Raw genomic sequence first — 50,906 nt, forward strand, 5'->3', positions numbered from 1 at the left:
CGGCCGCCGCGGCCGCCGGAGCCGCGCCCGCGGCGGCCGGGCTGACCACGAGTCCGAGCAGGCCCAAGGCGATGACCAGCAACCGCGACAGCCGTCCGCGCTGGTCTGCCACGGGAGCGAACCGGCGCACGAGCTTCCTTCCGTCGGATGCGGCTGATCAGGCCCCCTGCGCAGGCCCTGACTCGGCCACGTTAGCCCATCGGACCCCCTCCGGGAACGGCGCCGCGCGCCTGGTTTCGATCATTTCACCGCCGCCCCGGAGGCGTTTTGTCGGACTTCGACCCCTTGGCCCGATTTGGCCACTTTGTCGTGAAACAAGCTATTGCTTGGGCGAAAAAGGCGAATTACTCTCGCGTTCACCACCCCGCTAACCGGAAGGAGCAAGTCCGGTGGTGCATCTCAGACGGACCGCGGTCCTCGGTGTCGCGACCCTGGCCGCCCTCGCTCTCGCCGTCCCCTCGGCGTCCGCGCAGACGACCACCGTCCGCAAGGGCTCGGCCACCGCCGACCCCTACTCCGGCAGGGTCCAGGCGTCCCTGCTCGGGGTCGCCACGGTCAGCACGTCCCTCGGCACGGGCAGCTGCAACGAGTCGACGATGACCGGGTCGATCCAGTCCGACGGCAGCGGCCTGACGATCGACTCGGCGAGCTTCAGCAACAACGGCGGCCCGTGCAGCGGCTCGACCTCGGCGACCATCACGCCCGAGAACTTCCCCTGGTCCGGCGGCAGCGCGACCTACGACTCGGCGCACACCGGCGGGCGTGACGCAGCCGTCACCATCGCCAACTTCCGCGTCCGCGCGGTGGTGAACATCCTCGGCGGCATCACCTGCATCTACGGCGGCAACCTGACCGCCAACGGCTTCAACCCGGACAACCCGAACCGCGGCGACACCTCCGTCGCCGAGGCCCAGGTCGGCGTGCGGAACGCCACCGTCAACAAGATCAGCAACGGCAGCAGCTTCCTGTGCCCGTCCACCGCGACGGTCAGCGCCAACTACAAGCTGCTCGGCGAGAGCAGCCCCGGGTCGGGCGTCTACGACCAGACCCTGTACGTCACCGAGTGATCCCCTTCGGGTGACCGCCTCCGAGGCGGTCCGACGACGACGCCGGGCCGCGCCTTCGTCCGCCGAAGGCGCGGCCCCGCCGTGTCCTCGCCCGCCGTCGTCACCCGCCGTGCGCGGCGGACGGCCGCGTCAGCAGCCGACCAGCTGGGCGGCCAGGTACGACTCCACCTGGGAGATGGCGATGCGCTCCTGGCGCATCGAGTCGCGCTCGCGCACCGTCACCGCGTCGTCGTTCAGCGTGTCGAAGTCGACGGTGATGCAGTACGGCGTGCCGATCTCGTCCTGGCGGCGGTAGCGGCGGCCGATGGCGCCCGCGTCGTCGAACTCCACGTTCCAGTGCCGGCGCAGCTGCGCGGCCAGGTCGCGGGCCTTCGGGGACAGGTCGGCGTTGCGCGACAGCGGCAGCACCGCGGCCTTGACCGGGGCCAGCCGGCGGTCCAGCCGCATGACCGTGCGCTTTTCCATCTTGCCCTTGGCGTTGGGCGCCTCGTCCTCGGCGTAGGCGTCCAGCAGGAACGTCAGGGCGCAGCGGTCCACGCCCGCCGCGGGCTCGATCACGTACGGGATGAACCGCTCCCCCGCCTCCTGGTCGAAGTACGACAGGTCGGTGCCGGAGCACTTGGAGTGCGTGCTCAGGTCGTAGTCGGTGCGGTTGGCGATGCCCTCCAGCTCGCCCCACTCGGCGCCGACGAAGTCGAACCGGTACTCGATGTCGACGGTCCGCTTGGAGTAGTGCGACAGCTTCTCCTTCGGGTGCTCGTACAGCCGCAGGTTCTCCTTGCGGATGCCCAGGTCGGTGTACCAGCGCAGGCGCTCGTCGATCCAGTACTGGTGCCACTCCTCGTCCGTGCCGGGACGGACGAAGAACTCCATCTCCATCTGCTCGAACTCGCGGGTGCGGAAGATGAAGTTGCCCGGCGTGATCTCATTGCGGAACGACTTGCCGATCTGGCCGATGCCGAAGGGGATCTTCCGCCGCGCCGACTGCTGGACGTTCAGGTAGTTGATGAAGATGCCCTGCGCGGTCTCGGGACGCAGGTAGGCCAGGCCGGACTCGTCCTCGACCGGGCCGAGGTAGGTCTTGAGCAGCCCGTTGAACATGCGCGGCGGGGTGAACGAGCCCTTGACCCCGCAGTTGGGGCAGGTCACGTCGGACAGGCCGTTCTCCGGCGCCTTGCCGTGCTTCTCCGCGTAGGCCTCTTCCAGGTGGTCGGCGCGGAACCGCTTGTGGCACGACTGGCACTCGGTGAGCGGGTCGACGAACGCCTGCACGTGGCCGCTGGCCTCCCACACCTCGCGGGCGAGGATCACGCAGGAGTCCAGGCCGACGACGTCCTCGCGCGCCTGCACCATGGCCTTCCACCACTGGCGCTTGACGTTGTTCTTCAGCTCGACGCCGAGCGGGCCGTAGTCCCAGGAGGAGCGCAGCCCGCCGTAGATCTCGCTCGACGGGTAGACCAGACCCCGACGCTTGGCGAGGTTGACGATCGTGTCCATCACGTCGGAACGGCGTGCCATATGCGTTTCTCCATCCGGCTGGCGGTCGGCGGGTCCTTGTCGTCGCGCCCCGGCCCGCGCCGGGCGGCGCGCCGTCGCGGCGGGTCGGAGCGGATGCGATCCCCGTTGGCGGTGGAACGCGCGGGCGCGGCGCATGCGGCGTCCCCGGGCGCTCCAAGGCTCTCCAGCTTAGGGCACCACCGGCGGCATCCGAGCACCGACCCGAAGAAGCCGCAGGTCACAGCGCCGCACCGACGCTCGTCGGCGGGTTCTGCGCCGGGTCAGAAGACCCGGCCGTCGACCATGTTGCTGTCGATGTTGATGGTGACGCCGCCGTGCGTCTCCCGGTGCCCGCCCCGGTACTGCTTGATCCGCCGGTGCGGAGGCCACCAGCGACGGGACATGTAGGGGCAGTTGTAGGGATCGGTACGTCCGTCCCAGTGCGCGAACCACACCGCCACGGGCTTCTTGATCCCTCGGGCCCGGCCCACGTCGCGGATGCTCGAGCCGACGCTGCCGTACACGCCCGGCACGTACCCGAGCTTGCGCAGCGCGCGGGTCCAGTTGTGCACGAACGTCAGCACCGCCTTGCGGCACCAGGCTTTGCGGCTGTCGTACACCTCCATGTCGTAGTAGACGGGGTTGCGCCGGGGGATGCCGAGGGCGCGGGCGCGCCGCACCGCGTCGCGGGCGGCCTGCCGCCCCGCCTTGGCGGCGCTCCCGGCGGAGAAGCGCTGCCGGAAGCGCGTGCACGGCGCCTGCAGGCCCACGTAGGTCGGGATGAGGCGGTATCCCATCCGGCGGACCTTGCGCACCCACGTGCGGTTCAGATTGGGCTGGGCGCAGGCGCGCGCCGCGCCTCCGATGTACATGTTGGCCACCTTGAACGATCTCCGCCAGGCGGCCATGGCCCGCAGCGAGGGCGCGGTGCAGGTGTCGAAGCCCTTCCCGGTGACCCAGCTCTTGCGCTTGCGCGGCTTGTGCGGCTTGCCCGCCTTCGGCTTGGGCGGTGACGCGTCGCGCGGCTTGTCCGGCGAGGGCTCGACGGGCGGCCGGGGCTTGACGTGCGGCCGGGGGGCGGACGGCCGCGGCGGCGGCGCCGGCTCCGAGGGCCCCGTGAGCCACGGCAGGAGCTGTTCCAGCAGCCCGAAGGCGTCCGAGCCCGGCGGGTCGGCGGGGTTCGCCGCGCCGCGCTGGGCCCCCGTCCACTCGGACGTCAGCCGGGTGCCGCGCAGGACCTGCTCCAGGACGGTCGGGTCCTCGCCGTACGTGCCGCGGATCTGCACGCCCGCCTCGGGCAGCCGCAGCACCGTCTCGTGGTCGGGCTCGCGCGGCACGGCGAACCGGGCCAGGCGGTCGGTGCGCACGGATCCGGCCCGGCGCTGCCGCGCCGGCTCGCCGGTCGACGCGCCGGAGTCGAGCGGCTCGATGTGCAGGGTCTCGGTGCGGCCGACGGCGCGGGCGGGGCAGTCGGGCTCCGGGCCGGGGCGGCCCAGGTAGACCGCGCGCCGGTCGTACCGCACGCAGCGGGTCGGGTCGCGGTCCAGCCAGTGGACCTCCCAGTCCGCGGGGACCGGCACGCGCACCCCCCGGTACTCGACGATCCGCAGACGGGACGCCGCCGCGACGCTCTGCTCGGCCTCGGCGCGCCGGACGGACGACCCCACATCGGTGACCAAGGGTGCGAGCGTCGTCACTCCCAGCAGTCCTGTCAGCGCGGCGGCATGACGCATCCCAGCTCCCCTCGGTGGTTCCGGCCGCGCACCGAAGGCCGCCCCCGCCCGGGACGGGCTCGGTTCCGGACGCCGGTCGCGTGCCCCGGCGCCCACGCCGGCCGACATGATCGTGACGCGGCAGTGATCGCCGGATGCGCGCGGCGCCAAACGGCGCCAGGATGATCTTTTCCGCCGGCTTTTCCAACACGAGGCGAAGGGCGCTGGAAAGTCAGCGGGACGCGACGATCTCGTACGCTCCGGGCTCGTCCAGCGCCATCGCCGCCAGCGGGATGAACCGCAGCCGCACCTCATAGGCGCCGAGGGCGCGCCGGTAGTGGCCGGCGCCGTCCCACTCGGTGACCAGGGCCCACAGGGTCGGGTCGTCGACGGTCCGCGCGAGCCGCCCCGAGCGGTAACCGGGGCTGGCCGCCAGGGCCTCCAGGATCTGGCCCATCTGCTCGGCGAAGCCCTCGGCCTGCTCCTCGGGGACGCGGTACCGGGTGATGGCGATCATGAGGCCATCCTCCCAGCCGGGCGCCGCGACCGCCCGCCCGGCTAGGTTGGGAGCGTGCGGACAGGGAGCGAGCCCTCGGGAATGCGGGCGACGATCGAACGGTTGAGCGCGACGCCGGTGGTCTTCCTGCACCGGCTGCCGCGCTGGGTGCTGCTGGCGGCCGTGTTCGCGCTGCTGGCCGTCGGCATGGTGGGCACCGGCTGGGTGGGGGCCGCCGGGCTGCTGGCGCTGCTGGCGCTGCTCGCCTGGTTCGCCTACCTCAACTGGCCGGCGCTGGACGCCTCCGGACGGGCGCTGCGCATCGCGGCGATGGCGGTGTTGGCGGCATTTGCCGCAGGTCATCTCTTTGGTCGGTTTTGACAACCGTTTTCATCTTCGTCCACACTTGAGGTGTGTTCACCTCTCGTACCACCGTTCGCGCGCTTCGCCGCGCCGTTCCCGTGACCGCCGTGACCGTGGCCGGGCTGCTCGGCCTGACCGCCTGCGGAGGCTCCGGCACCGCCGAGGGGGCGGGCGGCGGCGGGACCGAGGTGGTCGCGTCGTTCTATCCGATGGCCTGGCTGGCGGAGCAGGTCGGCGGCCCGGACGTGTCGGTCGCCACGCTCACCGAGCCCGGCGCCGAGCCGCACGACCTGGAGCTGACCCCCCGGCAGATCGCCGACATCGGCGAGGCCGACCTCACCGTCTACGTCAAGGGCGTGCAGCCCGCGGTGGACAAGGCCGTGGAGCAGCACGCGAAGGACACGTCGCTGGACGCGGCGGCCGCCGTCCCGACGCTGCCCGCCCCGTCCGGCGCCGACGAGCATGAGCACGGTGAGGAGCACGGCCACGAGGAGGGCCGCGAGTCGAAGGTCTCCTACGACCCCCACGTCTGGCTGGACCCCGGCCGCATGGCGACCATCGCCACCGCGCTGGGCGACAGGCTCGCCGGCGCCGACGCGGCGCACGCCGCCGGGTACAAGGCCCGCGCGCAGTCGACGGCCGCGCGGCTGAAGCAGCTCGACCAGACGTTCCGGGACGGGCTGAAGTCCTGCGAGCGCGACACCATCGTCACCGCGCACGCCGCGTTCGGCTACCTCGCCGACCGGTACGGCCTCACGCAGGTCTCCATCGCCGGGGTGGACCCGTCCGCGGAGCCGTCCCCGGCCCGGCTGAGCGAGCTGACCCGCCGGATCAGGTCGGCGGGCGCCACCACCGTGTTCACCGAGACCCTGGTCAGCCCGAAGGTGGCGCAGACCCTGGCCCGGGAGGCGGGCGTGCGCACCGCCGTCCTCGACCCGGTGGAGGGGGTCGCGAAGGGGTCCGGCGACGACTACATGTCGATCATGCGCCGGAACCTGGACACGCTGCGATCCGCGCTGGAGTGCTCATGAGTTCCGCCCCGCCCCTGCAGATGACCGGCGGCCGCGTCCGGTTCGACGGCCGCGAGGCGCTGAGCGGCGTCGACCTGCGGGTCGGCGCCGGGGAGTTCCTGGCGGTGCTGGGCGCCAACGGGTCCGGCAAGTCCACCCTGGTGCGGGCCCTGCTCGGGCTCGTGCCGCTGTCGGGCGGGCGCACCGAGATCTACGGCGTGCCGCCCGCCCGGTTCCGCGACTGGAAGCGCGTCGGCTACGTGCCGCAGCGGCTGCCGGCGGGCGGCGGCGTGCCCGCGACCGTGCGCGAGATCGTGGCGTCCGGCCGGGTGGCCCGGCGGTCGCGCTGGCGGCCCGCCTCGTCCGCCGACCGGGCCGCGGTGGACGCCGCGCTGCGCGCCGTCGGCCTGGCCGACCGGGCGCGCGACTCGGCGCACCTGCTGTCCGGCGGCCAGCAGCGGCGGGTGCTGATCGCGCGGGCGCTGGCGGGCGAGCCCGACGTCCTGGTGATGGACGAGCCGACCGCGGGCGTGGACGCCGCCAGCCAGGCCGCCCTGGCCGCCATTCTCCGCGAGCTGGCCGGGCGGGGCCGCACGGTGGTGCTGGTGGCCCACGAGCTCGGCCCGCTGGAGCCGCTGATCGACCGGTGCGTCGTCATGGAGCACGGCCGCGTCGCGCACGAGGGCGCGCCGCCGCCGCCCGCCTGGAGTCGGGCGGCTCAGGCCGAGGACCCGCACCACCACGGGCCGCGCGAGGGGGCCCGCTCGGACGAGATCGGGATGAGGGCCGGCTGACCATGCTCGACATGCTGCAATACGACTTCATGAGGATCGCGCTGGTCAGCGCGATCCTCATCGGCGTGACCGCCCCGGCGGTCGGCACGTTCATCGTGCAGCGCCGGCTGTCGCTGCTCGGCGACGGCGTCGGGCACATCGCGCTGACCGGAATCGGCCTGGCGCTGCTCACCGGGACGTCCCCGCTGCTCGGGGCGCTGGTGGTGTGCGTGCTCGGCGCGGTCGCGATCGAGGTGCTGCGCGCGCGCAGCCGCAGCGGCGGCGACGTGGCGCTGGCCGTCCTCTTCTACGGCGGGCTCGCCGGAGGCGTGCTGCTGACCAACCGGGAGGGCGGCGGCGCGAGCCTGCAGGCCTACCTGTTCGGGTCGATCACCAGCGTCACCGCCCGCGACCTGTACGTGGTGGCGGGCCTGGCCGTGGTCGTGCTGGGCATCGTGCTGGTGTTCGGGCGTGAGCTGTTCCTGCTGTGCCAGGACGAGGAGGTGGCGCGGACGGCGGGGCTGCCCGTCCGGTTCCTCAGCGTGCTGATCGCGGCGACCGCCGCGGTCACCGTGGTCATCGCCATGCGCGCCATCGGGCTGCTGCTGGTCAGCGCGCTCATGGTCGTGCCGGTGGCGGCCGCGCAGCAGGTGACACGGGGCTTTCGCGGCACCATGCTGGTGGCGATGGGAGTCGGTGTACTGTCGGCGGTGACGGGGCTGGCGGGGTCGTTCCAGTACGACCTGCCGCCGGGCCCGTCGATCGTGCTGCTGGCCCTGGCGATCTTCCTGGCCGCGGTGGTCGGGGGATCGGTGGTGCGCCGGCGCCGCACGGTCCCGGCCCCGGTCCCCGACGAGGCCCGGGCAGGCGCGACAGCCGAGGCGGAGGTAAGAGGGGGATGACGACGACCCGCCGCAACGCGGTACGGCAGGCTCTGGCCAAGTGCGAGGGCTTCCGCAGTGCCCAGGACATCTACGCCGACCTGCGTGCGAGCGGTTCCAAGATCGGACTGACCACGGTCTACCGGGCGCTGCAGGCGCTCAGCGACTCCGGCGAGGTGGACGTGCTGCGCACCGACGAGGGCGAGGCCGTCTACCGCGCCTGCCGCACCGAGGAGCACCACCACCACTTGGTCTGCCGCGGCTGCGGCCGGACCGTGGAGGTCGCGGGCCCGGCCGTCGAGAAGTGGGCCGACGCGGTGGGGGCCGAGCACGGGTTCGTGGACATCACCCACACCGTCGAGGTGTTCGGCACCTGCGCCGACTGCGCCGCGTCCGCCGACGCCGCCTCCGACGGCCCGTCCGGGGAGGCGCCGGGGAAGGCGTCCGGATCGCCCGGCAGGGCGGCCGCGGGCCGATCCTGACGCGCCGCGCCCCGCCTCGCCCCCGCCGCGGGGGCCATGGTGAAGAATCGAACCATGGCTACGACACGTACCGCGAACGCACACTGGGAAGGGCCGCTCATGGGCGGCCAGGGCACCGTCTCGCTCGACTCGTCCAAGGTCGGCGCGTTCGAGGTGACCTGGCCGTCGCGGGCCGAGCAGCCGGACGGCCGCACCAGCCCGGAGGAGCTGATCGCCGCCGCGCACTCCACCTGCTACTCGATGGCGCTCTCGCACGGGCTGGCCGGGAAGGGCACGCCGCCGGAGAAGATCGACACCCGCGCCGAGGTCACCTTCCAGCCGGGCGAGGGCATCACCGGCATCCACCTGACGGTGCGCGCCAGCGTGCCCGGCCTGTCGGCCGCCGACTTCGAGCGGGCGGCGCAGGACGCCAAGGCGAACTGCCCGGTCAGCAAGGCCCTGGCCGGCACGAAGATCACTCTGGACGCCGCCCTGGTCTGACTCCGGGCGGACGGCGGCCCCGGACGCCCGGGGCCGCCGTCACCGCGCGGTCGCGAGCGACCCGGCGGAGCGGTCGAGGCGCACGCTGCGGCGCCCGTCGACCGAGACCGGCGCGTCGCCGGCGATGAGGACGCGGTGCAGGCGGCGCGGCCGGTCGCCGAAGTCCCGCACCGTGCGGTGCTGGGTGGCGCGGTTGTCCCAGATCGCCACGTCGCCCGGCGCCCAGCGCCAGCGCACCGTGTTCTCCAGCCGGGTGACGTGCTCCTGGAACAGGCGGATCAGCGCCCGCGCGTCGGCCCGGTCGCTGAGGCCGACGACGGAGCGGGCGAAGCCGCCGAGCAGGATGGCGCGCTTCCCCGTCTCCGGGTGCACCCGGACGACCGGGTGCTCGGTCTCGAACGCGGCGGTGGCGGACGGCGGGCGGCGCGGCACGGCCCCGGCGGCGTTCACGCGGACGTAGTCGTACCTGTTGCTGTGCACGGCCCAGAGCCGGTCGGCGATCTCCCGCAGCTCGGCCGGCAGCCCCTCGTAGGCGGCGGCGGTGTTGGCCCAGACGGTGTCGCCGCCGTGCGGCGGGACCTCCACGGCGCGCAGCACCGCCGCCTTGGGCGGACGCTCGATGAAGGTGACGTCGGTGTGCCATTCGTCGGCGCGTCCGCCGCGGGCGCCGTCGAGGTCCAGAACGTGCTCGTGGCCGTCCAGCGGGGGCAGGACCGGGTGCGCGGCCATGGGCTCGCCGAGCCGGCGGGCGAACCGGACCTGCCCGGCCGCGTCCAGATGGTGCTGGCCGCGGAAGAACAGCACCTTGTGACGCAGCACCGCGTCCCAGATCAGCGCCACCACGTCGTCCGCGAGGTCCCCGTCGAGGCGCACGCCGGCGGCGACGGCTCCGATGCGTCCGGCCACGGGCGTGAACCGCACCGGCCCGTCCTCGTCGGTGCGGGCGGACTCCGGGACCCGATGGGACATGCCACGACCGTACGCGCCCCCGACCGGGCTAGGCAACTTAATCGGTAGGGATTATCGAATATTGGCGGCGGCGAGGAGGCGCACGGCCTTCTCGCGCGGGATCGTCGGGAACGGCGGCGCCGGACGTCAGGTCGCCGAGGCGGGCGCCACCGGGTTGGGCTCCGCGCCGCCGTAGCGCCGATCACGCGAAGCGTAGATCTCGCAGGCGTGCCACAGGTGCCGCCGGTCGAAGTCGGGCCACAGCGTGTCGAGGAACACCATCTCCGCGTACGCCGACTGCCACAGCAGGAAGTTGGAGATGCGCTGCTCGCCGGACGAGCGCAGGAACAGATCCACGTCGGGGATGTCCGGCTCGTCCAGGTACCGGGCGAACAGCTTCTCGTCGATCTTGTCGGGGGACAGCCGGCCGTCGCGCACGTCCCGGGCGATGGCCGCGGCCGCGTCGGCGATCTCGGCGCGGCCGCCGTAGTTCACGCAGAACTGCAGGGTGAGCACGTCGTTGTCGCGCGTCATCTCCTCGGCCGTCTCCAGCTCCTTGATGACGCTGCGCCACAGCCGCGGCCGCCGCCCGGCCCAGCGCACCCGCACGCCCATCGCGTGCAGCTGGTCGCGGCGGCGCCGGATGACGTCCCGGTTGAAGCCCATGAGGAAGCGCACCTCGTCGGGCGAGCGCTTCCAGTTCTCGGTGGAGAAGGCGTACGCCGACAGATAGGGGATGCCGAGCTCGATGGCCCCCATGATCACGTCGAAGAGGGAGTCCTCCCCCATCTTGTGCCCCTCGGTGCGGGGCAGGCCCCGCTGCTTGGCCCAGCGTCCGTTGCCGTCCATCACGATGGCCACGTGCCGGGGCACCAGGTGGGCCGGGATGGCGGGCGGCCTCGCGCCGCTGGCGTGCGGTATCGGAGGCTGTACTGCCCTGGTCAAACTCGCTCCCTGTGGTCGGTCGTGTCGTCCGCCTCGACGCCGTCCGCAGCACCGCCCGGGCCCGCGGCGGACCCCGGCCCGGCGAACGACGGGTCGCGCTCCACGTGCCGCAGGGACCGGATGCCGTGCTCCAGATGCCACTGCAGGTACGCCGCCACGAGGCCGCTGCACTCTGCCCGGTGGCGGGGCTCGCTGCGGTCGGCCAGCTCCCAGTCGCCCCGCAGCAGCGCCAGCATCAGCGCCAACGTGGGCGGCGCCGGGGTCGCCGCGCCCGGCTGGCGGCACCGCGCGCACACCGCGCCGCCCGCCGGGATGGCGAACCCGCGCAGCTGCGAGCGCGCGCCGCACCGGCAGCACTCGTCGATCGCCGGGGCCCAGCCCGCCACCGACAGCGAGCGCAGCAGGAACGCGTCCAGCACCAGCCGCGGGTCGTGGTCGCCTTCCGCCAGCGTACGCAGCCCGCCGACCAGCAGCAGGAACTGGCGCAGCGCGGGCTCGCGCTCCTCGGCGGTGAGCTTCTCGGCGGTCTCCAGCATCGCCGTCCCGGCGGTGTAGCGCGGGTAGTCGGCGACCAGCCGCTGCCCGTACGGCCGCAGCGTCTCGGCCTGGGTGATCAGGTCGAGCGAGCGCCGCTCGTACAGCTGCAGGTCCACGTGGGTGAACGGCTCCAGCCGCGCGCCGAAGCGGGACTTGGTCTTGCGGACCCCCTTGGCGACGGCGCGGATGCGCCCGGTGCGCCGGGTCAGCACCGTCACGATGCGGTCGGCCTCGCCCAGCTTCTGCGTGCGCAGGACGATGCCTTCGTCGCGGTAGAGGGTCACCCGCCCATTCTCCCGCACTTCGCCCGGCCGGATGACGACCGCGCGCCGTCTCCGGCGCCCCGGGCCGTGAGCCCTGAGCGCCCCGGACAGGCGATCATTACCGCGCGTGACCGAAATAGATCGTCGACGCAACAGCGAACCTGTGGCCGCCGTCACGCCGAACTGTCAGCGTTGTGCCATGAGTTGTGCCATGAGATGCACCATCGTGCCACCGCACATCCTCGAACGGCTCGCCGGCGGCGACAACCCGGCGCTGCGCGACATGGCCCACCGCACCCTGGTCTTCAGCTCGGCCGCCCGGACGCGACGCCGGACGCTGGCCGTGCGGGCGCCCTCCCCCGCGGAGGACTTCGTCCCCAAGCGCACCGTCTACGACGCCGAGGGGCGCGAGGAGCTGCCCGGCCGCGAGGCGCGCACGGAGGGGCAGGAGCCCACCGGCGACACCGCCGTCGACCAGTGCTACGACTGGCTCGGCGTGACGTTCGACTTCTTCGAGTCCGCCTACCGGCGCGACTCCATCGACGGCGCCGGGCTGCCGCTGCTGTCCACCGTCCACTACGGCCGCGACTACGCCAACGCGTTCTGGGACGGCAAGCAGATGGTGTACGGGGACGGCGACGGCACGGTGTTCCTCGGCTTCACCGGGCCGCTGGACGTCACCGGCCACGAGCTCACCCACGGCATCATCCAGTACACCGCCGACCTGCAGTACTACGGGCAGTCCGGGGCGCTCAACGAGTCGGTGGCCGACGTGTTCGGCTCGCTGATCAAGCAGTCGCATCTGGGGCAGACCGCGGACCAGGCCGACTGGCTGATCGGGCAGGGCCTGTTCGCCGAGGGCGTCCAGGGCGTGGCGCTGCGGTCGCTGAAGGAGCCGGGCACCGCCTACGACGACCCGCGCCTGGGCAAGGACCCGCAGCCCGGCCACATGCGCGACTACGTGGAGACCTACCGCGACAACGGCGGCGTCCACATCAATTCCGGCATACCGAATAAGGCGTTCTACCTGGCGGCCACGGCGATCGGCGGGTACGCATGGGAGAAGGCCGGTCGGATCTGGTACGAGACGCTCACCGGCGGCGCGCTGTCCGCCGAGGTGGACTTCGCCGGATTCGCCGCCGAGACTGTCAGGACCGCCGCCCGCCTGTACGGCGCCGACGCCGCCGAGACGCAAGCGGTGAAACAGGCGTGGTCCGGGGTAGGCGTGCGGGCATGACGCCGGCGACGCCACGGGCGCCCCGGCGCGGCGGCCGCCGCGCCCGTCCGGGGCGTCGCGGGTGGACCGACGGCACCGATGAGGCAACCGGAGGCGAAGTGAAGGTCACAGTCGTTCGCAGCGGCGGGTTCTCCGGGATCGAACAGCGGGCCGAGTCCGACACCGCCAGCGACCCGATGCTGGCGCGGCTGGTCGACCGGGTGGACCTCGGCGCGGTGCCTCCACCGGGACGCATCCCCGACCAGTTCCTCTACGACATCTGCATCGACGGCGCCACCGCCACCGTCGGAGAGGCCCAGCTGCAGGGGCCGCTGCGGGAACTGGTCCACCACGTTCTGGGACGCGCACGCTGATCACCGGCCGACGCGGCGCGGGACGGCGGCGCGGCGGACTCGCTCCGGCCCCGGACGGAAGATCGTCCCGCCCGGGGGCCGGGCGACCGGGCCCGGGGGCTCGTCCCTGGGGAGGCGATGTCGGGGCCTCAAGGGACGGCCGTCTGCGGGCACGGCGGTCTCCCGCATGGTTCGCAGCGGGACGACCGGGTATGGCGCACCCGGTGGTCTGACGGGCGCCGCGCCGCCCGTCAGACCACCGGGGCCGTCTTTCAGCGCGGGCCGGCGGACGCGACGCGCTCCTTGTCGCAGGAGGCGTCGGTCTCGGCGTCGGCTTCGGTTTGGGCGCGGGCCACGCGGTTGACCGCGGACAGGATGGCCTTGAGGGAGGCGGTGACGATGTTGCCGTCGATGCCGACGCCCCACACCACCGTGCCGTCCACGTCGCACTCGACGTAGGCGGCGGCGCGGGCGTCGCCGCCGGCGCTCAGCGCGTGCTCGGCGTAGTCGAGGACCCGCACGTTGACGCCCACGGTGGCCAGCGCCGCCTCGAACGCCGACACCGGGCCGTTGCCCACGCCCTCGATCTCGCGGATCTCGCCGTCGATGCGGATGTCGCAGCTGAGCACGTCCTTCTCGTCCACCCGGGAGACGGCGCGGTGCGCCAGCAGCCCCACCCGCGGCCCGGCGGCCAGGTACTCCGCCTCGAAGATCTGCCACATGCGCTCGGGCGTGACCTCGCCGCCCTCGGCGTCGGTGTGCCGCTGCACCACCCGGGAGAACTCGATCTGCAGCCGCCGCGGCAGGTCGAGCGAGTGCTCGGTCTTCATGATGTACGACACGCCGCCCTTGCCGGACTGGCTGTTGACGCGGATGACCGCCTCGTAGGTGCGGCCCACGTCCTTGGGGTCGATCGGCAGGTACGGCAGCTCCCAGCGGAACTGGTCCACCGGCACCCCGGCCGCGGCGGCGTCGGCCTCCAGCGCCGCGAACCCCTTCTTGATGGCGTCCTGGTGGGAGCCGGAGAACGACGTGTACACCAGGTCCCCGGCGTAAGGGTGCCGCTCGTGCACCGGAAGCTGGTTGCAGTACTCGACGGTGCGGCGGATCTCGTCGATGTCGGAGAAGTCGATCTGCGGGTCCACGCCCTGGGAGAACAGGTTCATGCCCAGCGTGACCAGGCAGACGTTGCCGGTGCGCTCGCCGTTGCCGAACAGGCAGCCCTCCACCCGGTCGGCCCCGGCCATCACCGCCAGCTCGGCCGCCGCCACACCGGTGCCGCGGTCGTTGTGCGGGTGCACCGACAGGCACACGAACTCGCGCCGCGACAGGTTGCGGCTCATCCACTCGATCTGGTCGGCGTACACGTTCGGCGTGGCGCGCTCGATGGTGGACGGCAGGTTCAGGATGATCTCGCGGTCCGGACCGGGCCGCCAGACGTCCATGACCGCCTCGCAGACCTCCAGGGCGAAGTCCAGCTCGGTGTCGATGAAGATCTCCGGCGAGTACTCGTACCCGAAGTCGCAGTCGCCCAGGTACTGCTCGGCGAACTTCATCACCGTCCGGGTGCCCTCGACCGCCAGCGCCTTGCACTCCTCGCGGCCGATGCCGAACACCACCCGGCGGAACAGCGGCGCGGTGGCGTTGTACAGGTGAACGGTGGCGCGCTCGGCCCCGACCAGCGACTGCACGGTGCGCTCGATGAGCTCCTCGCGCGCCTGGGTCAGCACCGAGATCCGCACGTCGTCGGGGATCCGGTCCTCTTCGATCAGGCGGCGGACGAAGTCGAAGTCGGTCTGGCTGGCCGCCGGGAACCCGACCTCGATCTCCTTGTAGCCCATCCGCACCAGCAGCTCGAACATCTTGAGCTTGCGGTGCCCGTCCATCGGGTCGATCAGGGCCTGGTTGCCGTCGCGCAGGTCGGTGGACAGCCAGCGCGGCGCCTTGGTGATCGTCTTGTTGGGCCATGTGCGGTCCGGCAGGTCGACCGGGGCGAACGGACGGTACCGGTGGACGGGCATGCCGGACGGCTTCTGCGCGTTCATGTCGGGGAGCCCTCTGTGCTCGGAAAGGTCCTGGCGGTCGACGTGCAGGTCGAAGCCCCGCAGCGGGGGAGCCGACCTTGGGACTACGGGCCCCCGCTGCGGCCGCTAAGGAGAAGCAGCTCGCGGAGCACGGATGCAAAGCTAACAGATCTCATCCGGGTAACGGAAACGATGTCCGGCATCTGAGATCCCGCGAACCTCGCGCGGCGCGTCACACGACGCCGGGGCGGCCGGGGACGAGCACCGACAGGCAGGTGACGCAGCCCTCCAGCGCCTCGAACTCGCCGATGTCGACGGTCGTGACGCGCCAGCCGTCGGCGGCGAGGAGCCGGGCGGTGCGCGGCGCGGAGGCGGCCAGCAGCACGCGGTCGGGGCCGAGCGCCAGCACGTGCGCGCCCGCCGGTTCGGGCGCCACCCGCAGGCACGGCAGCACCGAGGTGTCGACGTGGTCCGGCAGGCCGATCAGGGAGCCGTCGGGCAGGGCCGTCAGCGCCGACTTCAGGTGCAGGCGGCCGCGGACGTCGACCGGCACCACCCGGCGCGTCCCGACCAGCCGGGCGAGCTGGCAGATGCCGTCCTCGTTGGTGCGGCCGCTGCGCCCCACGTACACGGTGCCGCCCGCCTGCAGCACGTCGCCGCCGTCCAGCGTCCCCGGCGCCTCGATCCGCGCCACCCGCAGGCCGAGATCGCGCACGGCCTTCTCGGCGCCGGCCGTCTCGCCGCGCCGCGACGGCGCCCCCGGTCGGCACACCACGGCCAGGTCGCCGCACACCACGACGGCGTCCTCGACGAACACCGCGTCGGGATGGTCGTCGGCCGGCTCGACGGCGCGCACCCGCCAGCCCGCGTCCCGCAGCGCCGCCACGTACTCGGCGTGCTGGGCCCGCGCCCGGTCGACGTCCACGGGACGGCGCCGACGATGCGTGACGATCCCCTCGGCGAGCCGCGGCCCCGGCTCGCGCACCAGCGCCGTGCCCGGCTCGGGCGCGGTCACCTGGCCGCGCCCTCGGCGGTGACGATGACGCCCAGGGCGTGCGCCCGCGACATGCCGAGCAGGTGGGCGACGTGGTGGAGGGCCTGGCGTTCCCGCTCGGTGAGCGGCCCGTCGGCGAGCCCGATCCGGACGGCCTGCGCCAGGAACCACTCCTTGGCCTCGACCGCCAACCGCTCCCCGGCGCGGGCGACCTCCTCCTCCAGGACCTCCGGGGGCAGCCGCAGGTCGGCCTCGATCGCCGCGTCGTCGTAGCGGGCGTCGCCGTACCCGGCGACGGCCTCGACCGCCCGGGCGCGGGCCGCCCCGTCCGCCGGGTCGCCGGCCCGCAGCACCAGCCCGGCCGCGGCGCGCATGCCCGCCGCGAGCGCGGCGGCCATCTGCTGCGCGGTGGGGGCGCGCAGCACCGACGGGGCGAACCGGGTCCGGCAGGTGCGGCACTCGACGATTTCGCCGACCCGGCCGAGCGGGACGACCGGCAGGAAGAACAGGGTGAACCAGCGCCGTCCGGTCCGCAGCCGGTAGGCCCGGTCGCCGCCGCAGCCCGGGCAGTGGAACACGCCCTCGTCCACGGTGCGGAAGAACACCGACAGTCCGAAAATGAGCAGCACCGGGCCCTCCTCCCGTATCGGACTCCACTCCAACGTACCGATGTCCGCGACCGCCGTGCCCATCGGAGGGGTCGAGGCCCCCGCCCCTTACGCTGGGTTTATGAGCGGTGACCTTGAACCCGAGGAGGACGGCGCGCGGCGGCCGGACGACCGGCCCGCCGGGGAACGGCCCGGCGTGGAACGGTCCGGCCCGGAGCCCGGCCGCCCGGCCTTCCTGCCGCCCCTCGGCGGTCATCCGCGGCTCGGTGAGGCGCTCGTGCCCCCCGCCCAGCCGCTCGTCCCGTCCGCCGCGCCGCGGGCGTCCGGCGCCCCGCCGTGGGCGGGGCCGCTGTGGAACGCGGGGGTGCTCGTCGCGGCGGCGGTGCTGCTGGTGTCGGCGTTCCTGCCCTGGGTGCGGGCGCGGGTGTTGCTGAGCGCCTTCGGCCAGACGCTGACGCGCGACCTGGGCACGGCGACGGGCCTGGACGCCGACGGGATGGCGGCGGCGATCCCCGTCCTGGCGCTCGCCGCGTTCGGCATGGCGTTCTGGGGCCTGATCGTCGACGACCCGCGCGTCTCCTCGCTCACCGCCGTCCCCGGCGGGATGGCCCTGGTCACCTCCGGGGTCTTCCTGCTGCGCCTGGACCAGACCCGGGACCGGCTGGTGGGGCCCGACACGACCTACGGCTACGAGATCACCCCCGCGTACGGCTGGTACATGGCGGTGGCGTCCTCCCTGCTGGTGCTGGGCTTCGGCCTCGCCCGCCCCGTGGTCGCCCGGGCGAGCGCGTCCGAGCCCGCCCCGCAACCGGCCCCGCCCCCGCCGCCGCAGCCGCAGTGGCATGAGGCGCCGCGCCCCGTCGCGGAGCCGTCGCAGCCGGACGGGCGTCCCGCGTCTGCGGCGGCCGGACAGGACGGCGAGGCCGCCTCTCCGCCGCCCGCCGACGCCGAGCCCGGCCGGGCCGCGGCGCCGTCCGACACGGCGGGCGCCGAGCGGGACGAGGCCGACGGGAGCGCCTCGGGCGACGACGCGGACGGACGCGACCAGGACGCCTCCGCGCGGCGCGGCCACCGCGACGACGCAGCCGGCCCGGAGAAGAAGCGGCAGGCGAGCCGGCGCGGATCGACGTCGTGGTCGCCTCCGTGACGTGCGCCTTCTCGGCCGTGGCGGCCGTCAGTCGTAGAAGCCGTTTCGTAGAAGCCGTCAGTCGTAGAAGCCGAGGCGGCGCAGCTGCTTGGGGTCGCGCTGCCAGTCCTTGGCCACCTTGACGTGCAGGTCGAGGTAGACCTTCGTGCCGAGGAGCGCCTCGATCTGGCGGCGGGCCTTGGCGCCGACCGCCTTCAGCCGCGAGCCCCTGTGGCCGATGATGATGCCCTTCTGGCTGGGCCGCTCGACGAACAGGTGCGCGTACACGTCCACCAGGTCGTCGCGGCCCTCGCGCGGCGCCATCTCCTCCACCACCACGGCGATGGAGTGCGGCAGCTCGTCGCGGACGCCCTCCAGGGCGGCCTCGCGGACGAGCTCGGCGACCAGCACCTGCTCCGGCTCGTCGGTCAGGTCGCCCTCGGGGTAGAGCGCCGCGCCCTCGGGCAGGTGGGAGATCAGCAGGTCGGCGACCACGTCCACCTGGAAGCCGCTCTCGGCCGAGCACGGCACGATGTCGGCGAAGTCGCCGAGCTCCTGCACGGCCAGCAGCTGCGCGGCGATCTGCTCCGGGGCGGCCAGGTCGGTCTTGGTGACGATCGCGACGACGGGGGTGCGCCTGACGTTGGCCAGCTCGCGGGCGATGAACCGGTCGCCCCGGCCGATGGGCTGGTCGGCGGGCACGCAGAACCCGATGACGTCGACCTCGGTCAGCGTGGAGCGCACCAGGCTGTCCAGCCGCTCCCCGAGCAGCGTGCGCGGCTTGTGCAGGCCGGGGGTGTCGACGATGACCAGCTGCGCGTCCGGCCGGTGCACGATGCCGCGGATCGCGCGGCGGGTGGTCTGCGGACGGTCGCTGGTGATCGCGACCTTGGTGCCGACCAGCGCGTTCATCAGGGTCGACTTGCCGACGTTGGGCCGCCCGACGAAGCAGGCGAACCCGGACCGGAACCCGGTCCGCGGGTCCGCGGGCATCGCCTCGCGGGGCTCGGCCGCCGAGGTCGCCTTCTCTGATCTCACAGCACCAACGCTATCCTGCGCGAAATCCCGGACGTTCACGCACGAGTATCGCAGCGCCCGGCCGGCGGTCGCGCCCGGACGGGCGGCCCGCCCCCCGGCGGACGCGGGCGGCGCTTTAGGCTGGTCGCGTGAGCGAACTGAGCGCCGAGGACAGCAAGATCATCACGTTGGCCCGGTCCGCGCGGGCCCGCACCGGGGCGGCCGAGGGCGCGGCGGTCCGCGACGACACCGGCCGCACCTACGCGGCCTGCACCGTCGACCTGCCGTCGCTGAAGCTGTCGGCCCTGCAGGCGGCGGTGGCCATGGCCGTGTCCAGCGGCGCGGACGACCTGGAGGCGGCCGCCGTGGTCACCGCGGAGGACGCCGTCCGCGACGCCGACCTCGCCGCGGTCCGCGACCTCGGCGCCAAGGCGCCCGTGCTGGTCGCGGCGCCCGACGGGACGCTGCGCACCACCGTCCAGCCCGGCTGACCGGCCCGCCGGGCGGCCCCGCCGAGCACGGCCCGCGGCGGTCAGGTGGCCGACTCGGCGCGTTCGGGGACCTCCTCCTGCGGCTCGGCGCGGACGCGCCGCACCAGCACCGTCCCGATCCGGTTGCGCCGCCCGGCGATGCTCTCGGCGCGCAGTGTCAGCCCCGCCACCTCGGCGGTGGCCCCTTCGATGGGGACGCGGCCGAGCGCGTGCGCCAGCAGCCCGCCGACCGTCTCGACCCCCTCGACGTCGATCTCCACGCCGAACAGCTCGGCCAGGTCCTCCACGGGCAGCCGGGCGGTGACCCGGGCGGTGTCGTCGTCCAGCCACTCCACCCGGGGCGCCTCGACGTCGTACTCGTCGGCGATCTCCCCGACGATCTCCTCGAGGATGTCCTCGATGGTGACCAGCCCGGCGGTGCCGCCGTACTCGTCGATGACCACGGCGAGGTGGATCTGCCGGGCCTGCATCTCGCGCAGCAGCTCGTCGATGGGCTTGCTGTCGGGCACGTAGGTGGCCGGGCGCATCACCGACGAGACCAGCTCGGTGGTCTCCCCGCGGGGGTTCTCGTGCACGCGGCGCACCACGTCCTTGAGGTAGGCGATGCCGACGACGTCGTCCTCGTTCTCCCCCACCACCGGGATGCGGGAGAAGCCGCTGCGCAGCGCCAGCGACATCGCCTGCCGCAGGGTCTTGCCGCGCTCGATGAACACGATGTCGGTGCGCGGCACCATGACCTCGCGCACCAGCGTGTCGCCCAGCTCGAACACCGAGTGGATCATCTGCCGCTCGCCCGGCTCGATCAGGCTGCGCTGCTCGGCCAGGTCCACCAGGTCGCGCAGCTCCGCCTCGGAGGCGAACGGGCCCTCCCGGAAGCCGCGCCCGGGCGTGAGCGCGTTGCCCAGCGCGATCAGCAGCCGCGGCAGCGGCCCGAACACCCGCGTCACCGGGTGGATCACCGCCGCCCCGACCAGCGCGACCCGGTCGGCGTGCTGCAGGCCCAGCGTCCGCGGGCCCACCCCGACCGCCACGTAGCTCACCACGATCATGATGGCGGCGGCCACCACGTACGCCCGCCACGTCTCGTCCAGCCAGGCGATGCACAGGTCGGCGACCAGCACGGTCGCCACCAGCTCGCAGCTGATGCGCAGCAGCAGGACCATGTTGACGTAGCGCGCCGGGTCGGCGACCACCTCGGCCAGCCGCCGGGCGCCGCGCCGCCCCTCGCGCAGCAGCTCCTGCACCCGGACGCGCGACACCCGGGCCAGCGCCGACTCGGTCCCCGCCAGCAATCCGGCCAGGACCACCAGCCCCGCCGCCGTGCCGAGCAGCCATCCCTGAGCAGTGTTCATGACGCCGCTCCGCTCACCCCCCGTGAGACGCCATCCCCACGCTCGGCGCCGCCACACACCGGGCGGCGCCGTTCGCGCGGCCGTGCCGTGCGGACGCCCCGGCGCGGACCGGGACGCCTTCGATCGGGAGGCTCGGGACCGAGGCGAGCGCGGGCGCGGCGGATCGCGGGCGGTGTCGCGGGGACGGCGCCCGAGGGCTCCGCCGCTGGTCCGCCCGTCGGGGCGGGCGCCCGGCCGCGTTCATCGGTTCGCGCGCTTGGCCCGCCAGGAGTTCAGCAGCTCGGCCTGCAGTCCGAACATCTCCTTGTGCTCCTCGGGCTCGGCGTGGTCGTAGCCGAGCAGGTGCAGGATGCCGTGGGTGCACAGCAGCCGCAGCTCGTCCTCGGTGCTGTGGCCCGCCTGCGCGGCCTGCCGCGCGGCCACCGCCGGGCACAGGACGACGTCGCCGAGCAGCCCGGGGTCGGGCTCGTCCTCGTCGTCGCCGGGCATGTGCCCGGGGCGCAGCTCGTCCATCGGGAAGGCCAGCACGTCGGTGGGGCCGGGCTCGCCCATCCACTTCTCGTGCAGCTCGCTCATGGCGGCCTCGTCCACGAGCAGCACCGACAGCTCGGCCAGCGGGTGCACCCGCATGCCGTCCAGCACGTGCCGGGCCAGCGCGACCAGCTCCTGCTCGTCGACCTGCACGCCGGACTCGTTCAGCACCTCGATGCTCATCTACCGTCTCCGCTTGCGGGAGGTCCCGCGCTCGGCCGCGCCCTTGTCGATGCCCGACAGCCGCGACTCGTCGTAGCGGTTGTAGGCGTCCACGATCTCGGTCACCAGCTTGTGCCGGACGACGTCGTGGCTGGTGAGCCGGCAGAAGTGGATGTCGTCGATGCCGTCGAGGATCTCCTGCACGACGCGCAGCCCGCTCTGCTGCCCGCCCGGCAGGTCGACCTGGGTGACGTCGCCGGTGACGACCACCTTCGACCCGAAGCCCAGCCGGGTCAGGAACATCTTCATCTGCTCGGGCGTGGTGTTCTGCGCCTCGTCCAGGATGATGAACGAGTCGTTGAGGGTGTTGTGCGTCAGGAGGAAGTCCTCCGTGACGTAGAGGGAGTCCGCGGCCGCCACCTGGATGCACACCGCCTCGGCGGAGCCGACGGGCTCGATCGCGTCGATGAACCGCGTCGGCCGGGCGCCCGCGGCGGCGCGGTACGCGTCGCGCTTGCGCTCCAGCCGGAACGGCTCGACCCCCTCCGGCAGCCGGATGTCGAGGATGTGCGCGTCGTGGCCGTGGCGCGCCGCCGCGCCCGTCCGGGCGGGGAAGGCGACGCCTCCCAGCGACCGGACGAGGAACAGCACGTCGTCCCGCAGCCGCTCCGAGGGGGCCGGGTAGCGGACGGCGCCCGTGCCGTCCTGCCGGACGACGGGGTCGCCGCCGGCGTCCAGCAGCCCCTGGAGGACCGCGAGCCGCACCTCCGCCGTGTTGTAGAGGGCCGTGTTGTAGAGGGCCGCGTTGTAGAGGTACGCCTCGGGGACGGCCCCGACCGCCGGGTCCGCGACGGACGGCTCCGGACCGTGCGCGATCGCCGCGACCGGCTGCTCCAGGGTGGCGACCGGCCCGGGTGCCCCCGCGAGGCCGACGGCGCGCCCGGCGCCGGCGCGCGGGCGGGCGGCCGGCACGGCGGCGTCCGCCGGGCGGCCCTCGGCGAGCAGCAGGCCGAGGGCGTACGGGTCCGCCGGCAGGTCGCGGGCCGGGAAGGCCAACGGCCGGCTCAGCAGCGGCAGCTCGTACGCGCGCCCGGCGCGCAGCCCCTCGATGATCTCGCGCGTCTCGAGGACGCGCGGCGGCCCGCCGGCGCGCCCGTCCCCGCGGACGGCGACGGTCCACAGGTGGTCGGCCGTGCACAGGGTGGACGCCCCGTCATCGGCCGTCAGCCGGAAGATCTCCTTCTCGCCCTGCGGGTAGACGCCGAGCACCGGGGTCGGCTCGCCGTCGGAGCCGATGACGAGGTCGCCGACCTGCAGCTCCCCGATGGGACGCCACCCGGAGGGCGTCATGACCGCGGCGTGAACGGGCTGCGCCCGGCCCCTCATGTACGCCAGGGGGGCGACCTCGATCGTCCCGGCCGCCATCAGGCGCGGGATGGAGTCGGGGTCGACCATGTCGTGGAGGGCGTCGTAGAGCGGCCGCAGGTACGGGTCGATCTTCTCGTAGAGCGTGCCGGGCAGAAAGCCCAGGCGCTCGCCCGCCTCCACCGCCGGACGGGTCAGGATGATCCGGTTGACCTGCTTGTCCTGCAGCGCCCGGACCGCCTTGGCCATCGCCAGGTAGGTCTTGCCGGTGCCCGCCGGGCCGATGCCGAACACGATCGTGTGCTTGTCGATCGCGTCGACGTACCGCTTCTGGTTGAGGGTCTTGGGGCGGATGGTGCGGCCCCGGCTCGACAGCACGTCCAGGGTGAGCACCTCGGCGGGGCGCTCCTCGGTCTGGCTCCGCAGCATCGCCAGGCTGCGCTCCACGGCGTCGGGGGTGAGCGTGGTCCCGCCCTGCAGCAGCTCGATCAGCTCGGAGAACAGGCGGGAGACCAGCTCCGTCTCCCACGCCGCCCCGGTCACGGTGATCTCGTTGCCGCGGACGTGGATGTCGCTGCGGAACGCGCGTTCGATGACGTGGAGCAACTCGTCCCGGGAGCCCAGCAGGCTCACCATGGAGTGGTCGTCCGGCACCACGATCTTGATCTGGGAGCGCTGCTCCGCTCGGTCGGCGCGCTCCAGGCGAGTTGAATCGACCATCAGCCGGGCCTTGCGGCCTCTTTCGACCTGCCTTCTATCACCGGGTTTCCACGATTGTCAGTCCCCATGCTACTGGCCGCGACCGACATCACGCCGCCGCATTTCGGGCGGGCGCGGGCGCCGCCCGGGAAAAGGCGGCGCGGGCCGTCAGCCGGGCGGCCAGTTCAGGCCGCGCCCGCCGAGGACGTGCGCGTGCACGTGGAAGACCGTCTGCCCCGCCTGGGGGCCGGTGTTGAACACCACCCGGTAGCCGCTCTCGGCGATGCCCTCGTCCACGGCCACCTGGTGGGCCTCGCGCAGCACCTCCGCGAGCACGTCGGCGTCGGCGGCGGCCAGCTCGGCCACGGTGGAGTGGTGCTCGCGGGGGATCACCAGGACGTGCGTGGGGGCCTGCGGGTTGATGTCGCGGAACGCCACCGTCCGCGCCGACTCGCGGACGACCTTCGCGGGCACCTCGCCCGAAACGATTTTGCAGAACAGGCAGTCGGTCATCGGTCTCCCTCCGCGATGGTGCCCGAATCCTATCGAGACGGCCTCGGGCGCGCGCGGTCCGCAGCGCGCGGCGAGGGCGCACGACCGAGGGCATGGCCGAGGGCATGGCCGAAGCCGCCTCCGCTGGATAGGGTCGCTGATCAAGCAATGGCGGAACGGCCGCAATCGACCGGTCCGCTGGATTAAGGTTGCAACCTGGCGTACCCCCGGTTCGAAACCCCTGCGCTCCCGCCGTGTCGGCCGGTCGGGTTCGCCATGCATGCCGCGCCGACGGCGCCCGTCCGAACGGGCGGCCGGAGGACGGCAGAGGCGGCGGATAGTGACCGAGGCTGAGCAGAAGATGCCCTTTCGTAAACCGGACGACGAGGGCGCGCGTCCCACAGACGTGACCGAGACCCTCGTGGCCAGGGGCACGGCGGGGGCGGTGGCCGTCGCCTGGGATGCCGATCAGGCGGTGACCGCCCTCTACAGCGCCAACTACCGTTCGCTGGTACGGCTCGCCGCGATGCTCGTGCGCGACGCCGGGACGGCCGAAGAGGTCGTCCAGGACGCCTTCGTCGCCATGCACGCCGGCTGGCGGCGCCTGCGCGATCCCGACAAGGCGCTGTCCTACCTGCGCCAGTCGGTGGTCAACCGGTCGCGGTCGGTGCTGCGGCACCGCGCGGTGGTGGAGAAGTACGCCCCCAAGGGGCTGCCGGACGCGCCCAGCGCGGAAGCGGGGGCGATCGGCGAGCTCGAACGCAGCGCGGTGATCGAGGCGCTGCACCGCCTGCCCGCCCGGCAGCGCGAGGCGCTGGTGCTGCGCTACTACGCCGACCTGTCCGAAGCGGAGATCGCGGACGCGATGGGCATCAGCCGCGGGGCCGTCAAGAGCCACACGGCCCGCGGGATGGCCGCGTTGCGCAACTTCCTGGAGCAGCTCTCGTGACTTCGACCCAGCACCCGAGGATGGCGCGGTCCCCCGGCCGGCCGAGGCGGGGACCCGCGGCGCCGCGGGTCCTTCGCGGCGTGCGCCTGAGGGGCGACCCGGCGCGCGGGACGGCGGCACGGCGCCCGCCGTCGCGTGCCTGCGGGCCGCCCTCGCGAACGAGCACTCGAAAGGAGGACGGGGCCTCCACCGGCCTGCGGGCCGCCCCCTTCGCCCCGGAAGTGACATGACCGACCCCCACGACGAGTACGGCGAGATCCTCCGCCGTGCGCTCAACGCGGAGGCGGAAAAGGTCACCCCCGCGGCCGACGGGCTCGAGCAGATCCGCCGCCGCATCGAGGAGCGCCGCCGTCGCCGCTTCTCCTGGGACTGGTTCACCGCCAAATGGGCGCGTCCGCTCCTCGCGGTCGCGACCGCCGTCGCGGTCGCCGGCCTCGGCGTGTCGGCGCCGCAGACGCTGGGCTTCCTGTCGTCGTCCGTCGGCGGCAACGGCGCGTCCGACGACCACGAGCAGACGGCGCAGGACGGGCTCACGCCGGGCGACCCCGGCGCGCCGCCCGACACCCGCGTCCCGACCTCGTCCGGCACCGCTCCCGAGGCGACCCCTTCGGAGTCCGCCTCCCCCGCCCCGCCTTCCGCCAGCGGTTCCGCCGCGTGCGCTCCCAGCACCGCCCCGACGGACGAGCCGACCGCCAGCGGCACGCCCGCCCCGCAACCGCCCCAGGGCTCCTGCTCGACCCCGCCGACGTCGCCGACGCCTCCCACGGAGCCGCCGACGGACACGTCGTCGCCGCCCCACCCCGGCGACAACCCCACCGAGCAGCCGGAGGATCCGACCTCGAGCGAGTCCACTCCCCCCTCCACGGACGCGCCCGCCGGGGCCCCGGAGTGACCTGACGGTCACCGCATCGGCGCACAATCCCACAGCCGCGACCCCTCCCTTCGAAGGGGTCTTTTCGCGTGCCCTGGGACGGCTCGCCGCGGGGCCGGCGGGGAGGCGGGATCGGTCCCGGCCTCGAGAACGGCCGCGGGATGCGCGGACGCGCGGAGGGCGGGCCGGGCGTCAGCGACGCCGGTCCCCGGACGGTGCGTTCCGGGCGGGCCGAAGCCTGGGGGCGGTGACGCGCGGCGCCTCGAGCGGACGCCGCAGACAAGCGGCACGCGGGCTACCAGCGGCCGGTGGCGGCCAGCAGCACGGCGGCGGCGGCCACGCCCGCCGTGGAGGTGCGCAGAACGGTCGGGCCGAGGCGCACCGGACGCGCCCCGGCGGCGGCGAAGCGGTCGAGCTCCTCGGGGGTGACGCCCCCCTCCGGACCCACGATCACCACGATGTCGCCGCGGCCCGGCGGCCGCAGGGCGCTGAGCGGCTCGTCGGCCTCTTCGTGCAGGACGACGGCGCAGGCCGCGGCGGCGACGCGGGCCTCGATGTCGGCGGTGGCCGCCAGCGGCGGCACCTCCGGCAGCCAGCAGCGGCGGGACTGCTTGGCGGCCTCCCGGGCGGCGGTGCGCCAGCGCCCCAGGGCCTTGTCGCGGCGGTCCGGGCGCCACTGCGTGACGCACCGGGCCGCCGACCACGGGACGATCTCGTCCACGCCCGCCTCGGTCATCGTCTCCACCGCGAGCTCGCCCCGGTCGCCCTTGGGCAGGGCCTGGACGACCACCAGACGCGGCTGAGGGGGCTCGTGGCGGCGGCGGGCCAGCACGTCCAGGGTCAGGGACGCGCGGTCGGCGGCGGCCACCACGCACTCGGCCAGCAGCCCCGCGCCGTCGGTCAGGTCGACCCGCTCGCCGGGCCGCAGCCGCCGCACCACGGCGGCGTGCCGCCCCTCCGGGCCGTCGAGCAGCACGCGGTCGCCCTCCAACGCGGAGGACTCGGCCAGGAAGACCGGAGGGGACACGATGACCGCGGCTCTGCTGCTCGATCTACTGGTTGAACACGTCCCGCAGGCGCGAGAACACGCTGCGCTGCCCCGGGGCGAACTTGCCGGGCGGCCGCTCCTCGCCGCGCAGCTTGGCCAGGCGGCGCAGCAGCTCTTCCTGCTCGTCGTCGAGCTTGGTCGGCGTCTCCACGTTGACGTGGATGATCAGGTCGCCGCGGCCGCTCTCGTTGAGGTGCCGCACGCCGCGCCCGTACAGGGTGATGACCTGGCCGGACTGCGTGCCGGGCCGGATGTCGACCTCTTCGGTGCCGTCCAGGGTGTCGATGGTGACGGTGGTGCCCAGGGCCGCCGCCGTCATCGGGATCTGCACGGTGCAGTGGAGGTCGTCGCCCTCCCGTTCGAAGATCGGGTGCGGCTTCTCGACGATCTCCAGGAACAGGTCGCCGGGCGGGCCGCCGCCCGGGCCGACCTCGCCCTCCCCGGCGAGCTGGATGTGGATGCCGTTCTCCACGCCCGCGGGGATCTTGACCTTGACGGTGCGGCGGGTGCGGACCCGCCCGTCGCCCGAGCACTCCGGGCACGGAGTGCGGATCACGCTGCCGAAGCCGCCGCAGCGCGGGCACGGGCGCGACGTCATCACCTGCCCGAGGAACGAGCGCTGCACCTGCTGCACCTCGCCGCGGCCCATGCAGGTGTCGCAGGTCTCCGGCTGGGTGCCGGGCGCGCAGCCCGAGCCCTCGCACGTGGCGCACACCACGGCGGTGTCGATGGTCAGCTCGCGCGTGGTGCCGAAGGCGGTCTCGGCGAGGTCCAGCTCGACCCGCAGCGTGGCGTTGCGGCCGCGCCGGGCGCGGGTGCGCGGGCCGCGGGAGGACGCCGTGCCGAAGAAGGCGTCCATGATGTCGCTGAACGGGAAGCCGGCGCCGCCGAACGGCCCCGCCCCGCCGCCTCCGCCGGAGGCCGCGGACGCGAACGGGTCCACGCCCAGGTCGTACATCTCCCGCTTCTTGGGGTCGGAGAGCACCTCGTACGCCTGGGTGATCTCCTTGAAGCGCTCCTGGGTCTCCGGATCGGGGTTGACGTCCGGGTGCAGCTCGCGGGCGAGCCGCCGGTACGCCTTCTTGATCTCGTCCGGGCTCGCGTCGCGGCGGACTCCCAGGGTCGCGTAGTAATCGTTGGCCACTTACGACCCCGCCAGGATCTGTCCAACGTAGCGTGCCACTGCGCGTACCGCTCCCATCGTGCTGGGGTAGTCCATGCGTGTCGGCCCGAGCACTCCGAGCCGGGCCAGCGTCTTGTCCCCGACGCCGTAGTCGGCCGCGACCACCGAGGTGAAGCGCAGCCCCTCGTCGGGGTTCTCCGTGCCGATCCGCACCGTAACAGACGACGAGGACTCGCCGACCTCGCCGAGCAGGCGCATCAGCACCACCTGCTCCTCCAGGGCCTCCAGGACCTCGCGCAGGCTCTGCGAGAAGTCCACGGCGGCCAGGTTGGCGGCGCCGCCGAACACGACCTTCTCGTCGTGCTTCTCGACGAGCGACTCCAGCAGTACCGACAGTACCGCCGCGGCGATCGGCCGGTCGTCCGCGTCCACCTTCTCCGGCAGGTCGGCGACGGCGTTCGGCACCTCGCCCAGGCCGCAGCCGTCCAGGCACGTGTTGAGCAGCGCCCGCAGATGGTGCACGGTCTCGTCGGAGACCTCGCGCGGCGTCTCGATCACGCGCTGCTCGACCCGGCCGGTGTTGGTGATCAGCACCAGCAGCAGCCGGTGCGTGGCCACGGGGACCAGTTCCACGTGCCGCACGGTGGAGCGGGTCAGCGACGGGTACTGGACCACGGCGACCTGGCGGGTCAGCTGGGCCAGCAGCCGGACGGTCCGGCTGACCACGTCGTCGAGGTCGTAGGCGCCGCTGAGGAAGGTCTCGATGGCGCGCCGCTCGGCCGCCGACAACGGCTTGATCGTGGACAGCCGGTCGACGAAGAGCCGGTAGCCCTTGTCGGTGGGCACGCGGCCCGCGCTGGTGTGCGGCTGGGTGATGTACCCCTGCTCCTCCAGCACGGCCATGTCGTTGCGGATCGTCGCCGGGGACACTCCGAGGTTGTGCCGATCGGCCAGCGACTTGGACCCGACCGGTTCGTTGGTGGAGACGTAGTCCTCGACAATGGCCCGTAGTACCGCCAGCTTCCGATCGTCGAGCACGTGGTCACCTCCCCTGCCCCCGTACTGGCACTCCATACTTCCGAGTGCCAAGTGTACGGCCAGGCGGACACCGACTGGAGTGTACGGCGTGGCCCGAAATCTGGCGTCCTCGGTGTCTGGCGGCCCGCGGACCGCCGCGCCCCGGGCCGCGCCACGCCGAGGGACCTGCGCGGACAGGGCGGGGGCGATCGGCGGGATTAATGTGCGGACCCGTGCGGAGTAAGGACTACGGAAACGACGTCCTCGCAGGTGACTGGCGGCGGCCCCGCAAGGGGCGGATCCGTGAGATCCCGGCCGAGCGCGGCCTCGTCGTGGAGGACCCCGACAGCGGCTTCTGCGGCGCCGTGGTGGGCTGCGACAAGTTCGGGGTGACCCTGGAGGACCGGTTCGGCAAGCGCCGGGTGTTCCCGCTGACCCAGGCGGGGTTCCTGCTGGACGGCGAGCCCGTCACGCTCGTCCGGCCGGCGCGGGCCCCCGGCGGCCGCGGCCCGGCGCGTTCGGCGTCGGGGTCGATCGCCGTGCCCGGCCTGCGGGCGCGCGTGGCCAAGGAGAGCCGCATCTACGTGGAGGGCGTGCACGACGCGGAGCTGGTGGAGAAGATCTGGGGTCACGACCTCCGGGTGGAGGGCGTGGTCGTCGAATACCTGGAAGGCGTGGACGACCTGCCCGCCATCGTGGCGGAGTTCGCGCCCGGACCGGGGCGCCGCCTGGGCGTCCTCGTCGACCACCTGGTGGAGGGGTCCAAGGAGAGCAGGATCGCCGCGCAGGTGCGGTCGCCGCACGTCCTGGTGACCGGCCATCCGTTCGTCGACATCTGGCAGGCCGTCAAGCCCCGCGCCGTGGGAATCGAGGCCTGGCCGGACGTCCCTCGCGGCGTACCCTGGAAACAAGGCGTGCTCGCCGCTCTGGGTTGGGGGGACGACGTGGGCGAAGGATGGCGGCGAATACTCGGATCGGTGTCCTCCTACACGGACCTGGAACCCGAGCTGCTCGGGCGCGTCGAAGAGCTCATCGACTTCGTGACGGCCCCCGACCACTCCTAGCGCCTGAGGCCGTTGGACGGCCTGCTCAGGCGGTTTCTTCATTGCAGCCCCGCAGCCCCACCACAGGCGACCACGAGGAGCAGGCCATGACCCACGGGTACTCCGACCAGCCGGGATACGGCCAACAGCCCGGATACGGGCAGCAGCCCGGGTACGGACAACAGCCGCCGCCCGGGTACGGACAGCCCGGATACGGGTCCCAGGGCTACGGCCAGGCGCCGTACGGCCAGCCGGGATACGACGCCTACGGTCAACCGGGATACGACGTGTACGGGCAGGCCGCCGCTTACGGGGCGTACGGCGGGCAGCTGCAGCCCTACGGCGGGCAGGGCTACGCGCCATGGCAGGCGACCCAGGACGAGCGGACGTGGGCGATGCTGACCCACCTCGGCCAGCTCCTCGTCGGCGTCGTCGCGCCGCTGCTGGTCTTCCTGATCAAGAAGGACGAGTCGCCGTTCCTGCGGCACCACGGCGCCCAGGGCCTCAACTTCGCGATCACGCAGCTCGTCTACCTGGTGATCAACATCCTGCTGATCTTCCTGATCATCGGGATCTTCACGATGATCGCGCAGGCCGTCGCGCAGCTGGTGCTGCTGATCATGGCCGCGGTCGCCGCGAACCGCGGCGAGTGGTACCGCTTCCCCTCGTTCATGGCCTGGCCCATGATCCGCTGACCGGCCGCGGACGGCGCGCTGCGGACGGCGCGCTGCGGACGCTGCGGGGCGGCCCCGCCGGGGCCGCCGTCAGGTCAGGTCGCGGACGACGGCGTCGGCCAGCAGGCGGCCGCGCAGGGTCAGCACCGCGCGGCCGCGCCGGTAGGGCTCCGGCTCGATCAGGCCGTCGTCGATCAGGCGGCGGACCGCCCCGTCGTCCAGGAGGTCGGCCGGGCAGCCGTCGGCGAGCCGGAGCTCCAGCATGATCCGCTCGATGCGCCGGTCCGCGTCGTCCAGGACCTCGCGGGCGTGCGCCGGGGTGACGCCCTCGGCCAGCCGCGCCGCGTAGGCGGCGGGGTGCTTGACGTTCCACCACCGGGTTCCCCCCACGTGGCTGTGCGCGCCCGGCCCCACGCCCCACCAATCGGCACCCGTCCAATAGAGCATGTTGTGGCGGCAGCGGGCGTCGGGGGACGCCGCCCAGTTGGAGATCTCGTACCAGCGCAGACCGTGCGCGCTCAGCGTCTCCTCTGCCATGAGGTAGCGGTCGGCCATGACGTCGTCGTCCGGCGGCTCCAGTTCCCCCCGGCGCACCCGCGCGGCCAGGCGGGTGCCCTCCTCGACGATGAGCGCGTAGGCGGAGACGTGGTCCGGCCCGGCCTCCAAAGCCGCCTCCAGGGACGCCCGCCAGTCGTCGTCGCTCTCCCCCGGTGCGCCGTAGATCAGGTCCAGGTTGACGTGGTCGAACCCGGCCCTGCGCGCCCAGTCCACCACCTGAAAGATCCGCCCGGGAGTGTGGACGCGGTCCAGGGCGGCCAGCACGTGCTCGCGCGCGCTCTGCATGCCGAACGAGACGCGCGTGAACCCGGCCTCGCGGAGCTTGCCGAGATACGCCTCGTCCACCGACTCCGGATTGGCCTCCGTGGTGACCTCGGCGTCCGGGGCCAGCCCGAACTCGGCGTCGATCACGCCGAGGACGCGGCCCAGATCGTCCGGCGCCAGCAGCGTGGGCGTGCCCCCGCCGACGAAGACCGTCGCCACGGGCAGCTCCGCCTGCGCGCCGAGGACGCGGCGCGCCATCCGGATCTCGGCGATCGCCGTGTCCGCGTACGTGTCGCGGCTCGCGCCCGGCCCCAGTTCGGCGGCGGTGTAGGTGTTGAAGTCGCAGTAGCCGCAGCGCGTCACGCAGAACGGCACGTGCACGTAGAACGCGAAGGGGCGCGTCCCCAAGCCGTCGAGGGCGCGTTCGGGCAGCGCCCCGTCGGCGGGTACGGGGTCGCCGTCGGGCAGGGCAGCGGGCACCCCTCCAGTCTGCCGCCGTCCACGCCGTGCCCGGGCCCGGGGTCACTCGGCGGCGAGCCTCGCGCGCAGCCAGTCGGGCACGTGCTCCGCGGAGCGAGGGAAGCGTTCGAGGTCCAGCGCGTAGGCGTCGGCGGTCAGCGGCGGGTGGAAGTCGGGCTCGCCGTCGTAGTCGAACTCCGCGCTGAACCGGCCGGACCGCTCGACCCGCAGGCGCGCGGTGAACCACGCGCCCTCGCCCTCGCGGTACATCAGCCGCCGCAGGTCGTCCATCTTGTCGGCGGCCTGCCCGGGCACCGTGGTCGGCCGGACGTCGCCGTCGGCGTCGACGACCTGCAGCGTCGAGCTGTCGATGCCGACGGTGGCGCGGAACACGAACTCCATGTGCTCCCACCCGTGGGGAGCGGCGGCCCGCAGCGCCCGCACGGCGCCGTGCACCGTCTCCCGCTCCTCCGGAGACAACGTCACGTGTTCGGAGTGGGTCACGGCGCGCCCTCCCTTGTCGTCCCACGCCGCCGGTCGGCCGGTCCCCCGACCCTACCGACCGGACGACGCCCGCCCGGGGATCGCCGCCGTGTCGTGCCGGCGGCGAGGTCGGCGGATGCGGAGCCGCGACGCGATCACCCTGGATAGAGTCGGCGCGTGCGCGACCACGGGGCGACGAGGCGGGGCCGGGTGCCGGTCCGGGTGCTGCTGCGGGGGGATTCGGACGGATGGCGCTCGGTGGTCGTCGACGAGGACGGGACGGAGGAGCACGCCGACCTGGGCGGGCCCGGCGTCGTGTGGAGCGCGGGCGGCCGCGACGACCCCGAGCCGGCGTGGTGGGCGCGTCGCCTGGCCGAGACGGCGAGCGCGCTGCGGCTGCGCGTCGACGAGGCGCTGACCGACCGGACGTTCGCCGAACTGGGCGTCGAGGCCCAGGTCACCTGGTTCGCGGTGGACGAGCCGGTCGCCTGGGAAGGGCTGGTCACGCTCCGCGAGCCCGATCCCGCGCGGTTCCCGGGGCGGGTGCCGCCGTTCGTGGTGACGCTGCAGCCGGGCCGCGGCGCCCTGCTGCCGGACGCCACTTTGCTGTTCACCACGACCGCGCAGGACGCCTGGGCGACGCTGACCGCCGTGGCCGAACGCTGCCGCACCCCCGCGCCCGTCCCCTCGTTCGTGTGCGGCTGGGACGGGACGCGCAGCGTGCGCGTCGGCCGCGGCAGCCTCTCGCTGTCCACCAAGCGCGGCCACGACGGCGTGGAGCGGATCGGCGAGATCCACGGCGAGCGCCGCCACGGGTGGGGCGGCAATCCCGAGCTGCGGGTCCGTCTCGACGGCATCGACCTGCTCGACGAACCCGCCCGCGACGTCGTCACCCTGTTCCGCGACCTCGGCCACGAGGTGGTGGTCCGAAGCGGCCTGCACGTCCTGCCCGCGCTGGGCCTGACCCTCTATCCGTGCGCGGGGGAGGGCGAACGGTTCGCCGGCGCCGCCCTCCGGGACCCTCTCCTCTTCAGCGGCTGCCGCTGAGCGCACCGGGCGCCCTGTCGTGGCGACGCGTCCGCGCATTGGCCGGAACCGGTCTCAACGAGCCCGACATCCTCGCGGGACCGGCCCTTCACCGAAAGGCAACGCGCGCCGCTTACCGTCCCCGGTCATGAACAGCCGCGTGTGTCTCGCCGCCGGTCTCACCGGCGCCGCCGTCCTGGTCGGCGCCGCGCTGACTGCCGTCCCGGCCGCCTCGGCCTCGGCGTCCGCAGCCATCACCGTCCGCCGGGGCGGTCCCGCCCGCTCCCTGACGTTCACCGCCGCCCGGGGCGGCGAAGCCGTGATCGGCTTCAGCGCCGTCGCCCCCGGCGTGTCCTGGGACCGCACGGGCGCCGAAGCCGCCGTGGTGTCGGTGTCCGTGGACGGTCGGCACGTCACCGACGTGGTCGTCCCGTCCGCCGACCCCACCCCGCGCAGCCTCGGCCTCGGCCGGGTCACGGCCGGGCGGCACCGCGTGACGCTGCGTTTCGGACGCGGCAGCGCCCCCGCCGCGCGGACCGTCACGCTGCTGCACCCCCGAGTGCGCGTGCCGCGCGCGGGCGCCGACCAAACCGTCCTGCGGCACGCCCCGATCATCGTCGGACGCGCCCTGCCGGAGCTCGGCGACGCCTACCAGAACGCCCGCACCGACACCCCGCTGGTCGCCTGGCACGAGTCGCGTGCCGCGTCCGTCCCGGGACACCGCGTCCTGGAGTACTCGCTGGTGTGGAGCAACGAGGACGGCGGCACCGACACCCCCGCCCTCATGGCCCGCTGGGGCCGCACCACCGACATCGAATGGGTCTACCGGGTCGAGGTCGACGAGAAGGGCCGGCGGGTAGACGGCACCGGCGCCTACCAGGGCCCGGAGCACCGGACGCTGCCGTTCCGCGGCCGGTACGAGGGCGACCACCCCGTCCTGCAGACCTGCACCGACAACAACATGGTGTGCGACACGATCACGCCCGACGCGGCGCTGCGGTTCCTGCCCGACGTCTCCGGCGCCCTGCCCGCCGGCCGCGCCCGCGAGGCCGTCATGGACCGGGAGCCCTGGACGTACCGGGTCATGGCGCAGGAGATGGTCCGCGAGGGCCGCATCGAGCACCCGTCCGACCCGGCCACCCCGGAGGTCGGCGACCAGCGCACCTACCTGTTCGCCGAGTTCGTCAAGCAGACCGGCGCCCCCTCCGGCGCCGGCTCCGCGCCCGGGGTGTCGCTGGGCGTGCGGCTCAAGCGCGACCCGTCGGTGCTGTACCGCTCCGACCACGGTCGGCCGTCCTGGTCGGTGGAGCGCGACGGCGCCGCCGCCACGACCGTGGAGCTGCCCGCCGGCGCGACGGTCGACGACATCGCCTCCATCGAGGCGATCCGGCAGCCGGTCGGGGCCGGCGACAACGGCGCGCCCGCCACCGTCACCGCGATCAACCGGGGGTTCTTCCTCAACCGCTCCTACCTGCCCGGCGCGTCCGCCGTCCGGTGGACCGGGTCGGTCACCGTGACGCAGGCCGCCCCGACGGCCGTGCTCTGGCGGCCCTGACCCGGCGGTGCGCACCGGCCGACCGCGGCGGGACGGGGGCGGGAAGGAACCCCGCGGGCGCTCGCGGCGTCAAAAGGGTCACACGGTTTCGCCAAGAGCACGCACGCGGATTCGGAGAGGACTCCCGCCATGGCCTACGGGCCTCCGCCGTCTCCCGGCTACGGCCGCCATCCCGTCCCGCCCGGCGCGATGCCGGGCCACCACGGCTTCCCTCAGGGCCCGGTCGGCCCCGACGACAAGAACTGGGCGCTGATGGCCTACGTGGGCCAGTTCCTGGTCGGCGGGATCGCGCCGCTGGTCGTCCTCGTCGGCAAGGGCCGCTCCCCGTTCGTCCGGCGGCACGCCGCGCAGGCCCTCAACATGGCTCTCGCGGCCCTCGCCGTCTGGCTGGTCGTGGGGCTGCTGTCGCTGGCGGTCGACGCGCTGATCTGGGTGCCGCTGGCCTTCACCGCCGTCACGGTCGTGTTCCTGGTGTACGCGGCGCGCGCCGCCAACCGCGGCGAGTTCCGCCGCGTGCCGCCGTTCGTCGCCTGGCCCCTGCTCAAGTAGGCGCCGATCAAGCATCGAGGGCCGACCGGGGAAGCGGCCCGGACGCCCCCGCGGCCGGTGCTGCGGGCTTCGGCCGCGGGGGCTCGGCCGTCCTGCCGTGCGCTCAGCCGTGGCCGCGGGGGTGCGGCACGGTGCCGGGCCCGGGCAGGACCGTCATGGTGCCGGGTTCGCCGGGCGGTTGGTCCAGGCGGACGACGCGCCCCGGGTAGGCGCGCTGGGCGATCTCGACGTCCCGTTCGTCCCACTCTCCGTAGAACACGGGGCAGCCGTCCCACAGCTCCACCTTCTCGGCGCCCGTCGGCCAGCGGTGGCCGAAGGCGTCGACGAGGATCGGCTCCTCGCAGTGCGGCAGATCGGGGCCGGAGCGGTGCGTTCCTGCCTGGTCGGACACGGTGGCTCTCCTCCTCGGGGCGGGTCGGCGCGGCAGCCGGTCGAAGATGGCGTCGGGGGCGAGCTCGATGGGGAACGGCCGGGTCAACCTGCAGGTCCGGCCCCGTGTCACACGGGCCCGCTCGACGTACCGGCCGTGGTCGTCGAGCTCGAACACCTGGACCTCGGGTTCGTCCTCTCTGAGGTCGACCACCCAGTACGACGGCACCCCGAACCGCTCGTACAGCTCCTTCTTGCGGCCGAGGTCGGCCCTGCGGGAGGCGTCCGAGGCGACCTCGACGGCCAGCAGCGGCCCGCCGTCGATGTACCACAGACCGTCCCTGGCCTGCTCCTTGCGGAACACCATCAGGTCGGAGCGCAGCCAGGTGTCGTCCGCCAGCCGGGCGCCGAACCCCGTGAGCGACTCCTGGTCCTCCGTCTCCGCGAGTCCGATCGGGACCACCAGGTCGGAGACGAGGACCTGATGCAGCAACGTATGGGTCACAACGCCCAGTGTCTTTGCGTGAACACTCCGTCACCACCGCTTTGCCATTTTGACGCGATTCCATGAAGGAATCTGGGCGTTGAGCCTCGCGTCGGGACCTGCGGGGCACCGGGCGCAGGGCACGCCGCGCCCGCCCCTTTCCCCGCGGGGAGGGGCACGGCGCTCGCGTCCGCCTACTTCTTGCCCTTGTCGGACGACGACTCGCCCGTGGACAGGGCGGCGACGAAGGCCTCCTGCGGGACGTCGACGCGGCCGATCGTCTTCATCCGCTTCTTGCCTTCCTTCTGCTTCTCCAGCAGCTTGCGCTTACGGGAGATGTCGCCGCCGTAGCACTTGGCGAGCACGTCCTTGCGGATGGCGCGGATGTTCTCGCGGGCGATGATGCGGGAGCCGATCGCCGCCTGGATCGGCACCTCGAACTGCTGCCGCGGGATGAGCTCCTTGAGCTTGCCGGTCATCATGACCCCGTACTCGCGGGCCTTGTCGCGGTGCACGATCTGGCTGAACGCGTCCACCGACTCGCCCTGCAGCAGGATGTCCACCTTGACCAGGTCGGCCTCCTGCTCCCCGCTCGGCTCGTAGTCCAGCGAGGCGTAGCCGCGGGTGCGCGACTTCAGCTGGTCGAAGAAGTCGAAGATGATCTCGGCGAGGGGCAGCGTGTAGCGGATCTCGACCCGGTTCTCCGACAGGTAGTCCATCCCCTGCAGGGTGCCGCGCCGCCCCTGGCACAGCTCCATGATCGCGCCGATGTGCTCGCTCGGGGTGAGGATCGTGGCCCGCACCACCGGCTCGTACACCGACTTGACCTTGCCCTCGGGGAACTCGCTGGGGTTGGTGACCACGTGCTCGGCGCCGTTCTCCATCACCACGCGGTAGATCACGTTGGGCGCCGTGGCGATCAGCGACAGGTCGAACTCGCGCTCCAGCCGCTCCCGGACGATCTCCATGTGCAGCAGGCCCAGGAAGCCGCAGCGGAACCCGAAGCCCAGCGCGGCCGAGGTCTCCGGCTCGTAGATCAGCGCGGCGTCGTTGAGGCGCAGCTTGTCCAGGGCGTCGCGCAGCTCGGGGTACTGGTCGCCGTCCACCGGATACAGCCCGGAGTACACCATCGGCTTGGGGTCCTGGTACCCGCCCAGCGGCTCGGGGGCCGGGTTGGACGCCGTGGTGACGGTGTCGCCGACGCGCGCCTGCCGCACGTCCTTCACCCCGGTGATCAGGTAGCCGACCTCGCCGACGCCGAGCCCCTCCACCGGCTTGGGCTCGGGCGAGATCACCCCGACCTCCAGGGTCTCGTGCGCCGCGCCGGTCGACATCATCAGGCTCTTCTCGCGCCGCGACAGGTGCCCGTCGACGATCCGCACGTACGTGACCACGCCGCGGTAGGTGTCGTACACCGAGTCGAAGATCAGCGCCCGGGCCGGGCCGTCGGGGTCCCCGACCGGCGCCGGCACCGTCTCCACGATCCGGTTGAGCAGCTCGGGCACGCCCTCGCCGGTCTTGCCGCTGACCCGCAGCACGTCGGACGGGTCGCAGCCGATGATCCCCGCGAGCTCCTCGGCGTACCGGTCGGGCTGGGCCGCGGGCAGGTCGATCTTGTTGAGCACCGGGATCAGGTGCAGATCGGCCTCCAGCGCCAGGTACAGGTTGGCCAGCGTCTGCGCCTCGATCCCCTGCGCCGCGTCGACCAGCAGCACGGCGCCCTCGCACGCCGCCAGCGACCGGGACACCTCGTAGGAGAAGTCCACGTGGCCGGGGGTGTCGATGAGGTTGAGGACGTAGTCGCGGCCGTCGGGGCCGGTCCACGGCAGCCGGACCGCCTGGCTCTTGATCGTGATGCCGCGCTCGCGCTCGATGTCCATGCGGTCCAGGTACTGGGCGCGCATCTGGCGCTCCTCGACCACCCCGGTCAGCTGCAGCATGCGGTCGGCGAGCGTCGACTTGCCGTGGTCGATGTGCGCGATGATGCAGAAGTTCCGGATGATCGCGGGATCGGTCTTGTTCGGCTCAGGCACCGGCGTCCGTTCGCAAGCTCACTGGTGGACATGGATGCGGCAGATGATGCCGTATTCCATGGTCCCATGCCGGGCGGCGTGCTCGGTGCACCGGGCCGCGCTCGGTTTTGGGGGGACGGCGCTGATTGATAAGCTGTGCGACTGCGTGTGGCGTAGCGTCGTGCCCTGGGGCACCGTCGCCCCCGTCCAACCCTTTCGTCGGAGCCTGTCCGTTTGACATGGGCAGGCGAAGCATCGCAACCAAGCTGAGGCACTACGACGTGGCTAACATCAAGTCCCAGATCAAGCGGAACAAGCAGAACGAGAAGCGCCGCCTGCGCAACAAGGCCGTCAAGTCCGAGCTGAAGACGGCGATCCGCAAGTTCCGCGAGGCCGCCGAGGCCGGCGACGTCGAGAAGGCGATCGCGCTGCAGCGGCACGCCGCTCGCAAGCTGGACAAGGCCGTCAGCAAGGGCGTCATCCACAAGAACCAGGCCGCCAACCGCAAGTCGGCGATCGCCAAGCAGGCCGCCGCCCTGCAGGCCTCCGCCAAGTAGCTTCCGTGCCTGTGCGACGCCGCGGTCCGCGCCGGGCCGCGGCGTCGTGACGACCGTGGACGAACGCCGCACCGTCGAGATCTCCAAGTACCTGGCCCGCCATCTGCGGCACCGCCCCGAGGACATCGGGATCACCCTGGACCGGCACGGCTGGGTGGACGTCGACGAGCTGCTGTCGGCCGCCGCCCGCCACGGCTTCCCCGTCACCCGCGCCGAGCTCGAGCACGTGGTGGCCGTCAACGACAAGCGGCGGTACGCCTTCGACGACACCGGCCGCCGCATCCGCGCCCACCAGGGTCATTCGGTCGACGTCGACCTCGATCTTCCGGTCACGCCCCCGCCGCCGCGCCTGTACCACGGCACGGCGCCCCGGTTCGTCGCCGCCATCCGCCGTGACGGCCTGCGCCGCATGAGGCGGCACGCCGTCCACCTGTCCCCCGACCGCGCGACCGCCGAACGCGTCGGCTCCCGCCGCGGCCGCCCCGTCGTCCTCGTCGTCGACGCCGCCCGCATGGCCGCCGACGGCCACGAGTTCCGCGTGACGCCCAACGGCGTCTGGCTCGTCGACGCCGTTCCGCCCGAATACCTGACCTTCCCCGACTGAACGGTCAGCGGATCGCGCGGGCGGCGACGATGTCGGCGACGGCCTTCTCCAGGGCGTAGACCGGGTCGGCCGCGCCGCCCTTGACCTGCGCGTCGGCCTCGGCGACCACGCTGAGCGCGCGCGCCACGCCGTTGCCGGACCAGCCGCGCAGCTGCCGCTGCACGCGCTCGATCTTCCACGGCGGCATGCCGAGCTCCTTGGCCAGCGCCGCGCCCCGCGCGCCCCGGGGCGCCCCGCCGACCTTGGCCAGCCCCCGCACGCCCTGGGCGAGCGCGCTGACGATCAGCACCGGCGCGACGCCGGTGGCCAGGGCCCAGCGCAGCTGCTCCAGCGCGTCGGCGAGCTGCCCCTCGATCGCCTTGTCGGCCACGGTGAAACCGCTGACCTCGGCGCGCCCCCGGTAGTAGCGCGCGACGGCCGCGTCGTCCACCTTGCCGCCGGTGTCGGCGACGAGCTGGCTGCACGCCGCGGCCAGCTCCCGCAGGTCGGTGCCGACGGCGTCGATCAGGGAGCGCGCCGCGTCCTGCGACACCTTGCCGCCCGACCGCCGGATCTCCTCGCGGACGAACGCGATCCGGTCCCCCATCTTGGTGATCTTCGGGCAGGCGATCTTGCGGGCCTTGAGCTTGGTGAGCCCCTCCACCAGCGCCTTGCCCTTGGCCCCGCCGTGGTGCACGGCCGCCAGCACGACGTCCTCGGCGGGCCGCTTGGCATAGTCGAGGACCTCCGCGATCAGGTCCTTGCCGAGATCCTGGGCGGAGCGCAGCACCAGCACCTTGCCGCCGCCGAACAGCGACGGCGAGGTCAGCTCGGCCAGCCGCCCCGGCTCCAGCGCGCCCGGCACCAGGTCGATCACCTCGACCTCCGGATCGGCGGCCCGCGCCTGCGCCACGATCTCGCCGACCGCCCGCTCCACGAGCAGCTCTTCGTCTCCGACGATCAGATTCAGGGCTTCAGCCGACACCCCAGCAGCATGCCACGCCCCGCCCCCTCCCCACGCCACCCCCGCCAAACCCCGAACCCCCGCACCGACGCGACAGCCGTACGACACAGGCCGACGCCACTCTCACGCTCCTCCCCCGCCAAGGACGTCGGCCGCACCACAACGCCGTGCACCTCCCAGAGCGTCCTCGTAGGCCGAAGTACCAGTTGAAGTCGGGTGAACGGCTCGGTGACGAGGTGAAGGTCGCGCAGCGCGTTCCGCACCTTCAGTGCAGCGCCGGTGTGCGACACACCACCGCACCCACCGCCCGCACGACGCGGGAATGTAGCTGCGATCTTGAGTGACCGTCAGCGGCGAGTCACCACGGCGAGGCCGCCGGAGGCGGTGCGGACGACGGCGATGTCTCCGTCCTGGTCGGTGCGGTGGACGCGCATGCCCAGTCGGCGCAGCATCTCCGTGGTGGCCGTGGACGGGTGGCCGTAGTCGTTGCCGCGTCCGACGGAGATGACCGAAATGGCGGCGCGCGTCGCGGCGAGGAAGTTCGGCTCCTGCTTGCGGGACCCGTGGTGCGGCACCTTGAGCACCTGCACCGGCGGCACGACGCCCTGGAGGGCGCGCTGGGCCTCGGGTTCGATGTCTCCGGCGAGCAGGGCGCTGAACCCTTGGCGCTGAGCCACGAGCACGACACTGGCGTTGTTGACGGCCGAGCCGTCGTCCTGCGAGGTCAGCTTGGGGCCGGTACCGTCGGGCCCCAGCACCGTCAGGGTCAGCCCGTCGATCTGCCAACGCTGTCCGGCCGCCGCAGGCCGCAGCACGGCCCCGCTCCCATCACCTGACCGCACCACCGACGGCGCACGAAGACCGGAGGCGGCCGGGGTGAACCCCGCCGGCGACGCCATGGTGGCGGTCGCCTCTACCGCATAAACCGCAGCGCCGCGTTGTGGGCAGGTGGTCGTGCCCGTCGCAAGGCGGGGTGGGGGCTGCGGAACGGCGTCCTTGAGGTGGTCGGCCGTCTGGGCGGTGAGCGTCGAATGCGGTGGTGGGTTAAGGGCAGGTGTCGGGGCGCCTGGATTTGCGGCGCGGGGCGCCTGTGCTGCCGGGGTGAGGGCGGGACGGGCCTCGCGGCCCGTGCCGAGGGGCGTCGTCAGCACTGTGTGCAGCCTGCGGCCGTCCAGGACGCCGTCGATGCCGTTGACGTGATCGGCGTGAGGGTGGGTGAGGACGAGCAGCGGGACTTCGCGGATGCCGAGACGGTCCAGGCAGGCGTCCACGGGGCGGGGCTCAGGGCCGGTGTCCACCACGACGGCGCGGCCGGGCGCCGCCGACAGCACGATGGCGTCTCCCTGACCGACGTCGCAGGCGACCATCATCCAACCCTGCGGGGGCCAGCCCGGCGACAGGACGCGCAGTACGACGACCGCGACCAGCAGGCCCGCCATGGCCGCCGCCGCGACGAGCCGGATGCGGCGAAACCGCAGGATCAGCGCGGCACAACCGCCCGCGGCGAGCAGCGACAACGCGCCCAGGCCGCCCGCCCGCCAGGGGATGGTCGCGTACGGCAGGTCCGCCGCCGTCCGCGCGACCCAGATGATCCAGCCGACCGCCAAGCCCGCGGGCCACGCGACGACCTGGGCCGCCTGCGGCCAGACCAGCGCGACCAGAGCCGCGGCGGCGCCGAGCAGCGTGGCGGGCGCCACCGCGGGGGCCGCGAGCAGGTTCGCCAGGACGGCCACCACGCCGACCTCGCCGGACAGCATCACGAGGACCGGTGCGACGGCGACCTGGGCGGCCGCCGCGACGGCCACGGCGTCGGCCAGCGGCCCCGGAAGGCGGCGCCGCAGCCGCTCCCGCCAGGGCGGGGCGAGGATCAGCAGCCCGGCCGTCGCCAGCACCGACAGCGCGAACCCGTACGAGCGGGCGAGCGCCGGGTCGATCAGTATGAGCAGCAGCACCGCGGCGCACAGCGCGGGCAGCCCTTGCCGCCGTCGCCCGACGGCCAGCGCCAGCAGGCCGATCAGCCCCATGACCGTGGCGCGCAGCACGCTGGGCTCCGGACGGGCGACGACCACGAACACCGGTACGGCCAGGGCCGCGACCAGCGGCGTGCCGCGGTGCCCCAGCCCGACCAGCCGGCACAGGCCCAGCACCGCGCCGACCACGATCGCCAGGTTCGACCCGGACACCACGAGCAGGTGGGTGAGCCCGGCGGTCCGGAAGTCGTCGGCGAGCCGCGCGTCGAGCCGGGAGGTGTCGCCCACGACCATGCCCGGCAGGACGCCGCGCTGGTCGCTCGGCAGCCGGGCCACGGCCAGGCGCAGCCTCCCCCGCACATGCTCGGCGGCCCGCTGGACGGCCGAGGCGGGCCCCAGCACGGTCGGCGGGCCGCGTACCACGACCACGGCGGCCAGCAGCTCGGCGCGTCGCGGCGGGGCGAACCGGCCGGTGAACCGCACCCGCTGGCCGGGCAGCAGGCCGCTCCAGCGCCGATCGAACGCCATCGCCAGAATCGGTACGCGCACCCTCGTCCGCCGTCCCCGCGCGTCGACGGTCTGGGCGCGCATTCGCACGAGGAGGAACCGCCGTCCGGACCCCCACTCGGGGTCGGCCGTCACGACCGCCTCGACCGTGGCATGGCCTCCCGACCGGGCGAGGTCCCGCACCGGGCCGGATTCGACGGCCGCGGCCCGCAGGCCCACGCCGACGGCCGACGCCGCGGCGCAGGTCAACGCCAGCGTGCACCAGCGGCCCGCGTCGCCTCGTCGACGGACGAACGCGATCGCGGCGACGGCGGCGCCGGCGATGCCGTACGCGGCCGCCCGTCCGGCGCCGATCGCGATCGCCGCGGCGGTCCAGGCGGCGATCGCCGGAGCGACCAGCCGCAGGTCATGGCCCTGCCGCGGGGTCATACGCGGACCATGCTCCTGAGGTCGGCGAAGCGCCGCTCGCCGATCCCGGAGACCTCCCGGAGCTGCTCGACGGACCGGAACCCGCCGTGCCGGGTGCGATAGTCCACGATGCGTTGGGCGAGGACGGGACCGACCCCGGGAAGCCGGTCCAGCTGCTCCACGGTCGCCGTGTTGAGGTCGAGCGGCGCCCCGGCGGCGGAGGACGCCCCGGGCGAGGCGTTCGGCGCCGGAACGGCGGACGGCGCGCGCACCCCGACGGCGATCTGCTCGCCGTCCACGAGCTTGCGGGCGAGGTTCAGCGTCCCCGTGCCGGCACCGCGCCGCACTCCCCCCGCAGCGTTGATCGCGTCCGCCACCCTGGACCCGCCGGGCAGGGTGACCACGCCGGGCCGCCTGACCTTGCCGTACACGTGCACCATCACCGGGCCGCCCTGTCCGGAGGCCGCGGCGGACGGTGCGGAGCCCGCGACCAGCGTCGGCTGCGCCCCGGCCTCCGCGATCGGGCGCGGGCGCGCCATCCAGAGGTATCCCGCGCCGACGAGCGCCGCGACCAGCCCGACCACGACGAGCGCGCGAAGACCTCCCGCGCCGGGATCGAGACGTCCCAGCACGTCGGCGATCCGTCTTCCGCCCATGGCGTCTTCGGGGCGGGCCCGCGGCGCTTCGGCCTTGGGACGCGCGGCCCCCAGTATCCGCGAGACGCGGGTCGCGGCACCGGCCGCCACGGCCTCATCCGGCTGCCGCGGCGGTGTCGCCTGCGCGTCTTCCACCGTCGCTCCCCTGGCCGTCGCATCACCGTTGACAGGGACGTCGGCAGAGGGCGCTTCGCGTCGGTCAGGACGCCCCTGCGCCGTCGTGCGGCCCGCGGACACGACGCGTGCGTTCGTCCTCTGCCCTGCCGACGTGACGGAGGGACGGTCGGCGGGGCGACGCGGGGAGGAGCGCGAGTACGCGGCGGGTGGAGGTGACAGGTCGCTCATGAGGTCTGACGTTAAGTGCGCGGCGGACGCCGCCACAGACCTCGCGCGAATTGTGGACAACTCGCCGTCAGAGGTGCGGGGCGATGACCACGCCGAGCATGCCGGGGCCGACGTGGGCGCCGATCACGGGACCGACCTCGCCGACGTGGACGTCCCCGACCCGTGGGATGCGGTCGCGCAGGCGGGCGGCGAGGGCCTCCGCGCGGTGCGCGGCGGACAGGTGCTGGACGCCGACGTCGACGGGGCGGTCGCCGGCGAAGTCGACGGCCAGCTCCTCCAGGCGGGCGACCGCCCGGGACGCGGTGCGCACCTTCTCCACGGGGACGATGCGGCCGTCCACGATGCCCAGCAGAGGTTTGACCATGAGGGCCGAGCCGAGCAGGGTGGCGGCGGCGCCGATGCGGCCGCCGCGGCGCAGGTGCTCCAGGGTGTCGACGTAGAACAGGGAGCGGGACAGGCGGGCGCGGCGGCTGGCTGCGTCCGCGACCTCGTCGGCGTCGGCACCGCGCTGCGCGGCCGCGGCGGCCGACAGGGCGGCGAAGCCGAGGCCGAGGCCGATGGCGCCGGTGTCGACGACGCGGACGGGCACGGGGGCGTCCTCGGCGGCCAGCCGCGCGGCCTCCACGGTGCCGGACATGGCCGCGGACAGGTGGACGGAGACGACGGCCCGCGCCCCGCCCCCGGCGGCGGCCTTGAACGCGTGCGCGAAGCGTTCGGGCGACGGGCGGGACGTGGTGACGGGGTGCCACTCCTTGAGAGCCCGTGCCGTCTCGGCGGTGGTGATCTGCCCTTCGTCCCGCACCGTGCCGCCGATGACGACCTGCAGCGGCACGACGGTGATGCCCTGGCGTTCGGCGAGCCCCGGGGGGAGGTAGGCAGTGGAGTCTGTGACGACCGCAACCGCACTGGCCATGGGGCGAGGCTACTCCTCTGGTCCGTTCGGCGGTGTGGCGCGCATGTTTCCGCGTGTTACGGCGGGCGCGTACGGCAGTAGTCCCCCGGCCCGCGGCACAGGATGAAGCCGATGTCGAACGGCCGGCCGCTGGGAGGCGCGGATTCCAGCAGAATGCGCATGCCTGCGTCGACGCGGTCGGGTGAGAACATGCCGTGGTCGGCCTGCAACCGCGGGCTCAGGTCGGGCAGCATGAGGTCCACGGCGTGACTCCCCCGCCGGGCGCGCCCGGCGCGCTCCGGCGGCAGGAGCGCGCGACGCGGCGGCGCGTCCCCGCGCGTTCAGGACTGGACGGGGACGCCGCCCCTCCACACGCGCAGGGCGCGCAGCCCGAAGGCCCAGGCGAAGGCGCCCTCGTGGTCGGCGTCCCACAGGACGATGTCGGCCAGCATCCCCGGGGCCAGGGATCCGCGGTCGCCGAGGCGCAGCGCGGCCGCGCCGCCGAGGGTGGCGGCGCGCAGGGCCTCGGTGACGCTGAGCCCGTACATCGCCACGGCCAGGCCGATGACCAGCGGCATCGAGGTGATCCCGCACTGGCCGGGGTTGTGGTCGGTGCCGAGGGCGACGGTGACGCCGCGGTCCAGCATGGCGCGGACCGGCGCCGGGGGACGCGAGGTGTTGAGCGAGCTGCCCGGGCAGACGGTGGCGGTGACCCCGGCGTGCGCGAGGGCCTTGATGTCGTCGTCGCTGGCGTGGTTGAGCAGGTCGGCGGAGGCGCAGCCGACCTCGGCGGCGACCTGCGCGGCGCCGATGCGCTCGTTGGCGCAGGCGTGCATGCGGGCCTTGAGGCCGGCGCGCTTGCCGGTGAGCAGCAGGATGCGGGCCTCGTCGGCGGTGAAGTGGCCCTCGTCGCAGTAGACGTCGAGGCTGTCGGCGCCCGCCGCGGCGGCGTCGGCGGCCCACAGCCGGACGGCGTCGATGTAGTCCCGGCGGCGGCCGAAGAACTCCGGCGGCAGGATGTGCGCGGCGAGGAACGTGGCGTGGATGCGCGGCATGGACGGCTCGCCCTCCAGCGAGCGCAGCATCCGGATGTCGGCCAGTTCGCCGTCGCGGGTGAGGTGGTAGCCGGTCTTGGCCTCGACGGTGGTGGTGCCCGCGAGGATCCACTGGCGCAGCCGCTCGCGGACGCCGTTGCACAGCGTCCAGGGGTCGGTGCCGCGGGTCACGGTGACCGTGGAGTTGACCCCGCCGCCCGCCGCCGCGATCGCCGAATGGGACGAGCCGCTGGTGCGCATGGCCAGCTCGGCCCAGCGGTTGCCCGCGTAGACGGGGTGCGAGTGGGCGTCGATCAGCCCGGGTGTGACCAGGCCGCCGCCGAGGTTCTCCACATGGTCGACGTCCACGATGTCGTCGATGACGCCGGGCACGCTCTGGGGCAGGTCGGCCGCCGGGCCTGCCCACACGATCCGGTCGTCGTGGATGAGAACGGCGGCGTTGCTGCAGACGTCGGTGCCCGTCCAGAGCCTGCCGATGTTCGTCAACAGCCGAACCGTCATCGGGTCACCGACCCGGAGGGGGTATCGCGCCGTCCGGCGCGGAACGGGACGCCATGGAGAAGGCCACCTGCTCTCGATCCGAAACGCCGACTGGGTGCCGGCGACTCACCGCTGGAGGGTTGGGCGATCGGTCGATCGCCATGAGCAACGAGACCGCAGATATCGGTTTCGTCACGGTAGTGCACTGACGGCCCGGCCGACAACCACCGGGTGGCCGCCGCCGACGTCGCGGCGCGGGTTCCCGGGGAGAGGCGACGGGCCGGGGGCGGCGCGAGGCGGACGCGCGGACGGCTCACCGAGGTCCGATAACCGGACAAAATTCGCATATCGCCCGATAAGCCATGCAATACCTGTCCGCACCGCATCGACGCCTCACCAGCCCCTAGTGATACGACGGTACGGGGTTCGGCGGAACCGTCAAGCGGATTGGCGAACCTGTCACCGTTCGGCGACCAGACGACCCCGATTCGGCCGCCACGAAGCCGATATTACGGAACGACTATGGAGGCGTCCGCCGCCGGCGCGGCTCACGACGCTGCCTGCGGACAAGGTACCGCATCCCCGTCTCGTCCATCCGCCGAAACGAGAAATTCGTTACCCGCCATTTCCGGACAGCCGCCCTCGACGCCAGGGCGGCGCGTCCGTCCGGCACGGCGTCCCTCACGGGGTCACGGCGTCACGGGGTCGGCGCCAGCTCCTCGAAGCGCGCCAGTTCGGCGGCCAGGTCGACCGGGACGCGGGCGTGCAGGACGGTGCCCTCGGCGGTGTGCTCCTGCTTGAGCACCTCGCCCCGCCTGTGGACCTGGGCGACCAGGTCGCCGCGGTCGTACGGCACGAGGACCCGCAGCTCGCGGTCCAGCTTGGGCAGCCGGACCTCGATCGCGGCGCGCAGCTCGTCGATCCCGGCGCCGGTGCGGGCGGAGACGACGACGCTGTGCGGCTCGCGGCGGCGCAGCCGGGCCAGGGTGAGGTCGTCGGCGGCGTCCGCCTTGTTGATCACGACGAGCTCCGGGATGCGGTCGGCGCCGATCTCGCGCAGCACCTCGCGGACCGCGTCGATCTGCGCCTCGGGCTCGGCGTCGGAGCCGTCCACCACGTGCAGGATCAGGTCGGCGTCGGCGACCTCCTCCAGGGTGGAGCGGAACGCCTCGACGAGCTGGTGCGGCAGGTGCCGGACGAACCCGACCGTGTCGGCCAGCGTGTAGGTGCGGCCGCCGGGCGTCCGCGCGCGCCGCACCGTGGGGTCGAGGGTGGCGAACAGCGCGTCCTCCACCAGCACCCCGGCGCCGGTGAGCCGGTTGAGCAGCGACGACTTGCCGGCGTTGGTGTAGCCGGCGATGGCCACGGCGGGCACCTCGTTGCGACGCCGCTCGCCGCGCTTGGTGTCGCGCGACTTGGCCATCTCGGCGATCTGGCGGCGCAGCTTGGCCATGCGCGCGCGGATGCGGCGCCGGTCCAGCTCGATCTTGGTCTCGCCGGGGCCGCGGCCGCCGATGCCCACGCCGCCCGCGGCGCGTCCGCCGACCTGCCGGGACAGGTTGCCGCCCCAGCCGCGCAGCCGCGGCAGCAGGTACTCCAGCTGGGCCAGCTCGACCTGCGCCTTGCCCTCGCGGCTCTTGGCGTGCTGGGCGAAGATGTCCAGGATCAGCGCGGTCCGGTCGATGACCTTGACCCCGACGGTCTCCTCCAGGTGCCGCAGCTGGCTCGGGGACAGCTCGCCGTCGCAGATGACGGTGTCGGCGCCGGTCGCGATCACCACGTCGCGCAGTTCGGCGGCCTTGCCCGCGCCGATGAAGCTCGCCGGGTCGGGCCTGCTGCGCCGCTGGATCATGCCCTCGAGCACCTGCGAACCTGCGGTCTCGGCCAGCAGCGCCAGCTCGCGCAGCGAGTTCTCGGCCGCCTCGGCGGTGCCGTCGGTCCACACGCCGATGAGCACGACGCGTTCGAGCCGCAGGGCGCGGTACTCGACCTCGGTGACGTCGGTGAGTTCGGTGGACAGTCCCGCCACGCGCCGCAGCGCCCGGCGGTCCTCCAGATCGAGGTCCCCGGTCATCGGCTCGTCGTCGAACGGGGCCGGGGTCCGAGGCTGGTGGTCTTCAGAGAAAGAGTGCGTCATATGTCCTCTGTAGAACGCCGCTGAGCGGCCGCTTCTTCCCGGCGATCGTCTCACGAAGCGGTCCCCGGGTCACTCGATTATTCCCACGCCGCGGGCATCCCCACCTCGCGCGCCCCTATCCGGCCGCCGCCGTCGGGCGGCGCTCCTTCACCCTCGCCGTCCTCGCCCGTCCGCGAACACCGCGTGACCGATGGTGGCGAGGGGACGCAGCGGGTAAGGGCGTGTCCAGCCGCCCCCTTTGACCGGCAACTGAACGGACGAGTAGCTTTCTCCACATAACAGAAGTGAGTTTTCACGATACGAAAGAAGGGCAGACGATGGCTGCACCCGAGGTGCCGGAGGGCATCGAGGTCACCGGGCCCCTGAACGACCGCTACGACGAGATCCTCACGCCCGGCGCGCTGGGCCTGCTGGCCGCGCTCCAGCGCGAGTTCGGCGCGCGGCGCGAGGAGCTGCTGCGGGCGCGCGCCGAACGCCAGGAGCGGCTGTCGGCGGGCGGGACGCTGGACTTCCTCCCCGAGACCGCGCACGTCCGCGAGGACCCCTCCTGGCGGGTCGCCCCGCCCGCGCCCGGCCTGGTGGACCGCCGGGTCGAGATCACCGGCCCCACCGACCGGAAGATGACGATCAACGCGCTGAACTCCGGCGCCAAGGTGTGGCTGGCCGACTTCGAGGACGCCAACACGCCGCTGTGGACCAACATGATCGAGGGGCAGCTGAACCTGCGCGACGCCCTCGACCGGACCATCGACTTCACCGACCCGACCACCGGCAAGAGCTACGCGCTCAAGCCCGACGAGGAGCTGGCCACGATCGTGGTCCGCCCGCGCGGCTGGCACATGGAGGAGAAGCACGTCCTGGTGGACGGCAAGCCGATGTCGGCCTCGCTGTTCGACTTCGGGCTGTACCTGTTCCACTGCGGGCGGCGGCAGCTGGACAAGGGCAAGGGCCCCTACTTCTACCTGCCGAAGATGGAGAGCCATCTGGAGGCGCGGCTCTGGAACGACGCCTTCAACCTTGCCCAGGACCTCCTGGACATCCCGCGCGGCACCATCCGCGCCACCGTGCTGATCGAGACGATCCCGGCGGCGTTCGAGATGGAGGAGATCCTCTACGAGCTGCGCGAGCACTCGGCCGGGCTGAACGCCGGCCGCTGGGACTACCTGTTCTCGATCATCAAGAAGTTCCGCGACCGCGGCGGCGACTTCGTCCTGCCGGAGCGCAACGCGATCACCATGACCGCGCCGTTCATGCGTGCCTACACCGAGCTGCTGGTGCGCACCTGCCACAAGCGCGGCGCGCACGCCATCGGCGGCATGGCGGCGTTCATCCCGTCCCGCAAGGACCCCGAGGTCAACAAGGTCGCGCTGGAGAAGGTGCGGGCCGACAAGACGCGCGAGTCCGACGACGGCTTCGACGGCTCGTGGGTGGCGCACCCGGACCTGGTGCCGGTCTGCCGCGAGGTCTTCGACGGCGTGCTCGGCGACAAGCCCAACCAGCTGGACCGGCTGCGCGAGGACGTCCACGTGACCGCCGCCGACCTGCTGAACTTCAGCGCCACGCCCGGTGAGATCACCGAGGCGGGGCTGCGCAACAACATCGACGTGGCGCTGCGCTACCTGGCGACCTGGCTGGCCGGCTCGGGCGCGGTGGCGATCCACAACCTCATGGAGGACGCGGCGACCGCGGAGATCTCCCGGTCGCAGGTCTGGCAGTGGATGCGCCACGGCGTCCAGCTGAGCGACGGGCAGAAGGTCACCCGCGAGCTGGTGGAGCGGATCATGGACGAGGAGCTCGCCAAGATCCGCAAGGAGCTGGGCGGGGCGTACGACGAGCCGCGCTACGAGCAGGCCGTCGCGCTGTTCAAGGAGGTCACCCTGGCCGACGAGTACGCCGAGTTCCTGACCACCCCCGCCTACGCCCGCTTCCCCTGATCCCGCCGCGCGGCGCGCCGGCCCGCGGGCCGGCGCCGAGGCCGCGGCGT

At 73.5% G+C, this 50,906-nt stretch carries 48 protein-coding genes and 2 pseudogenes; 21 read left to right on the plus strand and 29 right to left on the minus strand.

The genetic code is table 11. From position 1 onward, the window contains the following. Positions 1-389 precede the first annotated feature (389 nt). Positions 390-1,067 (plus strand): hypothetical protein, encoded by a 678-nt coding sequence (locus tag AR3_RS15850; protein ID WP_067914983.1) that lies wholly within the window; start codon positions 390-392, stop codon positions 1,065-1,067. Positions 1,068-1,196: 129 nt separating this feature from the next. Here AR3_RS15850 and AR3_RS15855 read toward each other — a convergent pair whose 3' ends face one another. From AR3_RS15855 to AR3_RS15865, 3 genes are all read right to left on the minus strand, one after another. Then, positions 1,197-2,585, minus strand: a complete 1,389-nt coding sequence (locus tag AR3_RS15855; RefSeq protein ID WP_067914984.1) for a glycine--tRNA ligase — start codon at positions 2,583-2,585, stop codon at positions 1,197-1,199. A 260-nt stretch (positions 2,586-2,845) separates the two neighbouring features. Then, the gene (locus AR3_RS15860; protein WP_146150272.1) at positions 2,846-4,297 is read right to left on the minus strand and encodes a DUF1906 domain-containing protein; all 1,452 of its coding nucleotides are present in this window, start codon (positions 4,295-4,297) and stop codon (positions 2,846-2,848) included. A 211-nt stretch (positions 4,298-4,508) separates the two neighbouring features. Further along, on the minus strand, positions 4,509-4,793 hold the full coding sequence (locus AR3_RS15865) for an antibiotic biosynthesis monooxygenase family protein (RefSeq protein WP_067914986.1): 285 nt from the start codon (positions 4,791-4,793) through the stop codon (positions 4,509-4,511). An 81-nt stretch (positions 4,794-4,874) separates the two neighbouring features. On the opposite strand from AR3_RS15865, the gene AR3_RS15870 reads away from it, so the two are divergent. From AR3_RS15870 to AR3_RS15895, 6 genes are all read left to right on the plus strand, one after another. After that, positions 4,875-5,153 (plus strand): DUF6703 family protein, encoded by a 279-nt coding sequence (locus AR3_RS15870; RefSeq protein WP_067914987.1) that lies wholly within the window; start codon positions 4,875-4,877, stop codon positions 5,151-5,153. Between the two features lie 89 nt (positions 5,154-5,242). Continuing rightward, positions 5,243-6,166 (plus strand): metal ABC transporter substrate-binding protein, encoded by a 924-nt coding sequence (locus AR3_RS15875; RefSeq protein WP_227023176.1) that lies wholly within the window; start codon positions 5,243-5,245, stop codon positions 6,164-6,166. Continuing rightward, entirely contained in the window at positions 6,163-6,939 is a 777-nt protein-coding gene (locus tag AR3_RS15880) for a metal ABC transporter ATP-binding protein (protein WP_067914989.1), read from the plus strand. Before AR3_RS15875 ends, AR3_RS15880 begins: the two co-directional genes overlap by 4 nt. 2 nt (positions 6,940-6,941) lie before the next feature. Next, positions 6,942-7,820, plus strand: coding sequence for a metal ABC transporter permease (locus tag AR3_RS15885; RefSeq protein ID WP_067914990.1), 879 nt, complete (start codon positions 6,942-6,944; stop codon positions 7,818-7,820). Then, positions 7,817-8,281: a Fur family transcriptional regulator gene (locus AR3_RS15890; RefSeq protein ID WP_083951573.1), complete on the plus strand. Its 465-nt coding sequence runs from the start codon at positions 7,817-7,819 to the stop codon at positions 8,279-8,281. The genes AR3_RS15885 and AR3_RS15890 overlap by 4 nt, the downstream gene beginning before the upstream one ends. A gap of 54 nt (positions 8,282-8,335) precedes the next feature. Then, the gene (locus tag AR3_RS15895) at positions 8,336-8,761 is read left to right on the plus strand and encodes an OsmC family protein (protein ID WP_067914991.1); all 426 of its coding nucleotides are present in this window, start codon (positions 8,336-8,338) and stop codon (positions 8,759-8,761) included. Between the two features lie 39 nt (positions 8,762-8,800). Here the strand turns inward: AR3_RS15895 and AR3_RS15900 are convergent, their stop codons facing one another. The 3 genes from AR3_RS15900 to recO all read right to left on the minus strand — a co-directional run bounded on the left by AR3_RS15900 (position 8,801) and on the right by recO (position 11,475). Then, positions 8,801-9,730, minus strand: coding sequence for a TauD/TfdA dioxygenase family protein (locus tag AR3_RS15900; RefSeq protein ID WP_067914992.1), 930 nt, complete (start codon positions 9,728-9,730; stop codon positions 8,801-8,803). A 126-nt stretch (positions 9,731-9,856) separates the two neighbouring features. Beyond that, positions 9,857-10,654, minus strand: coding sequence for an isoprenyl transferase (locus AR3_RS15905; protein ID WP_067914993.1), 798 nt, complete (start codon positions 10,652-10,654; stop codon positions 9,857-9,859). After that, a complete protein-coding gene (recO, locus tag AR3_RS15910) occupies positions 10,651-11,475 on the minus strand; it encodes a DNA repair protein RecO (RefSeq protein WP_169803844.1) in 825 nt (274 codons plus the stop codon). The genes AR3_RS15905 and recO overlap by 4 nt, the downstream gene beginning before the upstream one ends. A gap of 190 nt (positions 11,476-11,665) precedes the next feature. On the opposite strand from recO, the gene AR3_RS15915 reads away from it, so the two are divergent. Both AR3_RS15915 and AR3_RS15920 read left to right on the plus strand, forming a co-directional pair. Then, on the plus strand, positions 11,666-12,691 hold the full coding sequence (locus AR3_RS15915) for a M4 family metallopeptidase (RefSeq protein WP_067914994.1): 1,026 nt from the start codon (positions 11,666-11,668) through the stop codon (positions 12,689-12,691). Between the two features lie 98 nt (positions 12,692-12,789). Beyond that, the gene (locus AR3_RS15920; protein WP_067914995.1) at positions 12,790-13,044 is read left to right on the plus strand and encodes a protealysin inhibitor emfourin; all 255 of its coding nucleotides are present in this window, start codon (positions 12,790-12,792) and stop codon (positions 13,042-13,044) included. Between the two features lie 251 nt (positions 13,045-13,295). On the opposite strand, the gene leuA is transcribed toward AR3_RS15920, so the two are convergent. From leuA to AR3_RS15935, 3 genes are all read right to left on the minus strand, one after another. Continuing rightward, the gene (gene leuA / locus AR3_RS15925) at positions 13,296-15,044 is read right to left on the minus strand and encodes a 2-isopropylmalate synthase (protein WP_174545454.1); all 1,749 of its coding nucleotides are present in this window, start codon (positions 15,042-15,044) and stop codon (positions 13,296-13,298) included. A gap of 235 nt (positions 15,045-15,279) precedes the next feature. Then, positions 15,280-16,062 (minus strand): dimethylargininase, encoded by a 783-nt coding sequence (ddaH, locus tag AR3_RS15930; RefSeq protein WP_067914996.1) that lies wholly within the window; start codon positions 16,060-16,062, stop codon positions 15,280-15,282. After that, the gene (locus tag AR3_RS15935; protein WP_067914997.1) at positions 16,059-16,670 is read right to left on the minus strand and encodes a zinc-ribbon domain-containing protein; all 612 of its coding nucleotides are present in this window, start codon (positions 16,668-16,670) and stop codon (positions 16,059-16,061) included. The genes ddaH and AR3_RS15935 overlap by 4 nt, the downstream gene beginning before the upstream one ends. A 100-nt stretch (positions 16,671-16,770) precedes the next feature. On the opposite strand from AR3_RS15935, the gene AR3_RS15940 reads away from it, so the two are divergent. Continuing rightward, complete coding sequence (locus AR3_RS15940) at positions 16,771-17,796, plus strand: hypothetical protein (protein ID WP_067914998.1); 1,026 nt, start codon at positions 16,771-16,773, stop codon at positions 17,794-17,796. A gap of 57 nt (positions 17,797-17,853) precedes the next feature. Here the strand turns inward: AR3_RS15940 and era are convergent, their stop codons facing one another. Continuing rightward, positions 17,854-18,768, minus strand: a complete 915-nt coding sequence (gene era / locus AR3_RS15945) for a GTPase Era (protein WP_067915024.1) — start codon at positions 18,766-18,768, stop codon at positions 17,854-17,856. 173 nt (positions 18,769-18,941) lie between these two features. Here era and AR3_RS15950 point away from each other — a divergent pair, with 173 nt between their 5' ends. Further along, the gene (locus AR3_RS15950) at positions 18,942-19,283 is read left to right on the plus strand and encodes a cytidine deaminase-like protein (RefSeq protein WP_067914999.1); all 342 of its coding nucleotides are present in this window, start codon (positions 18,942-18,944) and stop codon (positions 19,281-19,283) included. A gap of 41 nt (positions 19,284-19,324) precedes the next feature. Here AR3_RS15950 and AR3_RS15955 read toward each other — a convergent pair whose 3' ends face one another. From AR3_RS15955 to AR3_RS15970, 5 genes and pseudogenes are all read right to left on the minus strand, one after another. Further along, a complete protein-coding gene (locus AR3_RS15955; protein WP_067915000.1) occupies positions 19,325-20,635 on the minus strand; it encodes a hemolysin family protein in 1,311 nt (436 codons plus the stop codon). Positions 20,636-20,875: 240 nt separating this feature from the next. Next, on the minus strand, positions 20,876-21,349 hold the full coding sequence (gene ybeY, locus AR3_RS15960; protein ID WP_067915001.1) for an rRNA maturation RNase YbeY: 474 nt from the start codon (positions 21,347-21,349) through the stop codon (positions 20,876-20,878). After that, positions 21,350-21,697 (minus strand): annotated as a pseudogene (locus tag AR3_RS32210) (PhoH family protein); the annotation flags it as partial. A gap of 1,005 nt (positions 21,698-22,702) precedes the next feature. After that, positions 22,703-23,413: pseudogene (locus AR3_RS32215) on the minus strand (PhoH family protein); the annotation flags it as partial. Positions 23,414-23,560: 147 nt separating this feature from the next. Continuing rightward, complete coding sequence (locus AR3_RS15970) at positions 23,561-23,905, minus strand: histidine triad nucleotide-binding protein (protein ID WP_067915003.1); 345 nt, start codon at positions 23,903-23,905, stop codon at positions 23,561-23,563. 340 nt (positions 23,906-24,245) lie between these two features. On the opposite strand from AR3_RS15970, the gene AR3_RS15975 reads away from it, so the two are divergent. Both AR3_RS15975 and AR3_RS30620 read left to right on the plus strand, forming a co-directional pair. Then, complete coding sequence (locus tag AR3_RS15975; RefSeq protein ID WP_067915025.1) at positions 24,246-24,833, plus strand: SigE family RNA polymerase sigma factor; 588 nt, start codon at positions 24,246-24,248, stop codon at positions 24,831-24,833. 226 nt (positions 24,834-25,059) lie between these two features. Continuing rightward, positions 25,060-25,725 carry a hypothetical protein gene (locus tag AR3_RS30620; protein ID WP_067915004.1) on the plus strand — a complete coding sequence of 222 codons (666 nt, stop codon included), beginning with the start codon at positions 25,060-25,062 and terminating at the stop codon, positions 25,723-25,725. A gap of 274 nt (positions 25,726-25,999) precedes the next feature. Here the strand turns inward: AR3_RS30620 and AR3_RS15985 are convergent, their stop codons facing one another. From AR3_RS15985 to hrcA, 3 genes are read right to left on the minus strand one after another with little or no spacing between them, the layout of a single operon-like run. Further along, a complete protein-coding gene (locus AR3_RS15985) occupies positions 26,000-26,731 on the minus strand; it encodes a 16S rRNA (uracil(1498)-N(3))-methyltransferase (RefSeq protein ID WP_067915005.1) in 732 nt (243 codons plus the stop codon). Between the two features lie 25 nt (positions 26,732-26,756). After that, positions 26,757-27,896 carry a molecular chaperone DnaJ gene (dnaJ, locus tag AR3_RS15990; protein ID WP_067915006.1) on the minus strand — a complete coding sequence of 380 codons (1,140 nt, stop codon included), beginning with the start codon at positions 27,894-27,896 and terminating at the stop codon, positions 26,757-26,759. After that, a complete protein-coding gene (hrcA, locus tag AR3_RS15995; protein ID WP_067915007.1) occupies positions 27,897-28,913 on the minus strand; it encodes a heat-inducible transcriptional repressor HrcA in 1,017 nt (338 codons plus the stop codon). It abuts the gene before it with no gap. A gap of 200 nt (positions 28,914-29,113) precedes the next feature. Between hrcA and AR3_RS16000 the strand changes: the two genes are divergently transcribed. Both AR3_RS16000 and AR3_RS16005 read left to right on the plus strand, forming a co-directional pair. Then, positions 29,114-29,956 (plus strand): DUF3097 domain-containing protein, encoded by an 843-nt coding sequence (locus AR3_RS16000; RefSeq protein ID WP_067915008.1) that lies wholly within the window; start codon positions 29,114-29,116, stop codon positions 29,954-29,956. Positions 29,957-30,042: 86 nt separating this feature from the next. Beyond that, positions 30,043-30,630: a DUF4870 domain-containing protein gene (locus AR3_RS16005; protein ID WP_067915009.1), complete on the plus strand. Its 588-nt coding sequence runs from the start codon at positions 30,043-30,045 to the stop codon at positions 30,628-30,630. A gap of 69 nt (positions 30,631-30,699) precedes the next feature. Here the strand turns inward: AR3_RS16005 and hemW are convergent, their stop codons facing one another. Together hemW and AR3_RS16015 are read right to left on the minus strand one after the other, a co-directional pair. Further along, a complete protein-coding gene (gene hemW, locus AR3_RS16010) occupies positions 30,700-31,911 on the minus strand; it encodes a radical SAM family heme chaperone HemW (RefSeq protein WP_067915010.1) in 1,212 nt (403 codons plus the stop codon). A 42-nt stretch (positions 31,912-31,953) separates the two neighbouring features. Next, positions 31,954-32,394 (minus strand): antitoxin YezG family protein, encoded by a 441-nt coding sequence (locus tag AR3_RS16015; protein ID WP_067915011.1) that lies wholly within the window; start codon positions 32,392-32,394, stop codon positions 31,954-31,956. A 156-nt stretch (positions 32,395-32,550) separates the two neighbouring features. On the opposite strand from AR3_RS16015, the gene AR3_RS16020 reads away from it, so the two are divergent. From AR3_RS16020 to AR3_RS16030, 3 genes are all read left to right on the plus strand, one after another. Then, positions 32,551-33,420 (plus strand): hypothetical protein, encoded by an 870-nt coding sequence (locus AR3_RS16020; RefSeq protein ID WP_067915012.1) that lies wholly within the window; start codon positions 32,551-32,553, stop codon positions 33,418-33,420. Between the two features lie 127 nt (positions 33,421-33,547). Continuing rightward, positions 33,548-34,954, plus strand: a complete 1,407-nt coding sequence (locus AR3_RS16025; RefSeq protein WP_067915013.1) for a hypothetical protein — start codon at positions 33,548-33,550, stop codon at positions 34,952-34,954. A 129-nt stretch (positions 34,955-35,083) separates the two neighbouring features. Further along, positions 35,084-35,503: a magnetosome magnetite crystal formation protein family gene (locus AR3_RS16030; protein WP_067915014.1), complete on the plus strand. Its 420-nt coding sequence runs from the start codon at positions 35,084-35,086 to the stop codon at positions 35,501-35,503. 103 nt (positions 35,504-35,606) lie between these two features. Here the strand turns inward: AR3_RS16030 and AR3_RS31755 are convergent, their stop codons facing one another. After that, positions 35,607-36,377, minus strand: coding sequence for a Uma2 family endonuclease (locus tag AR3_RS31755; protein WP_217998579.1), 771 nt, complete (start codon positions 36,375-36,377; stop codon positions 35,607-35,609). Positions 36,378-36,550: 173 nt separating this feature from the next. Next, positions 36,551-38,389 (minus strand): translation elongation factor 4, encoded by a 1,839-nt coding sequence (gene lepA / locus AR3_RS16040; protein ID WP_067915016.1) that lies wholly within the window; start codon positions 38,387-38,389, stop codon positions 36,551-36,553. Between the two features lie 260 nt (positions 38,390-38,649). On the opposite strand from lepA, the gene rpsT reads away from it, so the two are divergent. Together rpsT and AR3_RS16050 are read left to right on the plus strand one after the other, a co-directional pair. Continuing rightward, on the plus strand, positions 38,650-38,925 hold the full coding sequence (rpsT, locus tag AR3_RS16045; RefSeq protein WP_067915026.1) for a 30S ribosomal protein S20: 276 nt from the start codon (positions 38,650-38,652) through the stop codon (positions 38,923-38,925). A 55-nt stretch (positions 38,926-38,980) separates the two neighbouring features. Next, the gene (locus AR3_RS16050) at positions 38,981-39,529 is read left to right on the plus strand and encodes an RNA 2'-phosphotransferase (RefSeq protein ID WP_067915027.1); all 549 of its coding nucleotides are present in this window, start codon (positions 38,981-38,983) and stop codon (positions 39,527-39,529) included. Positions 39,530-39,533: 4 nt separating this feature from the next. Here AR3_RS16050 and holA read toward each other — a convergent pair whose 3' ends face one another. From holA to hflX, 7 genes are all read right to left on the minus strand, one after another. Continuing rightward, positions 39,534-40,493, minus strand: coding sequence for a DNA polymerase III subunit delta (gene holA, locus AR3_RS16055; protein ID WP_067915017.1), 960 nt, complete (start codon positions 40,491-40,493; stop codon positions 39,534-39,536). Between the two features lie 326 nt (positions 40,494-40,819). Continuing rightward, a complete protein-coding gene (locus tag AR3_RS16060; protein WP_067915018.1) occupies positions 40,820-43,378 on the minus strand; it encodes a ComEC/Rec2 family competence protein in 2,559 nt (852 codons plus the stop codon). Beyond that, positions 43,375-44,148 (minus strand): ComEA family DNA-binding protein, encoded by a 774-nt coding sequence (locus AR3_RS31760; RefSeq protein WP_227023174.1) that lies wholly within the window; start codon positions 44,146-44,148, stop codon positions 43,375-43,377. Before AR3_RS31760 ends, AR3_RS16060 begins: the two co-directional genes overlap by 4 nt. A 277-nt stretch (positions 44,149-44,425) precedes the next feature. After that, positions 44,426-45,271: a DegV family protein gene (locus tag AR3_RS16070; RefSeq protein ID WP_067915019.1), complete on the minus strand. Its 846-nt coding sequence runs from the start codon at positions 45,269-45,271 to the stop codon at positions 44,426-44,428. A gap of 56 nt (positions 45,272-45,327) precedes the next feature. Next, a complete protein-coding gene (locus AR3_RS32945) occupies positions 45,328-45,513 on the minus strand; it encodes a class I SAM-dependent methyltransferase (protein ID WP_067915020.1) in 186 nt (61 codons plus the stop codon). Positions 45,514-45,591: 78 nt separating this feature from the next. After that, entirely contained in the window at positions 45,592-46,806 is a 1,215-nt protein-coding gene (gene hutI, locus AR3_RS16080; protein WP_067915021.1) for an imidazolonepropionase, read from the minus strand. 676 nt (positions 46,807-47,482) lie between these two features. Further along, the gene (gene hflX, locus AR3_RS16085; protein WP_067915022.1) at positions 47,483-48,922 is read right to left on the minus strand and encodes a GTPase HflX; all 1,440 of its coding nucleotides are present in this window, start codon (positions 48,920-48,922) and stop codon (positions 47,483-47,485) included. 317 nt (positions 48,923-49,239) lie between these two features. On the opposite strand from hflX, the gene aceB reads away from it, so the two are divergent. Next, a complete protein-coding gene (gene aceB / locus AR3_RS16090; protein ID WP_067915023.1) occupies positions 49,240-50,856 on the plus strand; it encodes a malate synthase A in 1,617 nt (538 codons plus the stop codon). Positions 50,857-50,906: the final 50 nt, after the last annotated feature.

It is taken from the genome of Actinomadura rubrobrunea NBRC 15275 (genome assembly GCF_001552235.1).
Lineage (GTDB): Bacteria > Actinomycetota > Actinomycetes > Streptosporangiales > Streptosporangiaceae > Spirillospora > Spirillospora viridilutea.

Coding starts and splice junctions, on each gene's coding strand:
- AR3_RS15855 (WP_067914984.1), bottom strand. CDS start 2,585: ATGGCACGCCGTTCCGACGTGATGGACACGATCGTCAACCTCGCCAAG.
- AR3_RS15860 (WP_146150272.1), bottom strand. CDS start 4,297: ATGCGTCATGCCGCCGCGCTGACAGGACTGCTGGGAGTGACGACGCTC.
- AR3_RS15865 (WP_067914986.1), bottom strand. CDS start 4,793: ATGATCGCCATCACCCGGTACCGCGTCCCCGAGGAGCAGGCCGAGGGC.
- AR3_RS15870 (WP_067914987.1), top strand. CDS start 4,875: ATGCGGGCGACGATCGAACGGTTGAGCGCGACGCCGGTGGTCTTCCTG.
- AR3_RS15880 (WP_067914989.1), top strand. CDS start 6,163: ATGAGTTCCGCCCCGCCCCTGCAGATGACCGGCGGCCGCGTCCGGTTC.
- AR3_RS15885 (WP_067914990.1), top strand. CDS start 6,942: ATGCTCGACATGCTGCAATACGACTTCATGAGGATCGCGCTGGTCAGC.
- AR3_RS15890 (WP_083951573.1), top strand. CDS start 7,817: ATGACGACGACCCGCCGCAACGCGGTACGGCAGGCTCTGGCCAAGTGC.
- AR3_RS15895 (WP_067914991.1), top strand. CDS start 8,336: ATGGCTACGACACGTACCGCGAACGCACACTGGGAAGGGCCGCTCATG.
- AR3_RS15900 (WP_067914992.1), bottom strand. CDS start 9,730: ATGTCCCATCGGGTCCCGGAGTCCGCCCGCACCGACGAGGACGGGCCG.
- AR3_RS15915 (WP_067914994.1), top strand. CDS start 11,666: ATGAGATGCACCATCGTGCCACCGCACATCCTCGAACGGCTCGCCGGC.
- leuA (WP_174545454.1), bottom strand. CDS start 15,044: ATGCCCGTCCACCGGTACCGTCCGTTCGCCCCGGTCGACCTGCCGGAC.
- AR3_RS15940 (WP_067914998.1), top strand. CDS start 16,771: ATGAGCGGTGACCTTGAACCCGAGGAGGACGGCGCGCGGCGGCCGGAC.
- era (WP_067915024.1), bottom strand. CDS start 18,768: ATGCCCGCGGACCCGCGGACCGGGTTCCGGTCCGGGTTCGCCTGCTTC.
- AR3_RS15955 (WP_067915000.1), bottom strand. CDS start 20,635: ATGAACACTGCTCAGGGATGGCTGCTCGGCACGGCGGCGGGGCTGGTG.
- ybeY (WP_067915001.1), bottom strand. CDS start 21,349: ATGAGCATCGAGGTGCTGAACGAGTCCGGCGTGCAGGTCGACGAGCAG.
- AR3_RS15970 (WP_067915003.1), bottom strand. CDS start 23,905: ATGACCGACTGCCTGTTCTGCAAAATCGTTTCGGGCGAGGTGCCCGCG.
- AR3_RS15975 (WP_067915025.1), top strand. CDS start 24,246: ATGCCCTTTCGTAAACCGGACGACGAGGGCGCGCGTCCCACAGACGTG.
- AR3_RS30620 (WP_067915004.1), top strand. CDS start 25,060: ATGACCGACCCCCACGACGAGTACGGCGAGATCCTCCGCCGTGCGCTC.
- AR3_RS16000 (WP_067915008.1), top strand. CDS start 29,114: ATGTGCGGACCCGTGCGGAGTAAGGACTACGGAAACGACGTCCTCGCA.
- AR3_RS16005 (WP_067915009.1), top strand. CDS start 30,043: ATGACCCACGGGTACTCCGACCAGCCGGGATACGGCCAACAGCCCGGA.
- AR3_RS16025 (WP_067915013.1), top strand. CDS start 33,548: ATGAACAGCCGCGTGTGTCTCGCCGCCGGTCTCACCGGCGCCGCCGTC.
- AR3_RS16030 (WP_067915014.1), top strand. CDS start 35,084: ATGGCCTACGGGCCTCCGCCGTCTCCCGGCTACGGCCGCCATCCCGTC.
- AR3_RS16060 (WP_067915018.1), bottom strand. CDS start 43,378: ATGACCCCGCGGCAGGGCCATGACCTGCGGCTGGTCGCTCCGGCGATC.
- AR3_RS16070 (WP_067915019.1), bottom strand. CDS start 45,271: ATGGCCAGTGCGGTTGCGGTCGTCACAGACTCCACTGCCTACCTCCCC.
- hutI (WP_067915021.1), bottom strand. CDS start 46,806: ATGACGGTTCGGCTGTTGACGAACATCGGCAGGCTCTGGACGGGCACC.
- hflX (WP_067915022.1), bottom strand. CDS start 48,922: ATGACGCACTCTTTCTCTGAAGACCACCAGCCTCGGACCCCGGCCCCG.
- aceB (WP_067915023.1), top strand. CDS start 49,240: ATGGCTGCACCCGAGGTGCCGGAGGGCATCGAGGTCACCGGGCCCCTG.